Origin of the sequence: Pseudomonas sp. NFXW11, from assembly GCF_049887815.1 — a bacterium.
Taxonomy (GTDB): domain Bacteria; phylum Pseudomonadota; class Gammaproteobacteria; order Pseudomonadales; family Pseudomonadaceae; genus Aquipseudomonas.
In genome coordinates, this window is record NZ_JAGEKI010000026.1 from 1 (window position 1) to 57,490 (window position 57,490).

Annotated in this window: 56 protein-coding genes (1 of these 56 cut by a window edge); 15 read left to right on the forward strand and 41 right to left on the reverse strand. The window is 60.3% G+C overall.

The genetic code is table 11. From position 1 onward, the window contains the following. Positions 1-138 precede the first annotated feature (138 nt). On the reverse strand, positions 139-1,068 hold the full coding sequence (locus J4P02_RS28340; protein WP_426196670.1) for an NAD-dependent epimerase/dehydratase family protein: 930 nt from the start codon (positions 1,066-1,068) through the stop codon (positions 139-141). Then, positions 1,061-1,945 carry a sugar nucleotide-binding protein gene (locus tag J4P02_RS28345; protein WP_426196672.1) on the reverse strand — a complete coding sequence of 295 codons (885 nt, stop codon included), beginning with the start codon at positions 1,943-1,945 and terminating at the stop codon, positions 1,061-1,063. Before J4P02_RS28345 ends, J4P02_RS28340 begins: the two co-directional genes overlap by 8 nt. Before the next feature lie 248 nt (positions 1,946-2,193). Here J4P02_RS28345 and J4P02_RS28350 point away from each other — a divergent pair, with 248 nt between their 5' ends. Next, positions 2,194-6,477 carry a DEAD/DEAH box helicase gene (locus J4P02_RS28350; RefSeq protein ID WP_426196674.1) on the forward strand — a complete coding sequence of 1,428 codons (4,284 nt, stop codon included), beginning with the start codon at positions 2,194-2,196 and terminating at the stop codon, positions 6,475-6,477. Between the two features lie 83 nt (positions 6,478-6,560). Here the strand turns inward: J4P02_RS28350 and J4P02_RS28355 are convergent, their stop codons facing one another. Further along, complete coding sequence (locus tag J4P02_RS28355; protein WP_426196742.1) at positions 6,561-7,505, reverse strand: GlxA family transcriptional regulator; 945 nt, start codon at positions 7,503-7,505, stop codon at positions 6,561-6,563. A gap of 159 nt (positions 7,506-7,664) precedes the next feature. Between J4P02_RS28355 and J4P02_RS28360 the strand changes: the two genes are divergently transcribed. From J4P02_RS28360 to J4P02_RS28420, 13 genes are all read left to right on the forward strand, one after another. Further along, entirely contained in the window at positions 7,665-8,213 is a 549-nt protein-coding gene (locus J4P02_RS28360; protein WP_426196676.1) for a cysteine hydrolase family protein, read from the forward strand. Positions 8,214-8,910: 697 nt separating this feature from the next. After that, on the forward strand, positions 8,911-10,791 hold the full coding sequence (locus J4P02_RS28365) for a 3-dehydroquinate synthase (protein ID WP_426196678.1): 1,881 nt from the start codon (positions 8,911-8,913) through the stop codon (positions 10,789-10,791). Next, positions 10,788-11,672, forward strand: coding sequence for a UbiA family prenyltransferase (locus J4P02_RS28370; RefSeq protein WP_426196680.1), 885 nt, complete (start codon positions 10,788-10,790; stop codon positions 11,670-11,672). The genes J4P02_RS28365 and J4P02_RS28370 overlap by 4 nt, the downstream gene beginning before the upstream one ends. Beyond that, entirely contained in the window at positions 11,669-12,436 is a 768-nt protein-coding gene (locus J4P02_RS28375; RefSeq protein WP_426196682.1) for an EboA domain-containing protein, read from the forward strand. The genes J4P02_RS28370 and J4P02_RS28375 overlap by 4 nt, the downstream gene beginning before the upstream one ends. A 55-nt stretch (positions 12,437-12,491) precedes the next feature. Then, positions 12,492-13,376, forward strand: a complete 885-nt coding sequence (locus tag J4P02_RS28380; RefSeq protein WP_019094227.1) for a TatD family hydrolase — start codon at positions 12,492-12,494, stop codon at positions 13,374-13,376. Beyond that, positions 13,373-14,611, forward strand: coding sequence for a metabolite traffic protein EboE (eboE, locus tag J4P02_RS28385; RefSeq protein ID WP_426196685.1), 1,239 nt, complete (start codon positions 13,373-13,375; stop codon positions 14,609-14,611). Before J4P02_RS28380 ends, eboE begins: the two co-directional genes overlap by 4 nt. Further along, complete coding sequence (locus J4P02_RS28390) at positions 14,601-16,046, forward strand: alkaline phosphatase family protein (protein WP_426196687.1); 1,446 nt, start codon at positions 14,601-14,603, stop codon at positions 16,044-16,046. Before eboE ends, J4P02_RS28390 begins: the two co-directional genes overlap by 11 nt. Next, positions 16,025-17,209: a hypothetical protein gene (locus J4P02_RS28395; protein ID WP_426196689.1), complete on the forward strand. Its 1,185-nt coding sequence runs from the start codon at positions 16,025-16,027 to the stop codon at positions 17,207-17,209. The genes J4P02_RS28390 and J4P02_RS28395 overlap by 22 nt, the downstream gene beginning before the upstream one ends. A 12-nt stretch (positions 17,210-17,221) precedes the next feature. Continuing rightward, on the forward strand, positions 17,222-19,675 hold the full coding sequence (locus J4P02_RS28400; protein WP_426196691.1) for a hypothetical protein: 2,454 nt from the start codon (positions 17,222-17,224) through the stop codon (positions 19,673-19,675). A 70-nt stretch (positions 19,676-19,745) separates the two neighbouring features. Further along, entirely contained in the window at positions 19,746-20,690 is a 945-nt protein-coding gene (locus tag J4P02_RS28405) for a hypothetical protein (protein WP_426196693.1), read from the forward strand. A 13-nt stretch (positions 20,691-20,703) separates the two neighbouring features. Further along, a complete protein-coding gene (locus tag J4P02_RS28410; RefSeq protein ID WP_426196695.1) occupies positions 20,704-21,996 on the forward strand; it encodes a hypothetical protein in 1,293 nt (430 codons plus the stop codon). Positions 21,997-21,999: 3 nt separating this feature from the next. After that, the gene (locus tag J4P02_RS28415) at positions 22,000-23,814 is read left to right on the forward strand and encodes a hypothetical protein (protein WP_426196697.1); all 1,815 of its coding nucleotides are present in this window, start codon (positions 22,000-22,002) and stop codon (positions 23,812-23,814) included. 17 nt (positions 23,815-23,831) lie between these two features. Then, positions 23,832-24,884, forward strand: coding sequence for a hypothetical protein (locus J4P02_RS28420; protein ID WP_426196699.1), 1,053 nt, complete (start codon positions 23,832-23,834; stop codon positions 24,882-24,884). Positions 24,885-24,971: 87 nt separating this feature from the next. On the opposite strand, the gene J4P02_RS28425 is transcribed toward J4P02_RS28420, so the two are convergent. Next, complete coding sequence (locus tag J4P02_RS28425; RefSeq protein WP_426196701.1) at positions 24,972-25,481, reverse strand: single-stranded DNA-binding protein; 510 nt, start codon at positions 25,479-25,481, stop codon at positions 24,972-24,974. Between the two features lie 9 nt (positions 25,482-25,490). Continuing rightward, the gene (locus J4P02_RS28430) at positions 25,491-26,885 is read right to left on the reverse strand and encodes an MFS transporter (protein ID WP_426196703.1); all 1,395 of its coding nucleotides are present in this window, start codon (positions 26,883-26,885) and stop codon (positions 25,491-25,493) included. 177 nt (positions 26,886-27,062) lie between these two features. Between J4P02_RS28430 and uvrA the strand changes: the two genes are divergently transcribed. Then, positions 27,063-29,897, forward strand: coding sequence for an excinuclease ABC subunit UvrA (uvrA, locus tag J4P02_RS28435; RefSeq protein WP_426196705.1), 2,835 nt, complete (start codon positions 27,063-27,065; stop codon positions 29,895-29,897). A gap of 118 nt (positions 29,898-30,015) precedes the next feature. Here the strand turns inward: uvrA and bfr are convergent, their stop codons facing one another. From bfr to rpoB, 36 genes are all read right to left on the reverse strand, one after another. Continuing rightward, positions 30,016-30,480 (reverse strand): bacterioferritin, encoded by a 465-nt coding sequence (gene bfr, locus J4P02_RS28440; protein ID WP_022641324.1) that lies wholly within the window; start codon positions 30,478-30,480, stop codon positions 30,016-30,018. 154 nt (positions 30,481-30,634) lie between these two features. Next, positions 30,635-32,083 carry a catalase gene (locus tag J4P02_RS28445; RefSeq protein ID WP_426196708.1) on the reverse strand — a complete coding sequence of 483 codons (1,449 nt, stop codon included), beginning with the start codon at positions 32,081-32,083 and terminating at the stop codon, positions 30,635-30,637. A gap of 176 nt (positions 32,084-32,259) precedes the next feature. After that, positions 32,260-32,646, reverse strand: coding sequence for a 50S ribosomal protein L17 (rplQ, locus tag J4P02_RS28450; RefSeq protein ID WP_192309350.1), 387 nt, complete (start codon positions 32,644-32,646; stop codon positions 32,260-32,262). 42 nt (positions 32,647-32,688) lie between these two features. Further along, positions 32,689-33,690, reverse strand: a complete 1,002-nt coding sequence (locus J4P02_RS28455) for a DNA-directed RNA polymerase subunit alpha (RefSeq protein ID WP_007970428.1) — start codon at positions 33,688-33,690, stop codon at positions 32,689-32,691. Between the two features lie 22 nt (positions 33,691-33,712). Further along, positions 33,713-34,333 carry a 30S ribosomal protein S4 gene (gene rpsD, locus J4P02_RS28460; RefSeq protein ID WP_426196711.1) on the reverse strand — a complete coding sequence of 207 codons (621 nt, stop codon included), beginning with the start codon at positions 34,331-34,333 and terminating at the stop codon, positions 33,713-33,715. A gap of 18 nt (positions 34,334-34,351) precedes the next feature. After that, on the reverse strand, positions 34,352-34,741 hold the full coding sequence (gene rpsK / locus J4P02_RS28465; RefSeq protein ID WP_007924177.1) for a 30S ribosomal protein S11: 390 nt from the start codon (positions 34,739-34,741) through the stop codon (positions 34,352-34,354). Between the two features lie 30 nt (positions 34,742-34,771). Then, positions 34,772-35,128 carry a 30S ribosomal protein S13 gene (gene rpsM / locus J4P02_RS28470; RefSeq protein WP_003186020.1) on the reverse strand — a complete coding sequence of 119 codons (357 nt, stop codon included), beginning with the start codon at positions 35,126-35,128 and terminating at the stop codon, positions 34,772-34,774. Positions 35,129-35,258: 130 nt separating this feature from the next. Beyond that, positions 35,259-35,375, reverse strand: a complete 117-nt coding sequence (rpmJ, locus tag J4P02_RS28475) for a 50S ribosomal protein L36 (RefSeq protein ID WP_002555468.1) — start codon at positions 35,373-35,375, stop codon at positions 35,259-35,261. Positions 35,376-35,399: 24 nt separating this feature from the next. Further along, on the reverse strand, positions 35,400-36,728 hold the full coding sequence (secY, locus tag J4P02_RS28480) for a preprotein translocase subunit SecY (protein ID WP_022641370.1): 1,329 nt from the start codon (positions 36,726-36,728) through the stop codon (positions 35,400-35,402). Further along, positions 36,729-37,163, reverse strand: coding sequence for a 50S ribosomal protein L15 (rplO, locus tag J4P02_RS28485; protein ID WP_010220318.1), 435 nt, complete (start codon positions 37,161-37,163; stop codon positions 36,729-36,731). A 3-nt stretch (positions 37,164-37,166) separates the two neighbouring features. Continuing rightward, positions 37,167-37,343, reverse strand: a complete 177-nt coding sequence (rpmD, locus tag J4P02_RS28490) for a 50S ribosomal protein L30 (RefSeq protein ID WP_003176408.1) — start codon at positions 37,341-37,343, stop codon at positions 37,167-37,169. 2 nt (positions 37,344-37,345) lie between these two features. Beyond that, positions 37,346-37,846 (reverse strand): 30S ribosomal protein S5, encoded by a 501-nt coding sequence (gene rpsE, locus J4P02_RS28495; RefSeq protein WP_022641371.1) that lies wholly within the window; start codon positions 37,844-37,846, stop codon positions 37,346-37,348. 3 nt (positions 37,847-37,849) lie between these two features. Continuing rightward, a complete protein-coding gene (rplR, locus tag J4P02_RS28500; protein ID WP_053162831.1) occupies positions 37,850-38,200 on the reverse strand; it encodes a 50S ribosomal protein L18 in 351 nt (116 codons plus the stop codon). Positions 38,201-38,210: 10 nt separating this feature from the next. Then, complete coding sequence (gene rplF, locus J4P02_RS28505; protein ID WP_426196715.1) at positions 38,211-38,744, reverse strand: 50S ribosomal protein L6; 534 nt, start codon at positions 38,742-38,744, stop codon at positions 38,211-38,213. Between the two features lie 12 nt (positions 38,745-38,756). Then, positions 38,757-39,149 carry a 30S ribosomal protein S8 gene (rpsH, locus tag J4P02_RS28510; RefSeq protein WP_011063773.1) on the reverse strand — a complete coding sequence of 131 codons (393 nt, stop codon included), beginning with the start codon at positions 39,147-39,149 and terminating at the stop codon, positions 38,757-38,759. 206 nt (positions 39,150-39,355) lie between these two features. Next, positions 39,356-39,661 carry a 30S ribosomal protein S14 gene (gene rpsN / locus J4P02_RS28515; protein ID WP_003228726.1) on the reverse strand — a complete coding sequence of 102 codons (306 nt, stop codon included), beginning with the start codon at positions 39,659-39,661 and terminating at the stop codon, positions 39,356-39,358. A 13-nt stretch (positions 39,662-39,674) separates the two neighbouring features. Further along, positions 39,675-40,214 carry a 50S ribosomal protein L5 gene (gene rplE, locus J4P02_RS28520; protein ID WP_022641376.1) on the reverse strand — a complete coding sequence of 180 codons (540 nt, stop codon included), beginning with the start codon at positions 40,212-40,214 and terminating at the stop codon, positions 39,675-39,677. Between the two features lie 20 nt (positions 40,215-40,234). Continuing rightward, positions 40,235-40,549 carry a 50S ribosomal protein L24 gene (gene rplX, locus J4P02_RS28525; RefSeq protein ID WP_010443924.1) on the reverse strand — a complete coding sequence of 105 codons (315 nt, stop codon included), beginning with the start codon at positions 40,547-40,549 and terminating at the stop codon, positions 40,235-40,237. A gap of 11 nt (positions 40,550-40,560) precedes the next feature. Further along, positions 40,561-40,929, reverse strand: coding sequence for a 50S ribosomal protein L14 (rplN, locus tag J4P02_RS28530; RefSeq protein WP_002555479.1), 369 nt, complete (start codon positions 40,927-40,929; stop codon positions 40,561-40,563). 23 nt (positions 40,930-40,952) lie between these two features. After that, a complete protein-coding gene (gene rpsQ, locus J4P02_RS28535; protein ID WP_003194644.1) occupies positions 40,953-41,219 on the reverse strand; it encodes a 30S ribosomal protein S17 in 267 nt (88 codons plus the stop codon). 2 nt (positions 41,220-41,221) lie between these two features. Next, positions 41,222-41,413, reverse strand: a complete 192-nt coding sequence (gene rpmC / locus J4P02_RS28540) for a 50S ribosomal protein L29 (protein WP_002555481.1) — start codon at positions 41,411-41,413, stop codon at positions 41,222-41,224. After that, a complete protein-coding gene (rplP, locus tag J4P02_RS28545; RefSeq protein WP_003228729.1) occupies positions 41,413-41,826 on the reverse strand; it encodes a 50S ribosomal protein L16 in 414 nt (137 codons plus the stop codon). Before rplP ends, rpmC begins: the two co-directional genes overlap by 1 nt. 12 nt (positions 41,827-41,838) lie before the next feature. Next, a complete protein-coding gene (rpsC, locus tag J4P02_RS28550) occupies positions 41,839-42,525 on the reverse strand; it encodes a 30S ribosomal protein S3 (protein WP_007924192.1) in 687 nt (228 codons plus the stop codon). A 13-nt stretch (positions 42,526-42,538) separates the two neighbouring features. Next, the gene (gene rplV, locus J4P02_RS28555; protein WP_003103908.1) at positions 42,539-42,871 is read right to left on the reverse strand and encodes a 50S ribosomal protein L22; all 333 of its coding nucleotides are present in this window, start codon (positions 42,869-42,871) and stop codon (positions 42,539-42,541) included. A gap of 13 nt (positions 42,872-42,884) precedes the next feature. Beyond that, entirely contained in the window at positions 42,885-43,160 is a 276-nt protein-coding gene (gene rpsS / locus J4P02_RS28560) for a 30S ribosomal protein S19 (protein WP_002555486.1), read from the reverse strand. 16 nt (positions 43,161-43,176) lie between these two features. Next, positions 43,177-44,001, reverse strand: coding sequence for a 50S ribosomal protein L2 (gene rplB / locus J4P02_RS28565; RefSeq protein ID WP_426196720.1), 825 nt, complete (start codon positions 43,999-44,001; stop codon positions 43,177-43,179). Between the two features lie 14 nt (positions 44,002-44,015). Beyond that, positions 44,016-44,315, reverse strand: coding sequence for a 50S ribosomal protein L23 (gene rplW, locus J4P02_RS28570; RefSeq protein ID WP_002555488.1), 300 nt, complete (start codon positions 44,313-44,315; stop codon positions 44,016-44,018). Continuing rightward, a complete protein-coding gene (gene rplD, locus J4P02_RS28575) occupies positions 44,312-44,914 on the reverse strand; it encodes a 50S ribosomal protein L4 (RefSeq protein ID WP_007924200.1) in 603 nt (200 codons plus the stop codon). Before rplD ends, rplW begins: the two co-directional genes overlap by 4 nt. A gap of 12 nt (positions 44,915-44,926) precedes the next feature. Further along, the gene (gene rplC, locus J4P02_RS28580) at positions 44,927-45,562 is read right to left on the reverse strand and encodes a 50S ribosomal protein L3 (protein WP_044465330.1); all 636 of its coding nucleotides are present in this window, start codon (positions 45,560-45,562) and stop codon (positions 44,927-44,929) included. An 81-nt stretch (positions 45,563-45,643) separates the two neighbouring features. Continuing rightward, the gene (gene rpsJ / locus J4P02_RS28585) at positions 45,644-45,955 is read right to left on the reverse strand and encodes a 30S ribosomal protein S10 (RefSeq protein ID WP_003186070.1); all 312 of its coding nucleotides are present in this window, start codon (positions 45,953-45,955) and stop codon (positions 45,644-45,646) included. Between the two features lie 140 nt (positions 45,956-46,095). After that, entirely contained in the window at positions 46,096-47,289 is a 1,194-nt protein-coding gene (gene tuf / locus J4P02_RS28590; RefSeq protein ID WP_075122036.1) for an elongation factor Tu, read from the reverse strand. Positions 47,290-47,323: 34 nt separating this feature from the next. After that, positions 47,324-49,471, reverse strand: coding sequence for an elongation factor G (fusA, locus tag J4P02_RS28595; protein WP_426196724.1), 2,148 nt, complete (start codon positions 49,469-49,471; stop codon positions 47,324-47,326). 30 nt (positions 49,472-49,501) lie between these two features. After that, on the reverse strand, positions 49,502-49,972 hold the full coding sequence (gene rpsG, locus J4P02_RS28600) for a 30S ribosomal protein S7 (protein WP_007925959.1): 471 nt from the start codon (positions 49,970-49,972) through the stop codon (positions 49,502-49,504). Between the two features lie 111 nt (positions 49,973-50,083). After that, positions 50,084-50,455 (reverse strand): 30S ribosomal protein S12, encoded by a 372-nt coding sequence (gene rpsL / locus J4P02_RS28605; protein ID WP_003186084.1) that lies wholly within the window; start codon positions 50,453-50,455, stop codon positions 50,084-50,086. Positions 50,456-50,656: 201 nt separating this feature from the next. Beyond that, positions 50,657-54,856: a DNA-directed RNA polymerase subunit beta' gene (gene rpoC, locus J4P02_RS28610; protein WP_426196726.1), complete on the reverse strand. Its 4,200-nt coding sequence runs from the start codon at positions 54,854-54,856 to the stop codon at positions 50,657-50,659. A gap of 64 nt (positions 54,857-54,920) precedes the next feature. After that, on the reverse strand, positions 54,921-57,490 hold the 3' portion of the coding sequence (gene rpoB, locus J4P02_RS28615) for a DNA-directed RNA polymerase subunit beta (protein WP_426196728.1). 1,504 nt of this gene lie beyond the right edge of the window; the window shows 2,570 of its 4,074 coding nt (coding positions 1,505-4,074); the start codon falls outside the window, past its right edge — the gene reads right to left on this strand; its stop codon occupies positions 54,921-54,923.

Consider the following 57,490-nt stretch of genomic DNA (forward strand, 5'->3'; position numbering starts at 1 on the left):
TGCAAATCTACAACACGGAGCGGCCTCACATGGCCCTGAAAAACAAAACGCCCGATGCGGTGCATCGGGCGTTTTGAGGCCTACTGGCCTACCTGTATAGGTGTAAACCTATTTCAGGACTAGACACCGCAATGTCCCTCAGCGCCCCAGCAAACGGGCCAGGCCGACACTCATCGGCGTGGGCTCAGGGAACGTGAAGCGCTGCAGCAGCCGCTGGTTGCTGGCCCGCGAATGGCGGATATCACCGCCACGGGCCGGGCCATAGCTGATGGGCGGCAATGGCCCGACCACCTCGGCCAGGGCCGCGAGCATCTGCTTGAGGCTAGTGGCCTGGTTCAGGCCGACGTTGACCGCCCCCACTTCCAGCTGCGGCGCCTCGATGGCCTGCACCAGCACCTGCACCAGATCGCCCACGTAGACGAAATCCCGGGTTTGCTCGCCATCGCCGAACACGCTGATGGGCAGCCCCTGCTGGGCCCGCTCGCTGAAAATGCTGATCACCCCGGAGTAGGGCGAGGACGGGTCCTGGCGCGGGCCGAAGATATTGAAGAAGCGGAAGATCGCTGGTTCCAGGCCGTGCTGGCGACGGTAGAAGTCAAAGTAGTGCTCGCCGGCCAGCTTGTCCGCCGCATAAGGGGTCAACGGCGCCTTGGCCGTGTCCTCGTCGATGGATTGGCCTTCGCCATTGTTGCCATAGACTGCCGCGCTGGAGGCGAACAGCACCCGCTTGACCCCATGCAGGCGCATGGCCTCGCAGACATTCAGGGTGCCAATGAAGTTGCTCTGGTGGGTCTGCACCGGGTCATCCACCGAGGCCTGCACCGAAGCCACCGCAGCCAGGTGAGCCACGGCGCAACAGCCCTGCATGGCCCGGTTGACCAGGGCCGCGTCGGCGACATCGCCTTGAATCAGTTCCACCCGCGCATCATCCAGGGGCAGGTTGCTCGGCTTGCCGGTGGACAAGTCATCCAGCACCCGCACCGAGTAACCCTTGGCCAGCAGTGCGTCAGTCAGGTGCGAGCCAATAAAACCGGCGCCGCCGGTGATCAATACAGGGCCATCAGCCATGACGATAAAACCTATCCAGTAAAGCCGGGAGTGCTGCGCGCCAGGCGCGTGGCTTGATCCCGAAGGTGTGAAGAATCTTCTTGCAGGCCAGCACCGCATGCTGCGGCTCTTCCGCGGCATCGGCGCTGGCGGCGTGGGCCTGGGCGGTAGGCGCCTCGATGGCCAGCGGATGCAGTTGCCGCGCCTCGCCCAGCACCGCTTGCCCCAGGGCCAGGGGCGTGGTGGCCTCCTGGCCGGCGTAGTGGTAGGTGCCCCACAGCGGCGCCGCACAGTCGAGCTGCTTGAGCACCGAGATGATCACCCGCGCGGCATCGTCCACCGGGGTCGGGTTGCCCCGGCGATCATCCGCCATCAGCAACTCCTCCGGGGATTCGGCCCGCGCCAGGAAACGCCCGAGAATGCCATCGGCACTGTCGTCCAGCAGCCAGCCAAAACGCAGCAGCACGTGCTGCGGGCACGTGGCGCGCACGCTCTGCTCGATGCGCCACAGCGCCTGGCCGCGCAGGCCCAGGGGCACCGGCTCATCCTTCTCGCTGTAGGCGGTGGCCCGGGAGCCGTCGAACACCCGGTAGCTCGAAGGTTGCAGGAGAATGATGTTGTGGTGCTGGCACAGCTCGGCCAGCCGCTCGACCGCCCGCTCCTGACCGCTCAGGCGCGCTTCGCTCACCGACTCCGCCTGGAACCAGTCGAAGTAGTAGGCCAGGTTGATCAAGGCATCCGGGCGGGTGTCATCGAGCAGTTGCGTGAGGCTCGCGGCGTCCCAACCGTCTTGCGGTGGACGGGGGGCGAGGAAACCTATGTCTTCCTCCGCACCCAGGCGAATCAGCGCCTGCCCAAGGGCATTTCCGCCGCCCAGTAACATAAGGCGCATTCGCATAGAGTCAGCAGGCCCAGTCAGTTCAGAACGATGGTTTGGATCGGCCAATCCCATGGGTTAGGCCATCGAGAATTGCCGGAATCGTTGCATTTTGCGGGTTTGTGGCGCAAGCGTCACTGAGAAAGTGACGCGCGCCCCACCAGGACTCTAGCCGCTGCGGCCCGCTGGGCCCGGGCGCCCGGCCGACGGCGCCTTTGCCCCCAGCCCAAGGCTTGCAAGTTGCCTCGGGCGGCCGCATAAATTCCCTTATGAACCTTGCCCAATCCGTCGACCCGGTGCTGGACGGCTTTCATCCCGCCGTCCGTGCCTGGTTCAAGCGCACCTTCGCCACCGTAACCACGGCCCAGGCCCGCGCCTGGCCGCTGATTGCCCAGGGCCGCTCGACCCTGGTGGCCGCGCCCACCGGCTCCGGCAAGACCCTGACCGCCTTTCTCGTCGTGCTCGACGACCTGGTGCGCCAGGGCCTGGCCGCCGGCGGCGAACTGCCGGACGCCACCCTGGTGGTCTACGTCTCGCCGCTCAAGGCCCTGAGCAACGATATCCAGATCAACCTGCAAGACCCGCTGGCCGGCATCACCGAGCAACTGCGACTGATGGGCCTGCCGCCACTGGCGATCCGCACCGCCGTGCGCACCGGCGACACCCCGCAGAAAGACCGCAATGCCATGCGCAAGAACGCGCCGCAGATTCTCGTCACCACTCCGGAATCGCTCTATGTGCTGCTGGGTTCGGACTCGGGCCGGAAGATGCTGGCCAGCACCCGCACGGTAATTGTCGACGAGATCCACGCCCTGGCCGGGAGCAAGCGCGGCAGCCACCTGGCCTTGAGCCTGGAGCGCCTGCAGGCACTCTGTGGCGAACCGCTGTTGCGCATCGGCCTGTCTGCCACGCAGAAACCCATCGAAGCCGTCTCGCGTTTTCTGGTGGGCCATCAGCGATCCTGCGAAATTGTCGATATCGGCCATGCCCGGCCCCGCGACCTGGCCCTGGAAGTGCCGCCGGTGCCGCTGTCGGCGGTGATGGCCAATGATGTATGGGAGTTGGTCTACGAACGTCTGGCGGAACGGGTTCGAGAGCACCGCACCACGCTGATCTTCGTCAACACCCGGCGCCTGGCCGAGCGCCTGGCACGGCACCTTAGCGAGCGCCTGGGCAAGCCGGCGGTGGCCGCGCACCACGGCAGCCTGGCCAAGGAACAGCGCCTTGAGGCCGAGCAGCGACTCAAGGCCGGCGAACTGCAGGTGCTGATCGCCACCGCCTCGCTGGAACTGGGGATCGATATCGGCGATGTCGACCTGGTGTGCCAGATCGGCTCGCCCGGCTCGATCTCGGCCTTTCTGCAACGGGTCGGTCGCTCCGGCCATCAGGTGGGCGGCATGCCCAAGGGCCGCCTGTTCGCCCTGACCCGGGACGACCTGATCGAATGCGCCGCCCTGCTCGACTGCGTGCGCCGCGGCGAACTGGACAGCCTGCTGATTCCCCGGGCGCCGCTGGATGTACTGGCCCAGCAGATAGTCGCCGAGGTCAGCTGCCAGGAATGGCCGGAACACCAGCTGTTGGACATGTTGCGCCGGGCCTCACCCTATGCCGAGCTGGATCAGGCCCACTACCAGGCCCTGTTGCAGATGCTCGCCGAGGGTTTCAACGGCCGCCAGGGCCTGCGCAGCGCCTACCTGCACCGCGATGCCCTGAGCCGCACCCTGCGCGGACGGCGCGGGGCCAAGCTGACCGCGGTGACCAGCGGCGGGACCATTCCCGACAACGCCGACTACAGCGTGCTGCTGGAACCCCAGGGCCTGAATATCGGCAGCGTTAACGAAGACTTCGCCGTGGAAAGCATCGCCGGCGACGTGTTCCAGCTGGGCAATACGTCCTACCGCATCCTGCGGGTGGAAAGTGGCAAGGTACGAGTCGAAGACGCCCAGGGCCAGCCGCCGAACATTCCCTTCTGGCTCGGCGAGGCTCCAGGGCGCAGCGCCGAGCTGTCCAGCGCGGTGGCCCGGCTGTTGGCCCAGCTGGACGAGCTGCTTGGTGCCACGCCCGGGCAACTGCACCCGGCCATCCATTGGCTGCAACAGCAGCTGGGCCTGGACCGCGCCAGCGCCGAGCAACTGGTGGACTACCTGGCCCCGGCGCGCCTGGCTTTAGGCGCCTTGCCGTCCCAGGACACGCTGATCATGGAGCGCTTCTTCGACGAGTCCGGCGGCACTCAACTGGTCATCCACAGCCCCTTCGGCAGCCGTATCAACCGCGCCTGGGGCCTGGCCCTGCGCAAGCGTTTCTGTCGCACCTTCAATTTCGAACTGCAGGCCGCGGCCAGCGAGGACGCCATCGTCCTGTCGCTGTCCACCAGCCACAGCTTCGCCCTCGACGAGGTGTGGCGTTACCTGCACAGCCACAGCGCCGAGCACATCCTGATCCAGGCCCTGCTGGACGCCCCGCTGTTCGGCGTGCGCTGGCGCTGGAATGCCGGGGTGGCCCTGGCCCTGCCGCGCTACAGCGGCGGGCGCAAGGTGGCGCCGCAGATCCAGCGGATGAAGAGCGAGGACCTGATCGCCAGCGTGTTTCCCGACCAGATCGCCTGCCTGGAGAACCTCGCGGGCGAGCGCGAGATCCCCGACCATCCGCTGGTGGAGCAGACCCTCGACGACTGCCTGCACCAAGCCATGGACTGCGAGGGATGGCTGCAACTGCTGCGGCGCATGGAACAGGGCCAGGTGCGCCTGCTGTGCCGCGACCTGCCGGCGCCCTCGCCCCTGGCGGCGGAGATTCTCAGTGCCAAGCCATACACCTTTCTCGACGATGCGCCCCTGGAAGAACGCCGCACCCAGGCGGTGCTGGCGCGCCGCTGGAGCGACCCGCAAAGCAGCGACGACCTCGGTGCCCTGGACCCCGAGGCAATCGCCGCGGTAGCCCAGGAAGCCTGGCCGAACCCCGCCAGTGCCGATGAAATGCACGAAGCACTGATGAGCCTGGCGCTGATCAGCGAGGCCGAAGCCCAGGCCAATGCCCACTGGAGCCATTGGCTGGCCAGCCTCGCCGCCCACGGCCGGGCCTGCCGCGTGCAAGCCGGGCCCGATGGCGGCCTGTGGCTGGCCCTGGAACGTATCAACGGCCTGCGTGCCCTGTATCCCCAGCCCATGCAACCGGACCTGCACGCGCTGCCGGGTTTCGACCAGGCCTGGGACGCCGAGCCGGCCCTGGTGGAAGTCATCCGCGCCCGCCTCAGTGGTTTCGCCCCGCAGACCCTGGCGCAGATCGCCACGCCCCTGGGGTTGCCGTCCACGGCGATCAACCAGGCCCTGGTCCAGCTGGAACGCGAGGGCTATGTGCTGCGTGGTCGCTTCAGCCCTGGCGGCGAAGAGGAACAGTGGTGCGAACGCCATCTGCTGGCGCGCATTCATCGCTACACGGTCAAGCGCCTGCGGCGTGAGATCGAGCCAGTGGCCTTGCAGGACTTCATGCGCTTTCTGTTCGACTGGCAGCGCCTGTCACCGGCCACCCAGGGCCAGGGCAGCGCCATGCTGGCCGAGGTGGTTGCCCAGTTCGAGGGTTACCCCGCCGCCGCCTCGGCCTGGGACAGCGACCTGCTGCCGGCGCGGATCAAGGACTACGCCCCCCATTGGCTGGATGAACTGTGCCGCAGCGGCAAGCTGGTCTGGAGCCGGATCAATGCCAGCGGCAAGAACGCCGGCAACGCCCTGCGCAGCACCCCGATCGTACTGCTGCCACGCGCCCGGGCGGCGCTGTGGAATGCCCTGGCCAACCCCGGCGAAAGCAGCGAACTGTCGCCCAAGGCGCAGAAAGTCCAGGCCCTGCTGAGCCAGCAAGGCGCGCTGTTTTTCGATGAGCTGCTGCATGAAGCCCACCTGCTGCGCAGCGAACTGGAGGCGGTGTTGCAGGAACTGGTGGGCGCCGGCCTGGTGAATGCCGACAGTTTCGCCGGCTTGCGGGCGTTGATCACCCCGGCCAGCAAACGCCAGAAGCGCAGCAGCCGACGCGGCCGCGGGGCGCTGGTCGGCGGCATGGACGACGCCGGTCGCTGGGCCCTACTGCGGCGCTCGGCGAACCAGGATGCAGCGACCACCCTGGAACAGGTGGCCATGACCCTGCTGCGTCGCTACGGCGTGGTGTTCTGGCGCCTGCTGGAGCGCGAGGCCGACTGGCTGCCCAGCTGGCGCGAGCTGTTGCGCACTTTCCATCGCCTGGAAGCCCGAGGCGAGATTCGCGGCGGACGTTTTGTCAGCGGCCTGGCCGGTGAACAGTTCGCCTTGCCGGAAGCCATCCCGCTGCTGCGGGAAGTGCGGCGTCGACCTCACGACGGCAGCCTGATCGCGGTGTGCGGCGTCGACCCCTTGAACCTCGCCGGCACCCTGCTGCCCGGGCCCAAGGTGCCGGCCCTGAGCGGCAACCGCCTGGTGTATCGCGACGGCCTGCCCGCCGCAGCCGAGATCGCCGGCACCCAGCACCTGTGGCTGGAACTCGAAGCGCAAGACGCCCAGGCCCTGCGCAACAAATTGATCCGGCACTAACCCGCTCGCCGCCCCACCTCTCGTAGAAGCCGGCCTGCCGGCGAAGGGGCCGGCAAGCCCTGCACAAAACTCAATGGCCCTGTCTATTGCGCCCTGGCACCACTCGCCGGCGCCAGGCCGAAGCGATTGCGGTACTCGCTGGGGGCAAGGCCGGTGACCTTGCGGAACAGGCTGCGGAAGGTCGCCGGGTCCTGGTAGCCCACGGTCCAGGCGATATGGTCGATGGTGCCATTGGTGAACTCCAGCAACTCCCGGGCCTTGCCCACCCGCAGGTGCTGGCAGTACTGGGTCGGCTTGAGGCCAGTGGCCGCGCGAAACCGGCGCAGCAGGGTGCGCTGTTCAAGGCCAGCCTGCTGCGCCATCGCCGCCAGGGAGACATCCACCGCGCCATTGGCTTGCAACCAGTGCTGCACCTTGAGAATCGCCCCGTCGCCATGATTGAGAATCGGCGCAAAATTGCTGCCGCGCTGGCTGGCGCTGGCGCTGTGCTCCATCACCAGAAAGCGCGCGGTGGCACTGGCGATGCCCGGCCCCAGCAGACGCTCCACCAGGCGCAGCCCCAGCTCGGCCCAGGCCATCAACCCGGCGCTGGTAATCAGGTCGCCGTCATCGACCATGGGTTTGTCGGCTTCCAACCGCACCTGGGGATAACGCGCGGCAAAGGCCTGGGCCGAGGTCCAGTGGGTGGTGGCGCAGCGACCATCGAGCAGGCCGCTCTCGGCCAGCAGGATCGAGCCCACACAGACCCCGCCCAAGGTTGCGCCGGCGGCGTGCTGCTGGCGCAACCAGGCGGCCAGGGCCGGAGATGACTGGCTGGCGCTGAAACCCGCCAACGACGGCGGAATCACCAGCGCCAGCAAGCCGCCACTGTCTCCAGCCTGGCTGGCATAGACCCGGCTCGGGCCCTGCTCATTGCCGGTCGCCTGCCAATGGCTTACACACAGCTGCGGCAACTGTGCCTGCGGCTGCTCTGCGGCGATCCGGTTGGCCACTTCGAACAGGTCGGTCAGGCCATGCACCGCGGCCATCTGCACCCCGGGATAAAGCAACACGCCCAGTTCGGCGACCCTGCCTTGAATGCCCACTGTCAGTTTTCCCTCGCTTAATGTCGGTGCGGCCAATCCACCCGCGATTACCAGCCGCCGATACTGGCCCCAGGCTCAATCACTCACTTGGAGGCACCACCCATGGCCAAACAGGCGCTCATCGTAATCGATATCCAGAATGACTACTTCGCCAACGGCAAATGGCCCCTGGTCGGCGTCGAAGCCGCAGCGGACAACGCCGCCCGGCTGATCCAGGCCTTCCGCCAGCAGGGTCGACCCGTGGTGCACGTGCGCCACGAATTCACCTCCGACAGCGCGCCCTTCTTCACCCCGGGCTCCGAGGGTGCGCAGCTGCACGCCAAGGTCCTGAACCGTGCCGAGGAGCCTGTGGTGCTCAAGCACTTCGTCAATTCGTTCCGCGACACCAATCTGCAATCGATCCTTGAGGAGCTGCAGGTCGATGAACTGGTGCTGGTGGGCAACATGAGCCATATGTGCGTGGAAGGCACCGCCCGGGCCGCGGCCGACCTGGGCTATGGGGTGCAGGTGATCAACGACGCCTGTGCCACCCTCGACCTGGAATTCAAGGGCCAGCGGGTGCCGGCGGCCCAGGTGCACAACGCGGTGATGGCCGCCCTGGCCTTCGCCTATGCCCAAGTTCTGAGTACTGAGGAATTCCTTGCCGCCTGACGGTTCCGGCATTGCCTGCGCCAAACATCTGCGCAGGCAATGCCAGGCTAATAAGCCGATTCCAACACACAACTTACATATACGAATGATTATTATTTAATTGCTGTTTCATTATCACAAGCCATCGCAGCGCAACTGCAAAACAGCCAAATTAATGACGCCACTAACAAGCCAACTATTCAATAGCTGACTAATAGAAATCAGCAGCCCGCGCATTATTTCAAATCCGCTTTAGATTTATTCGGACATTATACTTTCGCCGCATAACTACAACCCTTATAAACAGCCCGCCTTATTGCCAATGATGGTTTAACCCGCATAGCGCAAATAGCTATAAAACGTAGAGCAAAAAGCAATATAAATTGCTCATCGCCCTCTGAAGACTGCGTATTTACTGGGCAAAAATGCCCTTTAAAAGTTCTGACCATTCCGTCAAGCACCGCCATGTAAGCACTTGAATACATAATCATCCGCACTTTCCCTGCGCGCCAAAAAGCAGCCTTGCGAGCCACTTCATTGAACTTACTTGCAAATCCGACGGGCTTGGCTAAGTTGATAGCTACTCGCCACTGAAACACTCTTCAGCGATCAAAACACCAATAACAACCGTCGAGGAACTGAATAACCAGACGCCCTCCCTGCCCCGCCAAGCTGACACTGACATGGAACTAGTCATACCAATCAAGAGGGACGCTTGATGAAGCGCAGCTCGTTGTCTCATGCCTTCTCGCTCAAGGGCACAGCCGAAAACTACTGGCTGTCGCTGGTGCTGTTCGCAGTCTTGGTGGTGGTCAGCTTTGTGCTGTTCGAGCCACAGATCCAAGAGCTGCTGCAGCAACTGAGCACTTTCCTTCCAACCGATCCCCTGCAGCGCACCGGCCTGGCCCTGTTGCTGATCGCCTTGTTGGCGCTGGACGTCCTGTTGCCGGTGCCTTCGAGCCTGGTGGCGCTGCTGGCAGTGGCGGCCCTGGGCGCCGTTGGCGGCTACCTGGTGATCTTTATCGGCCTGTGCCTGGGCGCCGTGCTGGGCTACTGGCTGGGGGCCGGCTACTTTCGCCTGCTATCCAGGCGCCTGGGCCTGCGTAGCTGGCAACCCGGGCAATTGGCCTATCGCCTCAATACCTTGTCGCTGATCTGCCTGCGCGGAGTGCCAGTGCTGGCGGAAACCTCGGTATTGGCCGCCGGCATGCAACGCTACCCGCTGCGCCAGTTCCTCCTGGTCACCACCCTGGCCAATGCCGGGCTGGCCCTGGCCTACGCCGCCATTGGCAGCCTGCTGGTGGAAGAGCACGCGCTGCTGGCGACCCTGCTTGCCAGCATGGTGCTGCCCGGCCTGTTCCTCGGCGCCCGCAGCCTGCTCAAGCCCCGCACCGGGCACAGCGAACAGGCACTCGACCAGCCCCTGGAGGGGCGCTTCGAGGTCAGCTACCAGTACCCGGTCCTGTTCACCGACCATGTCTTCGCTACGCACAACCCCTGCCTGCATCGGCAACTGGCCCAGCCTCAGGGGCGGACCAAGGTGCTGGTGTTCGTCGATGAACAGCTGCTGCATTGCAACCCGTCATTGCCGGAGCAGATCGCAGCCTACTTCGACGCCTACAGCACTGACCTGCACCTGCAAGCGGCGCCGATCGCGGTGCCGGCGGGCGAGTCGAGCAAGACCGCCGAGGTGCTCCAGCAGTTGTACGCGCACATGCTGGAACAGGGCCTGGACCGCCATTGCTACGTGCTGGCCCTGGGCGGCGGCGCGGTGCTGGACGCGGTGGGCTACGCCTGCGCCACCTTCCACCGGGGCATGCGCCTGATCCGCCTGCCGAGCACGGTGCTGGCCCAGAACGATGCCGGGATCGGGGTCAAGAACGGCATCAACGCCTTCGCCCAGAAGAACCTGCTGGGGGCCTTCTACCCAGCCAACGCGGTGATCAACGACTTCCAGTTGCTGCTGAGCCTGTCCCGGCGCGACCAGCTCGCCGGCTTGGCCGAAGCCGTCAAGGTGGCAGTGATCAAGGACGCAGCGTTCTTCCAGTGGATGGAGCAACAGGCCGAGGCCCTGGCGAACTTCGAACACAGCGCCAGCCGCTACGCCATCCGCCGTTGCGCCGAACTGCACCTGGGGCATATCACCGGTGCCGGCGATCCTTTCGAACGCGGCAATGGCCGGCCCCTGGACTACGGTCACTGGGCCGCGCACAAGCTGGAGAACCTCAGCCAGCACCGCTTGCGCCATGGTGAGGCGGTGGCGGTGGGCATGGCCCTGGATGCCTTCTATGCCAATGCCTGCGGCTTGCTGAAAGATGCCGAGACCCAGCGCCTGGTGCAGTTGCTGGACCGGCTCGGCTTCAACCTGTGCCCGCCGGAGCTGGGCCTGAAAGATGCCCAGGGCCGCTCCCTGGTGCTGCTGGGGCTGGAGGAGTTCCGCCAGCACCTGGGTGGCCAGTTGTCGATCCCGTTGCTTGGGCGCCTGGGCCAGTCGGTGGACGTGCACCACATCGAACGGCCGCTGATGGAGCAGGCCCTGTTGCGCCTGTGCAGCTTCGGCGGGCCGGACTTCGCCTGGAGCGAGGGCTGCGCACAATGACCGCTTCAACCCTGACCACCTGGCTGACCCTGGGCCGGGTCTCCAACCTGCCGACGGTGTGGACCAACGCCCTGGCCGCTGCCTTGCTGGCCAGCAGCGCCAGTGCCCTGGCGCCGCCTTCGCCGCTGGTCTGGACCTTGCTGCTGGTGGCGCTCTCGGCGCTGTACCTGGCGGGCATGCTGCTCAACGACCTGCTGGATGCCGACTGGGACCAGCAGCACCACAACCCGCGACCGATCGTGCTGGGCCTGGTCAGCCGTACCCAGGTCACCCTGGCCACCGCGGCCCTGCTGTTGCTGGCGAGCCTGTCGGTGCTGGGCCTGAGCCAACTGATCGCCCAGCCCCACTGGCTACTGGCCAGTGCCGCCTTGCTGCTGCTGTTCATCCTTGCCTACAACCTGCTGCACAAGAAGTATCCCCACAGCGTATGGCTGATGGGCGGCTGCCGCTCGGCGCTGTACCTGACCGCTGCCGCCAGCCTGGCTCTGCCAGCGCAGCCGCTGTGGCTGTGCGCCGCGCTGCTGGGCACCTATATCGCCGGGCTGACCTACCTGGCGCGCCTGGAACACCAGAACCAACTGCTCAGCCGCCTGCCGCTGCTGCTGATGCTCAGCCCCCTGCTGCTGGCCGCCTATGCCGACAACGCGGTGTTCTGGCTGGTGCTGCTGCTGTGGCTGGGCTGGCTGGGGTGGCATTACCGGCGCCACCTGAGCAACCCGCGGCAACGGCAGATCCGCGCCTTTATCGGTGCCGGCCTGGCCGCCCTGCCGCTGTTCGATGCCCTGGTGCTGGCGGTAGCCAACCAGCCCCTGGGCAGCCTGTTGTGCGTGCTGGTGTTCTTCCTGCTTCCTCACCTTCAGCGCTGGATCAAGCCGACATGAGCATGGATGCGCTTTGCCCCACCCCGACCCCGCTCGCCCTGCGCCGTGAAGCCTTTGTCGAAAAGCGCCGGCACTTCGACGGGCAACTCGACGAGCAGACCCGCCGCTGGTGGCACCAGGCCCTGGAGCAACTGGCCGATCAGCCGTCGGCCAACACCCTGGTGCTGCTCAGCAGCCAGTGCAAGCGTCGCCTCGGCGATGCCCCCCTGGCCGGCCAGCCGGACTGCAAGCAAACCCAGCAGGCCCGGGCCCTGCTGGTGGCGCAACTGCTCGAGCAGCAGGCCGGTGGCGATCAACTGGCGCTGCTGCGCCAGCTGTTCCTGTGGGGCGACGATCAGGAAAAAAGCGCGCTGCTGAGCATTCTCGACGACCTCGACAGCCAGGGTCGCAGCCTCGACCTGGCGCTGCAGGCAGGGCGCACCAACAACCGCGAAGTGTTCGCCGCCATCGCCCTGGACAACCCCTTCCCCGCCCGCCACTACCCGGAGCGGGCCTTCCACCAGTTGGTGCTCAAGAGCCTGGGCATGGGCCTGGACAGCGGGCGAATTCTGGGGCTGGCCCAGCGCCGCAGCGTCGACCTCAACCAACTGGCCCTGGAACACATGGAAGAACAGCTGGCGGCGGGCCGCAGCGTCAGCGATGCGCTGCCCCAGGTCATCGCCTTCGAGCTGCTGAGCCAGGCCCAGCGCCAGCGCCTGCGCGGCCTGTGCCAGCAGCAGCGCTTGCCAGCGCACTGGCTCCGACATTTGCCGCCTGAAGCCTGAAAGCTCCCGGCGGCAGCCACTCGATTTCACTCGATCACTCGATAAGGGACACACCATGGCGAAGTACTTCGACCCGCACATCCATATGGTCAGCCGCACCACCGACGACTACCAGAACATGGCCGCCGCCGGTATCACCGGGGTGATCGAACCGGCCTTCTGGCAGGGCCAGGCGCGCACCAGCGTCGGCAGCTTCATCGACTATTTCGACACCCTGCTGGGCTGGGAACGCTTTCGCGCCAGCATGTTCGGCATCCACCACTTCTGCACCATCGGCCTCAACCCCAAGGAGGCCAACGACCTGTCGGTGGCCAATGAAGTGCTGGAGATTCTCCCGCGCTACCTGGTCAAGGACGGGGTAGTAGCGGTGGGCGAGATCGGCTACGACGACATCACCCCCGAGGAAGACCGCTTTCTCGCCGCCCAGCTGGAGCTGGCCCGGCAGTTCAACCTGCCGGTGCTGGTGCACACCCCGCACCGCGACAAGATCGGCGGCACCAAGCGCACCCTGGCGGTGATCCGCGAGGTGGGCATCGCCGAGAACCTGGTGATCATCGACCACCTCAACGAGCTGACCCTGCCCCTGGTGCTGGACAGCGATTGCTGGCGCGGGCACTCGATCTACCCCAATACCAAGATGTCGGAGCAGCGCATGGTGGCCCTGCTGCAGCAGTACGGCACCGAGAAGATGGTGGTCAACAGCGCCGCCGACTGGGGTATCAGCGACCCGTTGAAAGTGCCCAAGACCGGCCAGGCGATGCTCGCCGCCGGGTTCAGCGAAGCCCAGGTGGAGCAGGTGCTGTTTCATAACCCGGTGGATTTCTTCGCCCAGAGTGGCCAGTTGGACAAGCAACTGGTGAGCACCCCGCTGCCCATCGACCAGCGTCGCCAATGGCAGGACAACTCGGCCCTGCGCGGCCAGGAACCGGTGGTCAAATGAGTGCCCGGGCCGTATGGAACGCGGCGCAGGTCGGTTATTGCAGCAATGTCCACCCGGCCCGGGATGTGGCCGGCCTGCGGGCCTCGGTGCAGGCGCATTTCCAGGGGGTGCGCCGCCAGCGTGGGCTGGCGCTGCAGGACAGCGGGCTGTGGATCAGCGCCCAGGCCGCCGCCGAACTGCAACAGCCCCAGGTGCGCCAGGACTTCCTCGACCTGCTGCACGATTGCGGCCTGCGCCTGACTTCGCTGAACGGCTTTCCCTATGGCCAGTTCCATGAGGGTGCGGTGAAGGCCGAGGTCTACCGACCCACCTGGGCCGAGGCGCAACGCCTGGAATACAGCCTGCAACTGGCCCATCTGCTGGCGGCCGCCCTGCCCCTGGATTGTCACCTGGGGGTGATCTCCAGCGTGCCCCTGGGCTACGCCGCCAACTGGGACGCGGCCCAGCAACAACAGGCCGAAACCCATCTGCGGCAGTTGACCGCCGAGCTGGCCCAACTGCATCGCCAGAGCGGCAAGAAGATCCTGCTGTGCCTGGAGATGGAACCGGACTGCGTGCTGCAGGACACCGAGCAGGCCATCGCGTTCTTCAAGCACTGGCAGGCCAGCGATCCCCACCACAGCTACCTGGCGCTGTGCTTCGACGTCTGCCATCAGGCGGTGATGTTCGAGGACTGCTATCAGTCCCTGCAGCAACTGCTGCAGGCCAGGGTGCCGGTGGGCAAGATCCAGCTGTCCAATGCCCTGATCTGCCAGTTGCCGTTCGCCGACCAGGAGCGCCGCGGACAGGTTCTCAAGGCGTTGGGCAACTTCGCCGAGGCCACCTACCTGCATCAGGTCAAGGCCCGGGATACCGAGGGCCAACTGCTGGCCTGGGCCGACCTGCCCGCAGCGTTGCAGGCACCGGAAGCGGTCCAGGGGCATTGCCCGGAGCTGCGCATTCATTTCCACGTGCCCTTGTTCAGCGAGCAGTTCCTGCTGCCCGAGCTCAGCGGCAGCCAGGCGGCGCTGCTGCGCACCTTCGATTTTCTCGCCGACCATCCGCAGTGCCGGCCGGTGCTGGAGGTCGAGACTTACAGCTGGAATGTGCTGCCGGGGGCCTTGCGCCCCGACGGCGAACAGGCCCTGTTGCAGGGGATCGCCGCGGAGCTGCAATGGGTCGAGGAGCAGTTGCGCCAGCGCGATCTGCTGCGTACCCATTCCTCGTCGCTGGAGGCTTCTGCCCATGCCTACTGAACGCCCGCGCCAGCCCTTGCTGCTGATCAATGTGGTGGGGCTGACACCGAGCCTGCTGGGCCCCAATACCCCGCGGATCAATGCCCTGCTGCAACGGGCGCGAATGGCCCGGCTGCGCCCGGTGTTTCCCGCCGTGACCTCGACGGTGCAAGCCTCGATCCTCACCGGCCTGCCCCCGGCACAACATGGCATCGTCGGTAATGGCTGGTATTTTCGCGATCAGGCCGAAGTGCGTTTCTGGTTGCAGCCCAATGCCCTGATCCAGGGCGAGAAGGTCTGGCAGGCGCTGCAGCGCGAGGTTCCCGGCCTGCGCTGCAGCCAGCTGTTCTGGTGGTTCAACATGTATGCCGAGGTGGATGCAGCGATCACCCCGCGGCCACACTACCCCGCCGACGGGCGCAAGCAATTCGGCCTCTATTCATCACCGGCGGACCTGCATCAGCGCATCGAGCAGGAGATCGGCGAGTTTCCCTTCCCGGGGTTCTGGGGGCCGGCGGCAGGGATTGCCTCCAGCCGCTGGATAGTCGACTGCGCCATGGCCGAGTACCGCATCAGCCGCCCCGACCTGCAACTGATCTACCTGCCGCACCTGGACTACAGCCTGCAACGGGTGGGCCCGGAGCATCCGTCGATCGGCGTCGAGGTGCAGGCCATCGACCATGAAGTGGGTCGCCTGCTGGATTTCGCCCGGCAGCAGGATGCAGCGGTGATGCTGATTTCCGAATACGGCATCGAGCCGGTGCAGCAGTCGATCTCCATCAACCGCCTGTTGCGCGAAGAGGGCCTGGTGCAGGTGCGCCGTTCGCTGAGCTGGGAACTGCTGGACCCCGGCGCCAGCGCCGCCTTCGCCGTGGCAGACCACCAGATCGCCCATGTCTATGTGCGTCGGCCCGCGGATATCCCTCGGGTCAAGGCGCTGCTGCAGCGCCAGCCCGGCATCGAGCGGGTGCTGGACAAGCACGAGCAGCGCGCCTGGCAGCTGGACCACCCGCGCAGCGGCGAACTGGTGGCGGTGGCCGCTAAGGGCTTCTGGTTCGATTACTACTACTGGTTAGACGAACGCCTGGCGCCGGACTTCGCCCGCACCGTGGATATCCACCGCAAGCCGGGCTACGACCCGCTGGAGCTGTTCATCGACCCGGCGATCCGCTTTCCCAAGCTGCGGGTGGCTCGCCGGCTGCTGCAGAAGAAACTTGGTTTTCGCTACTACATGGACCTGATCCCCCTGGATACCGGGCTGGTCCGCGGCAGCCATGGACGCTTGCCGAGCAACCCCGAGGTCGGGCCGTTGCTGATCACCGATTGCGATTTACCCCTGCCGGAGCAACTGCCGGCCACTGCGGTAAAGCACCTGCTCCTAGAGCATTTCCTAGGGCGCCCCTATGACGATACGGCTCAGGCCAAGGAGATTCCATGCGGCGAACCATCCCTATAGTCATGCTAGGTGTACTGAGCGGCCTCGCTCAGGCACAGAGCCTGCCTCCCATCGACTGCAAGACCTTCCTCAGTTTTGCAGGCGATGCGAGCAAAACCCTGACCCAGTTCAAGCAGAGCCCGGAAACCATGGCCTGGAACTGGTTCGTGTGCTTCAACGGCCAGGACCCCAACTATCCCAAGCAGCGCGTCTGGGAGTCCTTCAAACCTTCGGACGAGGTCTACCAGCGCAAGGGCGAGACTCCCTTGCCTTACAACCAGCACGCCAACCTGCCGAGCGATGTGACCAACAAGGCACAGAGCATACCCGGCATGGACCCCAACGGACTGTTCCTGAACCTGGGCAACGACACCGATGGCAGTACCGACAACGGCACGCAGCAGGTCGATGGCCTGGCGCTGCAGATGGGCAACCAGGTGCCGGCGGCGCAACGCGGGCAAGCGGTGCGCTTCCACCTGCTGATGGGCCAGGACACCTTCGACTACGTCGTCAAGAACAAGGTCTACAACCGTAATGGCATTGCCGCCCTGACCAGCGACCTGGTGTTCCCCACCACGGCCTGGGAACTGAAGACTTCCTGGTTGTGGATCGGCAGCGATGCCGAGTTCCAGAAACAGTTGGTGGCGGACGGCTACTTCATCGCCCAGGCCTACTACGTCGACAAGAACGGCCAGTACCAGGTCGGCTTTGCCGGGCTCAGCGGCATGCACGTGATCAACAAGCTGACCCACGACTGGGTCTGGAGCACCTTCGAGAACCTCAACAACAGCAAGTACACGGTGACCAACGAGACACCGGCCAAGCCGATGCACAACATCACCGGCCCGACCGACGCGGCCAAGCCGGTGAACGCGCAGTTCCAGGCGGCGAACAAGAACCTGGCCCAGTACGAGCTGATCGGCGTGCAGTACGACCACGCCCAGCCTGCGCCCAAGCTGCTGGCCAACTCGCAGATGGAGTCGGCGTTCCAGAGCCAATCCTCGTGCCTGGCGTGCCACAACACCGCGGCCTACTCGAGCAGCAAGAACACCTTCTTCAACTTCGCCCTGAAGCAGGACGGCGGGATCGTCTATCCCACCTCGGTGCTGCCGGACAGCGATTTTGCCGGCTATCAAAAACTGGACTACGTCTGGTCGCTGAAACGCGCCCAGTGGAAACGCTAAGGAGAGCAGCTCATGAGCGTCTTGAACTTTCCCCGGATCTATTTCAACGGCCATATGTTCTGGAACCCGCCCACGGCCAACAACAACGACGTACTGCCGCTCTATGACGCGGTGAAGATGCAGATGAACTGGCCGTTCCTGTCTCATTACGACATCAACGACCGCAATGCCCCCAGCCTGCTGATGCCCTGGACCATCGCCCCGCTGCCCTTCGAGAATCTGCCGGATTACGTGAAACAGGTACCCGGTAACGGCAACCCCGACAACTATCCAATGATTCCCGCCGAATGGGACCTGTTCGGTGACAACGCTTGCGGCACCGTCGACTACAAGCAGACCCGCTCGGTGATCATCGGCGGCGAGCTGCAGGCCAACAGCTATGTCGACAGCGATGCCCTGATCAACCAGGGCTACCAGTTGCTGGGCAACCCTTTCGGCAGCACCGCTCCGACACCGGCACGTTTCGTCGATATCAGCCCCTGGCAAAACACCTTCACCGCGCTGTACTTCGACAAGATGGTGATGGGCGACACCCACTGCGGCCTGGAGCTCAAGCGCCAGTACCGCATGCTCGATCGCTTCCTCAACTTCAACTGGGGCGCCTTTGGCGGCCTCAACTACGTGACCACCACCTGGCAGACCTGCTTCCCCAAAGACAACCTGAAGTGGTACCTGGGCGACTCCCAACTGCTGAAGATCCTGCACGATGAGATGACCAAGCAGAATGCCAAGGGCCTGATGTTCAGGTTCAGTACCTACCTGACCTTCTACGACAAGAACGGCGTGTTCAACGACTACCCGCCGGTGAACACCCGCTCCAATACCCCAGAGGCCCTGGCGGCGCTGCAGAAGATGTACCAGCAGGGGCTGGATAACGTCGCAGACATTTTCTACAACCCGGCCTACAGCCGCACCGCCGGCACCCTGGGCCTGTGGTTCGACAATGAGTACCCCACGGCGCCGGCCGGCCAGCGCCTGGCCGCCAAGGAAGCGGTGAGCTTCTTCAAGGCTATTCCGGGAGATTCGCTGATCAATCCTCCTACCGGGGACCAGTTCGTGAAGTTGGGTGTGCTGAGCGCCGAGGTGCATGGCTCGACCCTGTCCCTGGACCTGGGCAACACCTTCCCCTTCTATCCAGTAGGCGACGACCCGCTGGTGCCGCCAGACGTGGTCAAGCTCAACCAGGGCGTGCCGGTAGCGGGCAAGTTCAACGTCGGCAGCTATGACCTGGGGATCAATGTGACGGGCGGTTCATTCCAGAAGCTGGCCAGCTTCGGTTTCGAGCAATACCGCCAGAGTGCCTTCGACAAGCGCGCAGGCCTGCTGGACCTGACCCTGGATGCCAACGCCCTGAAGCAGCTGCAGCAGCCGGGCAGCCTGGAATTACGCCAGCAGGGCACAGGCAAGGTAGCAGCCGCGCAACAGCTGTGGACGGCGGAAGTCATAGAAAGCGGCAGCTTTATCGATGTGGGCGACAGCCTCACGCTGAACATCATGGTGCAGTGCAACGGCCAGCCGGCGCCGGCCGGTACCCAGCTCCTGGTTGCCGAGTACAACAATGCCTTCATGCTGAGCACCAGCGACTACTACCTGGCGTTCAGCAACGCGGCGAACTTCGTCCTGATCGAGGACTACCCGAGCAACCGCAAGAAAAACCAACAGGCAACGCCCAACTTCAAAGGCGGTAAGCCTTCTCTGAGCCTGCTGCGGGAGGGCAGCGGCCGTAACCTCAGTGCCTTGCTCAGCAGCAAGGTCAAGACTCAACAAGACCCAAGCGACCCGGTCATGGTGCCCATCCTGTACCAGGACTACCTCAAGACCCCAGCCGCAGTGAACCTCAGGCCGTGCCTGCTCCTGGCTGACGCTCAGACCAAGAGCGGCACCCTCGAGGACAAACTGGGCGCCAACATCGAATACAGCCAGACCTGCATCCATACCAACGCCCAGGGCATCGCCCAGATCAGCGTCCGCGCCGTGGCGCCAGGCTTCCCCACCTTGCGCTTCTTCCTCCAGGACAACTCGGGGCAGCCGCCGCAGATTCCGTTCAGCTTCAACTTCAACCAGGCCTACACGGACTTCCTGGCGCCGCTGCGGGTGTTGCCGCAGGAACCGCAGATGCTCAAGGACTTCATCGACTGCTGGAACCGGGTGTGCCAGTACGATGACTCCAACCTGCGGATCTGGAGGGAGTTCATCTTTCCGAGGATCCTCCAGCCCTTCTATTACCTGTATCCGATCATGAACAAGTTCATGCCGCTCAACTCCCTGCAGCGCATCGAGGGGGCGATCAGCCAGTTCATTGTGCTGATCAGCAAGGACTACCAGGAGGAGAGCACCCTGGCGATGCCCATCACCCGCGACTTGTCGCAGACCCGGCGTCGGGTGCTGGAAATCTGGGCCACGGATCTGGTGAGCCAGGGCTACCCACCCACCGAGCTGAAACCCAGCGACTACATCAAGGGCTAAGCCGTAAACGCCAGCCACCATGGAACGCCGGGCGACTCACCCTCGCCCGGCTTCTGCAAAGGAGCACCAGATGAAAACCCATCTCTTGCAACGGCTGTTGTTGGCCACCACCTTGCTGTGCGCCAGCCAGGCACTGTGGGCCGATAAGTACCCTGACAACGTCTATTTCAATATGGGCGTGCACAACACCAAGGGCTGCAATGCCCTGAACAACCACTGCGTGGCCAAGCGCAAGGCCGGCGAGCCGGCCGACCCGCAGTTTCCCGCGACCTGGGTCAGCGACTGGACCATGTACCGGGTCACCGCCAACTACCAGAACAACCAGCCGCCCTACAGCAGCCCGCCGAGCACGCTGCAACCGGCTGACTACACGGTGTCCCAGGGCACTAGCTACTACGACAACACCTATGTGCCGGCCGACCGCGACGGCACCGGGGCGATGATGGAGCACTACGAGAAGTACTGCCTGCCGATCTTCCCCATCAAGAACAACAACTACACCTGCTCCTTCGTGTCCCTGGGCAACAAGGCCTACTTCCTCACCTACCCCGAGGACCGGCCCAAGGACATGCCGGCCTGCTGCATGTTTTCGCCGATGAACCATCCGCCGCGCCAGGACTTCATCAAGCACCTGCCCTACAGCGCCACTCGCAGCCAGAACCTGGACGGCAGCGTGCTGGCCTATGCCCTGGAGCTCAAACCCCAGGGCCAGCCACCGATCCTGTTCGGTTATGCCTTCAACAAGCAGGCCACCAGTGACGGGCCGGGGCAGCCGGCCTACCAGCATCCGCAGTCGTTCTATTTCTCCGGCGATGCCAGCGTGGCCAACGCCCCGATCGTCAGCCAGAACTACCGCAACTGGAGCAACGCCAAGCCGGACCCGGCCACCACCTGGGACCAGGTGGCGAAGATGTGCCCGGCCAACCCGCCTGACTGCCAGCTGTTCACCCCACCGCCATCGCTGAAAAACGGTGCGCGGCCACAGTGGAACCAACTCGCGCCCATCTCGCAGTGACAGGAGCCGTCACATGAACCATTGGAGCCGTTTCACCGCCTTGCTGTTGCTCGGCCTGGCCAGCCTGCCGGCCAGCGCCCTGCAACCTGCCGGCGTCACCCCGCAGAGCGTCGGCCAGTGTCCGCCGCTGCCGGTGGTGCCGGCGGCCGGCGCCTCCCAGGGTGCCTTCGATAACTACAGCTGGCAGATGTTCATCAACCTCAACTGGCCGGCCCAGGCCGGGCAGCGGGGGGTGGCCGATTGCAGCAAGCCCCTGGGCAGCCCGGGCAATACCGTGTGGCAGAGTTTCAAGAGCATCGCCGAAACCTTTCTGCCCAACGGGCAGAATCCGGGCCCCTGGAACAGCCTGCTGAAACCCCGGAACCTCAGCCTGATCAATATTGCCGCGGTGAAGAACACCCAGGTGGTGCAGTCCGACCTGCAGGCGGTGGGCGGCTGGCTGATCGACCAGCGGCAGAATCCGACCTACTACGACATCGCCACCAATGAGGTGTCCTACACCTACATCGTCAACAATCAGTTCTATAACGCCGCTATCGTCGAGGCGGCGCAGAACATCGCCTTTCCGGCCAATGCCAGCGAGGTCAAGTCCAGCTGGCGCATCATGACCGCCAACGACGACACCAGCCGCTACCTGACGATGCGGGCCCAGGTCACCCAGTTCAACGACCAGGGCCAGCCGATCGGCACCACCGAGGCCAACCTGGGGCTGGTGGGGCTGCACATCATCACCAAGGTCGATGGCTTCCCGCAGTGGATCTGGTCGACCTTCGAGCAGGTCGACAACGTGCCGCCCAAGGTCCAGCAGCAAGGCAAGTGGGTGGACCAGCCGGCAGCCGGGGTCTTCTATTCCTACTTCGATGCCAAGGCACCGGCCGAGAGCCTCAACCAGTCGCCGTGCAACTGGCAGCCGGCGAGCTCCGGCATGGTCTGCCAGCCCAAGCCCGGCGCCAGCTTCAAGACCCCCGATCCGCTGAACCGGGTCACCCCGATCACCGCCGGTACCCAGCAGGTCAACAGCCAGTTCCAGAGCAGCCCGCCGGTGCAGTCCAGTGTGTTCCAGTACTACCAGCTGGTAACCACCCAGCGGCCGCAGCAACCCAACAACCCGGGCAACCCGCTGGGCCAGCCGACACCGGCGCTGTCGGCCAACGTGACCATGGAAAGCTATATCCAGGCCAGCAGCAGCTGCATGAACTGCCACTCCATGGCGACGCCGCTGAACAGCCTGAGCAAGAGCGACTTCTCCTACGTGTTCCGCTTCGCCCAAGCCCCTGCCTCTCACGCCGCCAAGGCCAAGGAATAGACCATGAGCATATTGAACGGACCCCGGCTGAATTTCTGGGGCGGCATTTCCACCGATGTCAGCGTGCCGAACAACTCGCCCACCTTGCCCACCGGCGCCACCAGCCGGATGGAGCTGTTCGACCTCACCACCTCGACCGTGGCGCCCAGCGCCCAGGGCTACAGCGATGATCAGCTGTATGCGCTGATCAATGCCCCCGACCCGGAAATCGGGCCCAACAGCCGCTATACCGCCGGTGGCTGGAACCATTACGGCGAACATGTGGTGACGCTGTACAACGCGCTGATCAGCTCCCAGGGCACTCCGGGCAATATCGCCCTGGACGGCGACCTGGTGGGCCAGCCGGTGTACCTGCTCGGCTCGGTGACGCCCGGAACCGGGCAAGGGCCCTACTCCGGGCCGATGATGGTCGACCTGGACCCCACGGCGACCACCACCACGCAGATCTTTGTCGGCGGCCTGCAGATCGGCAACGGCACCACGCCCGAGTTGTTGATCCGCTGGGACACGGTGTGCAGCAGTTTCGACGTCAATACCCGGGTACTGCTGCCGCCGAAGATGGATGCTCCCGGCTCCTTTCATGGCAGCGGCACCTTTCAGCTGACCTTTCCCCTGAGCAGCATCGTCAGTTACAACCAGAACAGCCCCGGCCTCAAGGCCTTGATCCAAGCCCCCGGGGCCACCGGGCTGGTGCTGCGCTTCTCGATGTTCGAGATGTGCCCCACCATGACCACCGACCAGTTGAACGACGACTACGCCGCCGGCCAGTTCAGCCCCAACCCGAGCATCGGCCGGATCATCGGCACCCTGGCCACGGCCTACGCCAATGAGCCGCATATCTGCCCGCCGGGCCGGCAACTGGTCAATGCCGACAAGGACATCGCCAGCGTCGCCTATGCCGAGGTGGCCAACGGGCTGCTGAGCATCGATATGGTCAACCTGATTCCCAAGCAGACCTTCCGCGCCCGCCGCGACGACATCACCAGCCCCATAGGCCCCAATGCCGACTACGGAACCGTCAGCATTGCCGCCGGTGGCCCGGCCCTGGCCAGTTATCCGCCCAGCGACCCGCTGCTGCAGAACTATTACCTGTACGGTGGCATCCTCGACATTGCGCTCAATGCCAGCCAGTTGCAGCAGGTGCAGAGCAACCCCCTGAGCATCAGCGCCCCCGGGAGCAGCGTGAATCCGCCGCTGTCGGCTCCCGAACGGCCCTATCGAGTCTACAGCGACCAGCGCAACAACTACTTCGACACCAGCAGTTCGAGTGTGCAGGTGACCTTGCAAGCCCGCTATCTTGGTGGCCGGGTGCCGCAGGACACGCCCATCAGGATCAAATCCTCGGCAACCAACCTGTATAAGAAAACACAGTATTGGGATTTCCTGCAGTTTCCGACGGTGCTCAACATACCCGCCGGCCAGTCCTCGGTGACCTTCAACGTGATGCCCCAGGCAGACTCCAGCGCCCTGGCCGGCTTCACCACACTGACCTATACCATCGGCGACAACAGCCTGAGCTTCAGCAATTTCCGCAAGTACGCCCGGACCGACTTCGGCATCCCCGCGGGCAGCCAGGTCACCTGGGACCAGGTGTACGAGAACGTGCTGCGCTTCCATTACCTGGCCTTTCCCGCCATGTCGCGCTACATCCAGCTCAACCAGCCTGACGCGGTGATGGGGTTCAAGGATGCGATTCTCGCGCGCATCTCGCCGGACTATCAGAACACCACGCTGTACATGTCGGTGGTGCGCTCGATGTCACCGAGCCAACGTGCGCTGTTGACCGCCTACCTCACCAGCAGCCCCTGGCGGCCTTGATCAAGGAGACCACGCCCATGCCCGTTGCCCTGCATATTCCCGCCCAGCCCGAGCAGGCGCTGCGGCCGAGCCGGGTGATTGCCCGGGGACTGCTCAACCCCCGCGGAGTCTGCCGCCAGAATGACGGCAGCCTGCTGCTGGTGGAGGCCGGTTCCGGCCTGCCCGACCAGCCGCTCAGCGGTCGCCTCAGCCGCCTGCGGCCTGACCCGCAAAACCCCGGCGACTACCTGCCGCCCGAAGTGCTGGCCCAGGGTTTTCGTTCGATGAACATGCAATCACGCATGCTGCGCGACGAAATCATGGGCCTGTCGGACATTGCCTGCGGTGGCGGGCGTTGCCTGGCCAGCCAGACCGACTACGTCGCCGGCTCCAAGCTGCTGGACTTGCAATACAGCCCACCGGAGCCGGTGTTCCATAGCCGCGGCAACCTCAACTCGCTGTGCTATCACCCCGGCCGACGGAGCTGGCTGGCGGTCAAGCCCGATACCAACCAACTGGTGGAATTCGCCGAGGACGGCGAGCAGGTGCTGGCACAGTTGCCGGACCTGGATCAGGGCCAGGAAGCAGTGCCGGTAACCCTGGTGTACGAAGCGCGCACCGATGCCGTGCTGATCAGTCTGTTTTCCGGTGAATTGCGCCGCGATCCGGCATTGCAGGGCATCGAGTTCGCCGAACGGGCCGGCCAGGTGATCCGGGTGTGGCCGGCCAATGGGCGGGTCGAAGTGCTGATCCGCGGGCTGCAGTTGCCCACCGGCCTGGCGCTGGACCCGCAGGGACGGATTCTGGTGCTGGAGCTGTGCGACCGGCTGCTGCAACCGCTGCTTCCTGAATGGTCCGGCGAACCCTTGCACGGCGGCTTCGCCCGTTTCAGCGGACGCCTGCTGCGTTGCGACCTGCAACAGCGCAGCGTGCAGGTGCTGGCCGCCGACCTGGATACGCCGTCCAACCTGTGCTGCGTCGAGGATGGGGTACTGGTGAGCGAAGGCATGGGCTTGAGTGGACGCGCCATTCCCACCGCCGATCATCAGGTGGTGGCCTTGAGCGGTTGCCTGCGTCGGGTGCAGCTCTGAGGCCTGGGGCCCGGGCATCCAGGCATAAAAAAACGGGGCCATGTACATGGCCCCGTTTCTATCGATGCGCAATGCCGAAGCAGGCGATCAGAACGGAATATCGTCATCGAAGCTGTCGAAATCCGGAGCCGGCTGCGGCGCGGCCTGCTGTGGTGCTGGACGCTGTGGCGCCTGCTGCGGACGTGGCGCTTGCTGGCGGGGAGCGGACTGCTGGTAGTTGTTGCCGCCACCCTGTTGTTGGTCGCCCTGTTGCGGACGGCCACCCAGCAGCTGCATGGTGCCCTGCATGTCGACGATGATCTCGGTGGTGTAGCGCTTGATACCGTCTTTTTCCCACTCGCGGGTCTGCAGCTTGCCTTCGATGTAGACCTGGGAACCCTTGCGCAGGTACTCGCCGGCAATCTCCGCGACCTTGCCGAACATCGACACACGGTGCCATTCGGTGCGCTCGACCTTCTGGCCGGTCTGCTTGTCGGTCCACTGTTCGCTGGTGGCCAGGCTCAGGTTGGTCACGGCGTTACCGTTAGGCAGGTAGCGAACTTCGGGATCCTGGCCGCAAGTGCCGACCAATATGACTTTGTTAACCCCACGGGCCATAACGTTCTCCTAGGCTTCGCTCGCCGACGGCGCTGGATTGACCAGCTGCTCGAGGGTCGCGCGATCCAATAATTCGGTGTCCAATTTGATGTAAATGGCGGCCTCCTCGGCCACCACCACGGCATCTGTTACCCCAACAACGGCCTTCAGGCGCTCGACCAGGCCGGCTTCGCGGATCGCTTCAGGCGATAACGGCAAGCGCAGGCTCGTCACATACGGGGGCTCGCGCATGGTAACAGCAAAGGCCAGCCAGAGTGCAGCCAGACCTGCGCATCCGAGGAACACAACCGACAAACCGCCATGCTGGAACAGCCAGCCGCCGAGGATGCCGCCCAGTGCCGAACCGAGGAACTGGCTGGTGGAATACACCCCCATCGCCGTGCCCTTGCCGCCTGCCGGCGAGACCTTGCTGATCAGCGACGGCAGTGACGCCTCCAGCAGGTTGAACGCGGTGAAGAACACCACGGTGCCAATCACCAGCGCCTGCAGGCTGTTGCCGAACTCCCAGAAGAATAGCTCGCTGAGCAGCAAGGTACTGACCGCCCCCAGCAGCACTCGTTTCATTTTGCGTTTCTTCTCGCCGTAGATGATGAACGGGATCATGGCGAAGAAGGAAATCAGCAGCGCAGTGAGGTACACCCACCAATGCTGCTCCTTGGGCAGGCCGGCTTTTTCCACCAGGGCCAGGGGCAAGGCGACGAAGCTCGACATCAGCATGGCGTGCAGTACGAAGATGCCCAGGTCCAGGCGCAACAGGTCGGGGTGCTTGAGCGTCGGCAGCAACGCCTGGCGCGCAACCCCGGACTCGCGGTGCTGCATGGGCCCGGTGGAACGCGGCACCATGAAGGCGACGATCAGGATGCCCACCAGAGCCATGCCGCCTGTGGCCAGGAACAACCCGGACAGGCCGAAACTGCGGGTCAGCAGCGGGCCGACTACCATGGCCACGGCAAACGACAGGCCAATGGTCATGCCGATCATGGCCATGGCCTTGGTTCGATGCTGCTCGCGGGTCAGGTCCGAAAGCAGTGCCATCACTGCTGCGGAGATCGCCCCGGCGCCTTGCAGGATGCGCCCGGCGATCACCCCCCAGATCGAGTCGGCATTGGCCGCCAGCACGCTGCCCAGGGCAAACACTATCAGCCCCAGGTAAATCACTGGGCGCCGGCCGATGCGGTCGGAAATGATGCCGAAGGGAATCTGGAAAATGGCCTGGGTCAGGCCATAGGCGCCAATCGCCAGGCCGATCAAGGTCGGGGTCGCTCCTGCGAGATCCATCCCATAGGTTGCCAGGACCGGCAGGACCATGAACATGCCAAGCATACGGAACGCGAACACCAGGGCCAGACCGCTTGCCGCGCGGGTCTCGGCGCCACTCATGCGCTCGCTGTGGGGATCGTGCATGGATAAACCTCGTATGAACCGGCGGCGATTCTACCAGTCCGATCGATTGAGGGGGTATATGGCGACGCTTTGCCGCGCAGCCTTTCATGCGAGCAAAAAAGCACCAAACGATGGTGTGCATCCATCCAGTATTTGGTTTTATACTCCTGCCTTTACGCCCGCCGATCGAGGCCACTTTTGGACAAGATTCTGATTCGTGGGGCCCGCACCCACAACCTGAAGAACATCGACCTGACCCTGCCGCGGGACAAGCTGATCGTGATTACCGGGCTGTCCGGGTCCGGCAAGTCGTCCCTGGCGTTCGACACCCTGTATGCAGAAGGCCAGCGGCGCTATGTCGAGTCGCTGTCGGCCTATGCCCGACAGTTCCTGTCGATGATGGAAAAACCCGATGTCGACACCATCGAAGGGCTGTCGCCAGCGATTTCCATCGAACAGAAATCCACCTCGCACAACCCCCGTTCCACTGTCGGCACCATCACCGAGATCTACGACTACCTGCGCCTGCTCTACGCGCGCGTCGGCACCCCGCGCTGCCCGGACCACGACATTCCGCTGGAAGCCCAGACCGTCAGCCAGATGGTCGACCTGGTGCTGGCCCAGCCCGAAGGCAGCAAGCTGATGCTGCTGGCGCCGGTGATTCGCGAGCGCAAGGGCGAACATCTGTCGGTGTTTGAGGAACTGCGCGCCCAGGGTTTCGTGCGCGCCCGGATCAACGGCAAGCTGTACGAACTGGACGAAGTACCGAAGCTGGATAAGCAGAAGAAGCATTCCATTGATGTGGTGGTCGACCGCTTCAAGGTGCGCAGCGATCTGCAGCAGCGCCTGGCGGAATCCTTCGAGACCGCCCTGAAGCTGGCGGATGGCATTGCCCTGGTGGCGCCAATGGACGACGAACCGGGGGAAGAGATGATCTTTTCCGCGCGCTTCGCCTGCCCGATCTGCGGTCACGCCATCAGCGAGCTGGAACCCAAGCTGTTCTCCTTCAACAACCCGGCGGGTGCCTGCCCGACCTGCGACGGCCTGGGGGTCAAGCAGTTCTTCGACATCAAGCGCTTGGTCAATGGCGAGCTGACCCTGGCCGAAGGGGCCATTCGCGGCTGGGATCGGCGCAACGTCTATTACTTCCAGATGCTCGGCTCGCTGGCCGCGCACTACGGTTTCAGCCTGGAAGTGCCGTTCAACCAGCTGCCGGCAGATCAGCAGAAGGTCATTCTCAACGGCAGCGGCAACCAGAACGTCGACTTCAAGTATCTCAACGACCGCGGCGACATCGTCAAGCGTTCCCACCCGTTCGAAGGCATAGTGCCGAACCTCGAGCGCCGCTACCGAGAAACCGAATCGGCCACTGTGCGTGAAGAGCTGGCCAAGTTCCTTAGCACCCAGCCCTGCCCGGATTGCCGCGGCACCCGCCTGCGTCGCGAAGCACGGCACGTGTGGGTGGGCGAGAAAACCCTGCCGGCGGTCACCAGCCTGCCTATCGGCGATGCCACCGATTATTTCGGCACCCTGAAACTCACCGGGCGCCGAGGTGAGATCGCCGACAAGATTCTCAAGGAAATTCGTGAGCGCCTGCAGTTCCTGGTCAATGTCGGCCTCGATTACCTGACCCTGGATCGCAGCGCCGATACCTTGTCCGGTGGCGAAGCCCAGCGCATTCGCCTGGCCAGCCAGATCGGCGCCGGCCTGGTGGGGGTGATGTACATCCTCGACGAGCCGTCCATTGGCCTGCATCAACGCGACAACGACCGGCTGCTGGGGACCCTCAAGCACCTGCGGGATATCGGCAACACGGTGATAGTGGTCGAGCACGATGAAGACGCCATCCGCCTGGCCGACTACGTGGTGGATATCGGCCCGGGGGCCGGGGTGCATGGCGGGCAGATCGTCGCCGAGGGCACCGCCGCCGAAGTCATGGCGCACCCCGACTCATTGACCGGCAAGTATCTTTCCGGCCGAGTGAAGATCGTCGTGCCGGCCAAGCGCACACCACGCAACAAGAAGCTGTCGCTGACCTTGAAGGGCGCCCGGGGCAACAACCTGCGTAATGTCGACCTGGAAATCCCCATTGGCCTGCTGACCTGCGTGACCGGGGTTTCCGGTTCGGGCAAGTCGACGCTGATCAACAACACCCTGTTCCCCCTGAGCGCCACCGCCCTGAATGGCGCCACGACCCTGGAAGCCGCAGCCCACGACAGCATCAATGGCCTGCAGCACCTGGACAAGGTGGTGGATATCGACCAGAGCCCGATCGGTCGTACGCCACGCTCCAACCCCGCGACCTACACCGGGCTGTTCACGCCCATCCGCGAGTTGTTTTCCGGGGTGCCGGAATCCCGCTCCCGCGGCTACGGGCCTGGCCGCTTCTCGTTCAACGTCAAGGGCGGGCGCTGCGAGGCCTGCCAGGGCGATGGCCTGATCAAGGTGGAGATGCACTTCCTGCCGGATATCTACGTGCCGTGCGATGTGTGCAAGAGCAAGCGCTATAACCGCGAAACCCTGGAGATCAAGTACAAGGGCAAGAACATCCACGAGGTGCTGGAAATGACCATCGAGGAAGCCCGGGAGTTTTTCGACCCGGTGCCGGCCCTGGCGCGCAAGCTGCAGACGCTGATGGATGTGGGGCTGTCCTATATCAAGCTCGGGCAGTCGGCCACCACCTTGTCGGGTGGCGAGGCCCAGCGGGTGAAGTTGTCCCGCGAGTTGTCCAAGCGCGATACCGGCAAGACCCTGTATATCCTCGATGAGCCGACCACCGGCCTGCACTTCGCGGATATCCAGCAGTTGCTGGACGTGCTGCATCGCTTGCGCGATCACGGCAATACCGTGGTGGTGATCGAGCACAACCTGGACGTGATCAAGACCGCCGACTGGCTGGTGGACCTGGGGCCGGAGGGTGGCTCCAAGGGTGGCCAGATCATCGCGGTGGGTACTCCGGAACAGGTGGCGGACATGCCGCAGTCCCATACCGGGCACTATCTCAAGCCATTGCTGACCCGCGACCGCGCCTGAGGACCATGAAAAAGCCCCTGTCACCTTAGGGTGGCAGGGGCTTTTTTTGTAGCTATGGGTTGCTTCGTTTCCCGAAGCAGCCAGCTTGCTCGCGAACGGGCAGCAACACCAAACGCGATCAGAACTGCGATTGCAGGTAGTTTTCCAGGCCGATGGACTTGATCAGGCCCAACTGCTTCTCCAGCCAGTAGGTGTGATCTTCCTCGGTGTCCGCCAGCTGGACCCGCAGGATGTCGCGGCTGATGTAGTCCTTGTGCAGCTCGCACAACTCGATGCCTTTGCACAGAGCGGCGCGCACCTTGTATTCCAGGCGCAGGTCGCTGGCGAGCATATCCGGTACCGTGGTTCCGGTGTCCAGATCGTCAGGGCGCATGCGTGGCGTGCCTTCAAGCATCAGGATGCGTCGGATCAGGGCATCGGCGTGCTGCGCCTCTTCTTCCATCTCATGGTTGATACGCTCGTAGAGCTTGGTGAAGCCCCAGTCTTCGTACATCCGCGAATGGATGAAATATTGGTCGCGCGCTGCCAGTTCGCCCGTCAGCAACGTGTTGAGGTAATCGATTACGTCCGGGTGACCTTGCATCGCCCTACATCTCCCTGCTTGAAAGTGGATAGTTTGAACCAAGCTGACTTGCAGGTCACTTAGAAAAGCTGAAAAAGCGAAGATTATCCGAGAAAAGCAGTATAAATAACGCAAAAACCGCCCAAATGCGGGCGGTTCTGCTTCTTATTTAGACTTACTTGAGCGATACGCCCAAGGCTTTGGCAATTCCCTCTCCGTAAGCCGGATCGGCTTTGAAAAAGTGTTGCAACTGCCGTTGCACTACGTCCTCGGTTACCCCCGCCATGGCCCCGGCGATGTTGTCGATCAACAAGGCCTTCTGCTCAGCATTCATCAAACGGAACAGGGCTCCGGCGTGGCTGTAGTAGTCAGTGTCTTCGCGATGATCGTAACGATCGGCGGAGCCGCTGAGGGCCAGGGCCGGTTCCGCATAACGCGGAGCCTGCTTCGGTGCATCGCTGTAGCTGTTGGGTTCGTAGTTCGGTGCGGCACCGCCGTTGCTGCCAAAGGCCATGGCGCCATCGCGCTGGTAGCTGTTCACCGGGCTCAGAGGCGCATTGACCGGCAACTGCTGGTGGTTGGTGCCAACCCGATAGCGATGGGCATCAGCGTAGGCAAATACGCGCCCCTGGAGCATGCGGTCCGGCGACAAGCCTACACCTGGCACCATGTTGCTCGGCCCGAACGCTGCTTGTTCTACTTCAGCGAAGTAGTTCAGCGGATTTCGGTTCAACTCCAACTCACCTACTTCGATCAGCGGGAACTCTTTCTGCGACCAGGTCTTGGTCACGTCGAAGGGGTTCTCGTGGTGGGCAGCAGCTTGCGCCTCGCTCATGATCTGGATGCACACGCTCCACTTCGGAAAGTCACCGCGCTCGATAGCGTTAAAGAGGTCGCGCTGGGCGTAATCCGGGTCGGTGCCCGCTAGGCGTGCCGCCTCTGCTGGAGCGAGGTTCTTGATCCCCTGCTTGGTCTTGTAATGCCACTTGACCCAATGCCGCTCACCCTTGGCGTTGATCAGGCTGTAGGTGTGGCTGCCAAAGCCGTGCATATGACGGTAGCCGTCTGGAATGCCTCGGTCGGAAAACAGGATGGTGACCTGGTGCAACGCTTCGGGCGAATGCGACCAGAAGTCCCACATCATCTGCGCACTTTTCAGATTGCTCTGGGGCAGGCGCTTCTGGGTGTGGATAAAGTCGGGGAACTTCAATGGGTCGCGAATGAAGAACACCGGGGTGTTGTTGCCAACAATGTCCCAGTTGCCTTCCTCGGTGTAGAACTTGAGAGCGAACCCCCGCGGATCACGCTCGGTATCCGCCGAGCCGCGTTCGCCACCCACAGTGGAGAAACGCAAGAAGGTTGGTGTCTTCTTGCCAACGGATTCGAACAATTTGGCACTGGTGTATTGGCTGATATCGCGAGTAACGGTGAAAGTGCCGTAAGCGCCCGAGCCCTTGGCATGCACGCGACGCTCGGGAATATTCTCACGGTTGAAATGGGCAAGCTTTTCGATCAGGTGAAAGTCGTCGAGAAGCAAAGGGCCTCGAGGGCCGGCAGAGCGGGAATTCTGGTTATCAGCGACAGGAGCGCCACTTGCGGTAGTAAGAATCTTGGTTTGGCTCATGCTCAATCTTCCTCTGTCAGTCGGTGAAACTGCCGGCTAATCGGCTGACAAGGAGTATTGACCACTAACATTACAAGATCCAATGCATTACACATTGAATTGCGATAGAAATTAACAATCGAACTAAAAACAAAAAACCGGGCACAGGGCCCGGTTTCTTGTTTCAGACTGACGTCTTACTCAGCGGATACAGCTTCGCCGCCGACAGCACGATCAACCAGTTCAACGTACGCCATAGGGGCGTTGTCGCCAGCGCGGAAACCGCACTTGAGGATGCGCAGGTAGCCACCCTCACGGGTAGCGTAACGCTTGCCCAGGTCGTTGAAGAGCTTACCAACGATAGCTTTCGAACGAGTACGGTCGAAAGCCAGACGGCGGTTAGCAACGCTGTCAATCTTGGCCAGAGTGATCAGCGGCTCGGCAACGCGGCGCAGTTCTTTGGCTTTTGGCAGAGTAGTTTTGATCAGCTCGTGCTCGAACAGCGACACCGCCATGTTCTGGAACATGGCCTTGCGGTGCGAGCTGGTGCGGCTCAGGTGACGCCCACTTTTACGATGACGCATGGTTCATTCCTTACCAAACACAACGTTCGGTGATTACGACGATCAGGCAGTCGCCTTGTCGTCCTTCTTAAGACTTGCAGGCGGCCAGTTGTCGAGGCGCATGCCGAGGGACAGACCGCGGGAGGCCAGAACGTCCTTGATTTCAGTCAAGGATTTCTTGCCCAGGTTCGGAGTCTTCAACAGTTCTACTTCGGTACGCTGAATCAGGTCGCCGATGTAGTAAATGTTTTCCGCCTTAAGGCAGTTAGCCGAACGTACAGTCAGTTCCAGATCGTCAACCGGGCGAAGCAGGATCGGATCGATCTCGTCTTCCTGCTCGACTACCACTGGCTCACTGTCACCCTTGAGGTCGACGAACGCAGCCAACTGCTGTTGCAGGATGGTTGCAGCACGACGGATAGCCTCTTCAGGATCCAGAGTACCGTTGGTTTCCAGATCAATAACCAGCTTGTCCAGGTTAGTACGCTGCTCGACACGGGCGTTTTCCACCACGTAGGCGATGCGGCGAACCGGGCTGAACGAAGAGTCGAGCTGCAAGCGACCAATGCTGCGGCTTTCGTCTTCATCGCTCTGACGCGAGTCGGCCGGTTCATAACCACGACCACGAGCTACTACGAGCTTCATGTTCAGGGCGCCGTTAGACGCCAGGTTAGCGATTACGTGATCGGGGTTAACGATCTCGACATCATGATCCAGCTGAATATCGGCAGCGGTAACCACCCCCGAACCCTTCTTCGACAAGGTCAGCGTAACTTCGTCACGGCCGTGCAGCTTGATAGCCAGACCTTTAAGGTTCAACAGGATTTCAATTACGTCTTCCTGTACACCTTCGATGGCGCTGTACTCGTGGAGCACACCGTCAATCTCGGCCTCGACTACTGCACAGCCGGGCATTGAGGACAACAGGATGCGGCGCAGCGCGTTGCCCAGGGTGTGGCCAAAACCACGCTCGAGAGGCTCGAGGGTGATCTTGGCGCGGGTTGGACTGACAACCTGCACATCAATATGGCGGGGTGTCAGGAACTCATTTACCGAAATCTGCATGGATGCACCTATTTTCTAGCCCTTACTTGGAGTAGAGCTCGACAATCAGGCTTTCGTTGATGTCGGCGGACAGATCACTGCGAGCTGGAACGTTCTTGAAAACGCCCGACTTCTTCTCAGTGTCTACTTCTACCCATTCTACGCGGCCACGTTGGGCACACAGATCGAGAGCTTGGACAATGCGAAGTTGGTTTTTTGCTTTCTCGCGAACAGCAACCACGTCACCAGCACGAACCTGGTAGGACGGAATGTTAACGGTCTGACCGTTTACGCTGATCGACTTGTGCGATACCAGCTGACGGGATTCGGCACGAGTAGAACCGAAGCCCATGCGGTATACCACGTTGTCCAGACGGCATTCGAGCAGTTGCAGCAGGTTTTCACCAGTTGCGCCCTTCTTGCCAGCTGCTTGCTTGTAGTAGCCGCTGAATTGACGCTCGAGTACGCCGTAGATACGACGAACTTTTTGCTTTTCACGCAGCTGGGTACCGTAGTCGGATTGACGACCACGACGCTGGCCGTGGATGCCAGGAGCTGCTTCGATGTTGCACTTGGATTCGATAGCGCGCACGCCGCTCTTCAGGAAGAGATCGGTGCCTTCGCGACGAGCCAGTTTGCATTTTGGACCAATGTAACGAGCCATTCTTTACAATCTCCTGGATTACACGCGGCGCTTCTTCGGCGGACGGCACCCGTTGTGCGGGATTGGCGTCACGTCGGTGATGCTGGCGATCTTGTAGCCACAGCCGTTCAGAGCGCGGACTGCGGATTCACGACCTGGACCTGGGCCCTTGACGTTAACGTCGAGGTTCTTCAGGCCATATTCCAGCGCAGCTTGACCAGCACGCTCAGCAGCTACTTGAGCAGCGAACGGGGTGGACTTGCGAGAACCGCGGAAACCCGAACCACCGGAGGTTGCCCAGGACAGAGCGTTACCTTGACGGTCGGTGATGGTCACGATGGTGTTGTTGAAAGACGCGTGGATGTGGGCGATGCCATCAACCACTGTCTTTTTAATCTTTTTACGAGGACGAGCAGCAGGTTTTGCCATGACTAAATTCCTGTCGATTCGCTGGTGCGATTACTTGCGGATCGGCTTACGCGGACCTTTGCGAGTACGCGCGTTGGTCTTGGTACGCTGACCGCGTACTGGCAGACCACGACGATGGCGCAGACCGCGGTAGCAGCCCAGATCCATCAAGCGTTTGATTTTCATGTTGATTTCGCGACGCAGGTCACCTTCAGTGGTGAACTTCGCCACTTCGCCACGCAGCTGTTCAATTTGCTCGTCGCTCAGATCCTTGATCTTCGCAGCTGGGTTGACCCCAGTCACCGCACAGATTTTCTGCGCAGTAGTGCGACCAACACCATAGATGTAGGTCAGCGAGATAACAGTATGCTTGTTATCTGGAATGTTAACGCCTGCAATACGGGCCATTCAGTGGGACTCCAATTGACAGCTACCTACGCCCCGGAAGCCAAGAAATAGGGCGCGAGATAATATCGCTGTAATAACAAATAATCAACCCGGCAGCGCACTAGCTGCCGGGTTTGAAGCACAATCACACTCAGCCTTGGCGCTGCTTGTGACGCGGTTCCGCGCTGCAAATTACTCGAACAACACCTTCGCGGCGAATAATCTTGCAGTTACGGCACAGCTTTTTCACCGATGCACGAACTTTCATCACCAACTCCTCGAACCTTATGGATTAGCGCAGCATACCGCTGCCGTAACCCTTCAGGTTGGCTTTCTTCATCAGGGATTCGTACTGGTGGGAAACGAGGTGCGATTGTACTTGCGACATAAAGTCCATAACAACCACGACCACGATCAGCAACGAGGTCCCGCCAAGGTAGAACGGAACGTTTGCAGCAACCACCAGGAACTGGGGCAACAGGCAGACGGCCGTCATATATAGAGCACCGAACATGGTCAAACGGGTCAGAACGCCATCAATGTAGCGTGCCGACTGCTCGCCTGGACGGATGCCCGGAATAAAGGCACCGGACTTCTTCAGGTTTTCCGCTACGTCTTTCGGATTGAACATCAACGCCGTATAGAAGAAGCAGAAGAAAATAATCCCTGCACTAAACAGCAGAATATTCAACGGCTGACCAGGAGCGATCGACTGCGAGATGTCCTGCAACCAGCCCATACCTTCAGACTGGCCAAACCAGGCACCCAACGAAGCCGGAAACAGCAAAATGCTGCTAGCGAAAATAGCAGGAATTACACCGGCCATATTCACTTTCAGCGGCAAGTGGCTGGTCTGCGCAGCAAAAACCTTACGGCCCTGCTGACGCTTGGCGTAGTGAACAGCAATACGACGCTGGCCACGCTCAATGAACACCACAAAACCGATGATCGCTACTGCCAGCAAACCGATCGCAACCAGAGCAAAAATGTTGATATCACCCTGACGTGCAGACTCGAAAGACTGCCCGATCGCTCTCGGAAGACCAGCCACGATACCCGCGAAAATCAACATCGAGATACCGTTGCCAACACCACGCTCAGTAATCTGCTCACCCAGCCACATCATGAACATCGCACCAGCCACAAAAGTGGATACCGCGACGAAATGGAAGCCAAAGTCACCAGTGAACGCAACGCCCTGCCCTGCCAGACCAACGGACATGCCGATGGCCTGAACCAGAGCGAGGACGACAGTGCCGTAGCGGGTGTACTGGCTGATCTTGCGACGGCCAGCTTCACCTTCCTTCTTCAACTGCTCCAACTGCGGACTGACGGCGGTCATCAGCTGCATGATGATCGATGCCGAGATGTACGGCATGATCCCCAATGCAAAGATGCTCATCCGCTCCAGCGCGCCGCCGGAAAACATGTTGAACAAGCTAAGAATGGTCCCCTCATTCTGTCGAAACAGGTCTGCGAGTCGGTCCGGGTTGATACCTGGTACCGGGATGTGTGCGCCTATCCGGTAGACGATGATCGCCATGAATAGAAAACGCAGACGAGCCCAGAGTTCAGACATACCGCCTTTGCCGAGCGCAGAGAGAGCACCTTGCTTAGCCATTTATTCCTCGAACTTGCCGCCAGCTGCTTCGATAGCCGCACGCGCACCTTTGGTGGCGGCGATACCCTTGATGGTCACAGCGCGAGTAACTTCGCCGGACAGCATGATTTTCACACGCTGAACGTTCTGGTTAATCACGTTGGCATCTTTCAGGGACTGCACGGTTACGACGTCGCCTTCCACTTTGGCCAGCTCGGACAGACGCACTTCTGCGCGATCCATGGCTTTCAGGGAAACGAAACCGAACTTCGGCAGGCGACGATGCAGCGGCTGTTGACCGCCTTCAAAGCCTGGAGCAATGGTGCCACCGGAACGGGAGGTCTGACCTTTGTGACCACGGCCACCAGTCTTACCCAAACCGCTACCGATACCACGGCCCGGACGATGCTTTTCGCGACGGGAACCCGGCGCTGGACTCAGATCATTGAGCTTCATCGATTAACCCTCGACACGCAGCATGTAGTAAGCCTTGTTGATCATCCCGCGATTCTCGGGAGTATCCTGGACTTCTACAGTGTGACCGATGCGACGCAGACCCAGACCCTTAACGCACAGTTTGTGGTTAGGGATACGGCCGGTCATGCTTTTGATCAGCGTTACTTTTACGGTAGCCATGATCAGATGATCTCCTGGACGCTTTTGCCACGCTTGGCGGCAATGGATTCAGGGGACTGCATTGCTTTCAAACCCTTGAAAGTGGCGTGAACCACGTTTACTGGGTTAGTCGAGCCGTAGCACTTGGCCAACACGTTCTGAACGCCAGCAACTTCGAGAACGGCACGCATAGCGCCGCCAGCGATGATACCGGTACCTTCAGAAGCAGGCTGCATGTACACCTTGGAAGCGCCGTGGGCGGACTTCATGGCGTACTGCAGAGTGGTGCCATCCAGATCAACCTGGATCATGTTGCGGCGAGCAGCTTCCATTGCCTTCTGGATCGCAGCAGGCACTTCACGCGACTTGCCACGGCCGAAGCCAACACGGCCCTTACCATCACCTACCACGGTCAACGCGGTGAAAGTGAAGATACGGCCACCTTTTACGGTTTTGGCTACGCGGTTAACTTGAACCAGCTTCTCAATGTAGCCTTCGTCGCGCTTTTGGTCGTTATTGGACATAACTTAGAACTCCAGCCCAGCTTCACGAGCAGCATCAGCCAGCGCCTTGACGCGACCGTGGTACTTGAAGCCAGAGCGGTCGAAAGCCACCTGCGAGACGCCAGCGGCCTTAGCACGCGTAGCGACCAGCTGGCCAACCTTAGTGGCCGCGTCGATGTTGCCGGTAGCACCATCACGCAGTTCTTTATCCAAAGTCGAGGCGCTTGCCAGGACTTTGCTGCCGTCGGCCGAAATGACCTGGGCGTAGATGTGCTGCGAAGAGCGGAACACGCAGAGACGCACGACTTCGAGTTCGTGCATTTTCAGGCGTGCTTTGCGAGCGCGACGCAGTCGAGTAACTTTTTTGTCGGTCATTTGCTATGCCCTACTTCTTCTTGGCTTCTTTACGACGGACGACTTCGTCCGCGTAGCGCACACCTTTACCTTTGTAAGGCTCTGGTGGACGGAAGTCGCGGATCTCAGCGGCCACTTGACCTACCAGCTGCTTATCGATGCCCTTGATCAGGATATCGGTCTGGCTAGGAGTCTCAGCGGTGATGCCTTCCGGCAGTTCGTAATCCACTGGATGCGAGAAGCCGAGGGCCAGGTTCAGCACTGTGCCTTTTGCTTGTGCCTTGTAACCAACACCGACCAGCTGGAGCTTGCGCTCGAAGCCTTGGCTTACGCCTTGGACCATGTTGTTTACCAGAGCACGGGTAGTACCGGCCATTGCGCGAGTTTGTTGGTCGCCGTTGCGAGCAGCGAAACGCAGCTCACCAGCTTCCTGAACAATTTCAACAGAGGCGTGTACGTTCAGTTCGAGAGTGCCCTTGGCACCCTTCACCGAAAGCTGTTGGCCGGCGAATTTTACTTCGACACCAGCTGGCAGCTTAACGGGGTTCTTAGCGACGCGAGACATGCTTATCCCCCCTTAGAACACAGTGCAAAGAACTTCGCCGCCGACACCGGCAGCGCGCGCAGCACGATCAGTCATCACACCTTTGTTGGTGGAGACGATAGACACGCCAAGGCCGCCACGTACTTTCGGCAGCTCTTCAACGGACTTGTACTGACGCAGGCCTGGACGGCTAACGCGCTTCACTTCTTCGATGACCGGACGGCCTTCGAAGTACTTCAGCTCGATGGACAGCAGAGGTTTGATTTCGCTGCTGATCTGATAACCCGCGATGTAACCTTCGTCCTTCAGGACTTTTGCTACAGCCACCTTCAGCGTGGAAGACGGCATGCTTACGACGGACTTTTCAGCCATCTGGGCATTACGGATTCGAGTTAGCATGTCCGCTAACGGGTCCTGCATACTCATGGGCTAGATGCTCCTGATACAAAAAGAATGAGCCTTGCGGCTACAACTATCGCCGAGAAATTCCGGGCAAAAAACACGGGCTCAGGCGAGCCGGTCATTCTAGACACACCCCAGAAATGAATCAAGCCCCATAAGGGGCTTGATTCATGTTCAAGATCACCGGTGATCGGGTTCTTGCGAACCGATCACCGTGACTTTGATCGTCATTACCAGCTGGCTTTGACCAGACCTGGAACGTCACCACGCATGGCAGCTTCACGCAGCTTGTTACGGCCCAGGCCGAACTTGCGGTAAACGCCGTGTGGACGACCAGTCAGGCGGCAGCGGTTACGCATGCGCGAAGCGCTAGCGTCACGTGGCTGCTTCTGCAGAGCTACGGTAGCTTCCCAACGAGCTTCTGGACTTGCGTTCAGATCCACGATGATAGCTTTCAGCGCTGCACGCTTGGTGGCGTACTTGGCAACGGTGAGCTGACGCTTCAGCTCACGGTTCTTCATGCTCTTCTTGGCCATTTTCCTACTCCAATCAGTTGCGGAACGGGAATTTGAAAGCACGCAGCAGAGCGCGGCCTTCATCATCGTTCTTGGCAGTGGTGGTCAGGGTAATGTCCAGACCGCGGAGAGCATCGATCTTGTCGTAATCGATTTCCGGGAAAATGATCTGCTCTTTCACGCCCATGCTGTAGTTGCCACGACCGTCGAAGGACTTGGCATTCAGGCCGCGGAAGTCGCGAACCCGAGGCAGGGAGATCGACAGCAGACGATCCAGGAACTCGTACATACGCTCACGGCGCAGGGTCACTTTGACACCGATCGGCCAGCCTTCGCGGACTTTGAAGCCAGCGATGGATTTACGAGCGTGAGTCACAACGACTTTCTGGCCGGTGATCTTTTCCAGGTCAGCAACTGCGTGCTCGATGACTTTCTTGTCGCCGATTGCTTCGCCCAGACCCATGTTCAGGGTGATTTTGGTAACGCGCGGAACTTCCATCACGTTCGAAAGCTTAAGTTCTTCCTTAAGTTTCGGAGCGATTTCCTTCCGGTAAATCTCTTGTAGTCGTGCCATGGTCTTCTACCTAGCAGTGTTCAAGCATCAACCGCTTTTTGGGTCGACTTGAAGACACGAATTTTTTTGCCGTCTTCTACTTTGAAACCAACGCGGTCAGCCTTGTTGGTTTCGCTGTTGAAAATGGCGACGTTGGAAGCGTGCAGTGGCGCTTCTTTCTCGACGATACCGCCTTGTACGCCCGACATCGGGTTAGGCTTGGTATGACGCTTAACCAGGTTCAGACCACCAACGACCAGACGGTCATCAGCCAGAACCTTAAGCACCTTACCGCGCTTACCTTTGTCTTTGCCGGCGATCACGATGATCTCGTCGTCACGACGAATCTTTTGCATGTCGGATCTCCTTACAGCACTTCTGGGGCGAGCGAGACGATCTTCATGAACTTCTCAGTACGAAGTTCACGGGTCACTGGCCCAAAGATACGGGTGCCGATCGGCTCTTGCTTGTTGTTCAACAGAACAGCAGCGTTGCCATCAAAGCGGATGATGGAGCCGTCTGCACGACGAACGCCATGGCGAGTGCGGACTACAACAGCAGTCATCACTTGACCTTTCTTCACCTTGCCGCGAGGAATTGCTTCCTTAACGGTTACCTTGATGATGTCACCGATACCAGCGTAACGACGATGGGAGCCACCCAGCACCTTGATGCACATAACGCGGCGAGCGCCGCTGTTATCGGCCACATCGAGCATGGATTGAGTCTGAATCATATAATTTCTCCGACCCCTAGCCCTTAGACTTCCACAGCGCGTTCGAGAACATCAACCAGCGCCCAAGACTTGGTCTTGGCCATCGGACGAGTTTCACGAATAGTGACTTTGTCGCCGATGTGGCACTGGTTGGTTTCGTCGTGCGCGTGCAGCTTAGTCGAACGCTTAACGTATTTACCGTAGATAGGGTGCTTAACGCGACGCTCGATCAGAACGGTGATGGTCTTGTCCATCTTGTCGCTGACAACACGGCCAGTCAGCGTACGGACAGTTTTTTCGGCTTCAGCCATGATTACTTACCTGCCTGCTGGTTGAGCACAGTCTTCACGCGAGCGATGTCACGCTTAACTTGCGAGAGCAGATGAGACTGCCCCAACTGGCCAGTTGCTTTCTGCATACGCAGATTGAACTGGTCGCGCAGCAGGCCGAGCAGTTGCTCGTTCAGCTGCTGTGCGGATTTTTCACGAAGTTCATTCGCTTTCATCACATCACCGTCCGCTTAACAAAGGAGGTGGCGAGCGGCAGCTTTGCAGCAGCCAGGGCGAAAGCCTCACGCGCCAGCTCTTCAGAAACACCCTCGATTTCATACAGGACTTTGCCTGGCTGAATCTGGGCAACCCAGTATTCGACGTTACCCTTACCTTTACCCATCCGAACTTCGAGTGGCTTCTTGGAAATAGGCTTGTCCGGGAATACACGGATCCAGATCTTGCCACCACGTTTTACGTGACGGGTCAGGGCACGACGCGCTGACTCGATCTGACGAGCGGTGAGACGACCACGAGCAACAGACTTCAGCGCGAACTCGCCGAAGCTGACTTTGCTACCGCGCAATGCCAGACCACGGTTGTGGCCGGTCATTTGCTTGCGGAACTTCGTACGCTTTGGTTGCAACATTTGGCGTACCCCTTACTTAGCAGCTTTTTTACGAGGCGCTGGTGCTTGCGGCTTCAGCTCTTCTTGGCGACCACCAATTACTTCGCCTTTGAAGATCCAAACCTTCACACCGATCACACCGTAGGTGGTGTGAGCTTCGTAGGTGGCATAGTCGATATCGGCACGCAGGGTGTGCAGTGGCACACGACCTTCGCGATACCATTCAGTACGTGCGATTTCAGCACCGCCGAGACGACCGCTCACTTGGATTTTGATGCCTTTGGCACCAATGCGCATGGCGTTCTGTACGGCGCGCTTCATAGCACGACGGAACATTACGCGACGCTCCAGCTGCTGAGCTACGCTCTGCGCAACCAGCATACCGTCGAGCTCCGGCTTGCGGATCTCTTCGATATTGATGTGCACAGGCACACCCATTTGCTTGGTCAGGTCCTGACGCAGTTTTTCAACATCTTCACCTTTCTTGCCGATCACGATGCCGGGACGAGCGGTGTGGATGGTGATGCGTGCAGTTTGAGCCGGACGATGGATATCGATACGGCTTACGGACGCGCTTTTTAGTTTGTCTTGGAGATACTCACGCACATTCAGATCTGCGAGCAAATAGTCCGCATAAGTCCGACCGTCTGCGTACCAGACGGAGGTGTGCTCCTTGACGATTCCCAGGCGAATGCCAATGGGATGTACTTTCTGACCCATCTCTTCGACTCCGTTACTTGTCAGCAACCTTGACAGTGATATGGCAAGACCGCTTGACGATGCGATCAGCACGGCCTTTGGCACGTGGCATGATGCGCTTCAGCGAACGCCCTTCGTTGACGAAAACGGTGGAGACCTTCAGGTCATCAACGTCTGCGCCTTCGTTATGCTCGGCGTTGGCTACGGCCGACTCCAGCACTTTCTTCATGATCTCGGCGGCTTTCTTACTGCTGAAAGCCAACAGGTTGAGCGCTTCGCCCACCTTCTTCCCGCGGATCTGGTCGGCGACCAAGCGGGCTTTCTGGGCGGAGATTCGAGCGCCCGACAACTTAGCGGCTACTTCCATCGTTCCTTACCCCTTAACGCTTGGCTTTCTTGTCAGCCACGTGCCCGCGATATGTACGGGTACCGGCGAACTCGCCCAGTTTGTGGCCGACCATGTCTTCGTTCACGAGAACTGGAACATGCTGACGACCGTTATGCACAGCAATGGTCAGACCGACCATTTGTGGCAGGATCATCGAACGACGCGACCAGGTCTTAACTGGTTTGCGATCGTTCTTTTCCGCCGCCACTTCGATCTTCTTCAGTAGGTGAAGATCAATAAAAGGACCTTTTTTCAGAGAACGTGGCACTGTCGTATCCCTCTATTTACTTGCGACGACGGACAATCATTTTGTCGGTACGCTTATTACCACGAGTCTTCGCGCCCTTAGTCGGGAAGCCCCATGGCGATACCGGATGACGACCACCAGAGGTACGACCTTCACCACCACCATGTGGGTGGTCAACCGGGTTCATGGCAACACCACGAACGGTTGGGCGAACGCCACGCCAGCGTTTGGCACCAGCTTTACCCAGCGAACGCAGGCTGTGCTCGGAGTTCGAGACTTCACCCAGGGTCGCACGGCACTCGGACAGCACTTTGCGCATTTCGCCGGAGCGCAGACGCAGAGTCACGTAGACGCCTTCACGAGCGACCAGCTGAGCCGAAGCACCAGCCGAACGAGCGATTTGTGCGCCCTTGCCTGGCTTCAGTTCGATGCCATGCACGGTGCTACCAACTGGGATGTTGCGCAGCTGCAGAGCGTTGCCCGGCTTGATCGGCGCCAAGGCACCTGCAATCAGCTGGTCGCCAGCGCTCACGCCTTTAGGGGCGATGATGTAGCGACGCTCGCCGTCTGCGTACAGCAGCAGAGCGATGTGAGCAGTACGGTTTGGATCGTATTCGATACGCTCGACAGTGGCGGCGATGCCGTCCTTGTCATTGCGACGGAAGTCGACCAGACGGTAATGCTGCTTATGACCACCACCAACGTGACGAGTAGTGATACGGCCATTGTTGTTACGACCACCAGACTTCGATTTTTTCTCGATCAGCGGTGCGTGAGGAGCGCCTTTATGCAGCTCCTGGTTGACCACCTTGACCACAAAACGGCGGCCAGGGGAAGTCGGTTTGCATTTAACGATTGCCATGATGCGCCCCTTCCTTACTCAGCACTGCTGCTGAAATCGAGATCTTGGCCTGGCTGAAGGGAGATAACTGCCTTCTTCCAGTCATTACGCTTGCCCAGACCGCGAGCGGTACGCTTGCTCTTACCCAGAACATTCAGGGTAGTAACACGTTCCACTTTCACGCTGAACAGGCTTTCGACGGCCTTCTTGATTTCCAGCTTGGTTGCATCGGTAGCAACCTTGAAAACGAACTGGCCTTTTTTGTCTGCCAGAACCGTAGCCTTCTCGGAAACGTGCGGGCCAAGCAGAACTTTAAATACGCGTTCCTGGTTCATCCCAGCAGCTCCTCGAATTTCTTCACGGCCGACACAGTGATCAACACTTTGTCGTATGCGATCAGACTAACTGGATCGGAACCTTGCACATCACGTACATCTACGTGCGGCAGGTTGCGAGCAGCCAGGTACAGGTTCTGATCAACAGCGTCCGACACGATCAGAACGTCGGTCAGGCTCATGTTGTTCAGTTTGCCCAGCAGATCTTTGGTTTTCGGAGTTTCAACAGCGAAATCCTGAACCACGACCAGACGATCAGTACGCACCAGCTCAGCAAGGATGGAACGCATTGCTGCGCGATACATCTTCTTGTTCAGCTTCTGGGAGTGATCCTGAGGACGAGCTGCGAAAGTGGTGCCGCCGCCGCGCCAGATTGGGCTACGGATAGTACCGGCACGAGCACGGCCAGTACCTTTCTGACGCCATGGGCGCTTACCGCCACCGGAAACGTCGGAACGGGTCTTTTGCTGCTTGCTACCTTGACGGCCGCCAGCCATGTAGGCCACGACTGCTTGGTGAACCAGCGTCTCGTTGAATTCGCCGCCAAATGTCAGTTCGGAAACTTCGATCGCTTGAGCGTCATTTACATTTAATTGCATGTCAGCTTCCCCTTAACCGCGAGCCTTGGCCGCTGGACGTACAACCAGGTTGCCGCCAGTAGCGCCAGGAACAGCACCCTTGACCAGCAACAGATTGCGTTCAGCGTCGACGCGCACTACTTCCAGGGACTGCACGGTCACGCGCTCAGCGCCCATATGACCGGACATTTTCTTGCCCTTGAATACACGACCAGGAGTCTGGCACTGGCCAATAGAGCCCGGGACGCGGTGGGAAACGGAGTTACCGTGGGTGTTATCTTGACCGCGGAAATTCCAACGCTTGATGGTACCGGCGAAGCCTTTACCTTTCGACTGACCGGTAACGTCTACCAGCTGGCCAGCTGCGAAGATTTCTGCCTTGATCAGATCGCCAGCTTGGTACTCGCCTTCTTCAAGACGGAATTCCCAAACACCGCGACCAGCGGCAACATTCGCTTTAGCGAAGTGACCTGCCTGAGCAGCAGTCACGCGCGAAGCACGACGCTCACCTACAGTGACTTGCACTGCACGATAGCCATCGGTTTCTTCAGTTTTGAACTGGGTGACGCGATTCGGCTCGATCTCAATGACCGTGACCGGAATGGAGACACCTTCTTCGGTGAAAATACGGGTCATACCGCATTTACGACCGACTACACCAATAGTCATGTTGTAAACCTCATGAGTGTACGGGGCTTTCACCCGCTATGGCCGCCCATTTCAGAGCGTTACACGACAAAGACCGAAGTCTTAGCCGAGGCTGATCTGCACTTCCACACCTGCCGCAAGATCGAGCTTCATAAGTGCATCAACGGTTTTATCCGTTGGCTGGACGATGTCCAGTACGCGCTTATGAGTACGGATCTCGTACTGGTCACGCGCGTCTTTGTTGACGTGCGGGGAGACCAGAACGGTGAACCGCTCTTTACGGGTAGGCAGTGGAATTGGACCACGCACTTGAGCACCAGTACGTTTCGCGGTTTCCACGATTTCCTGGGTGGATTGGTCGATCAGGCGATGGTCGAAAGCCTTCAACCTGATACGGATTTGCTGATTTTGCATTGGATTTCAGACTCCAGGCTGCTATTCCCACCGGGCGCAATACGCCCGTTAAAAGGAGGCGCAATTCTATAGACGGCCTCACAGAGTGTCAACCCAATAAAAAAGCCCCCGCAAGCGGGGGCTTTTTCATGAGTCGTCGATTACTCGATGACTTTGGCTACGACGCCAGCGCCGACGGTACGACCGCCTTCACGAATAGCGAAACGCAGACCATCTTCCATCGCGATGGTTTTGATCAGAGTAACAACCATTTGGATGTTGTCACCTGGCATTACCATTTCAACGCCTTCTGGCAGCTCGCAGTTACCAGTCACGTCAGTAGTACGGAAGTAGAACTGTGGACGGTAGCCTTTGAAGAACGGAGTATGACGGCCGCCTTCTTCTTTGCTCAGAACGTACACTTCAGCGGTGAACTTGGTGTGCGGCTTAACGGTACCTGGCTTAACCAGTACCTGGCCACGCTCAACGTCGTCACGCTTGGTGCCACGCAGCAGAACGCCGCAGTTCTCGCCAGCACGACCTTCGTCGAGCAGTTTGCGGAACATTTCAACGCCGGTGCAGGTGGTTTTCTGAGTGTCGCGCAGACCAACGATCTCAACTTCTTCCTGGATGCGAACGATACCACGCTCAACACGACCAGTTACCACGGTGCCACGACCGGAGATCGAGAATACGTCTTCGATTGGCATCAGGAACGGCTTGTCGATTGCACGCTCTGGCTCTGGGATGTAGGTGTCCAGAGTTTCTACCAGACGCTTAACAGCGGTGGTACCCATTTCGTTGTCGTCTTGGCCGTTCAGAGCCATCAGAGCCGAACCGATGATGATCGGAGTGTCGTCACCTGGGAAGTCGTAAGTGCTCAGCAGGTCGCGCACTTCCATCTCAACCAGTTCCAGCAGCTCAGCGTCGTCAACCATGTCAGCCTTGTTCAGGAAGACAACGATGTACGGAACGCCAACCTGACGGGACAGCAGGATGTGCTCACGGGTTTGTGGCATCGGACCATCAGCGGCCGAGCAAACCAGGATCGCGCCATCCATCTGGGCAGCACCGGTGATCATGTTTTTTACGTAGTCGGCGTGACCTGGGCAGTCAACGTGTGCGTAGTGACGCACGGACGAATCGTATTCAACGTGAGCGGTGTTGATGGTGATACCGCGAGCTTTCTCTTCTGGGGCGCTGTCGATCTTGTCGAAGTCAACCTTGGCCGAACCGAAAACTTCGGAGCAGACACGGGTCAGAGCAGCGGTCAGAGTGGTTTTACCGTGGTCAACGTGACCGATGGTGCCAACGTTGACGTGCGGTTTGTTACGTTCAAATTTTTCTTTAGCCACGACAATTAACTCCTAGCCTAAAGGGGAGACTGAATCAGCCTTGTTTTTTAACGAGAGCTTCGACGATGTTCGACGGAGCTTCGGCGTATTTGGAGAATTCCATGGAGTAGCTCGCGCGACCCTGAGACATGGAACGAACGTCGGTCGCATAACCGAACATTTCACCCAGTGGAACCTCAGCACGGATAACCTTGCCGGACACCGAGTCATCCATACCCTGAATCAGACCACGACGACGGTTCAGGTCACCCATCACGTCACCCATGTAGTCCTCTGGGGTTACAACTTCAACCTTCATGATCGGCTCGAGCACAACGCCGCCACCCTTCTGGGCCAGCTGCTTGGTCGCCATGGAGGCCGCCACCTTGAACGCCATCTCGTTGGAGTCGACGTCGTGGTAGGAACCATCGAACACGGTAGCCTTCAGGCCGATCAGCGGATAACCGGCAACGACGCCGTTCTTCATCTGCTCTTCGATACCCTTCTGGATAGCCGGGATGTATTCCTTAGGAACCACACCACCAACAACTTCGTTGGTGAAGACCAGACCTTCGGTGATGTTGCCGTTCGCATCGACGTCCGGCTCCGAGAAACGGATCCAGCAGTGACCGAACTGACCGCGACCGCCCGACTGACGAACGAACTTGCCTTCGATCTCAACGTTGCTCTTGCTGATCTTCTCGCGGTACGAAACCTGCGGCTTGCCGATGTTGGCTTCGACGTTGAACTCGCGCTTCATGCGGTCAACGAGGATGTCCAGGTGCAGCTCACCCATACCGGAGATGATGGTCTGGCCAGTCTCTTCGTCGGTCTTGACGCGGAACGACGGGTCTTCCTGGGCCAGCTTGCCCAGTGCGATACCCATCTTTTCCTGGTCCTGCTTGGTTTTCGGCTCTACCGCTACCGAAATCACAGGCTCAGGGAAATCCATACGCTCAAGGATGATCTGCTTGTCGAGATCGCACAGAGTGTCACCAGTGGTAACGTCCTTCATGCCGATCAGGGCAGCGATGTCGCCTGCACGTACTTCCTTGATCTCTTCACGCTGGTTGGCGTGCATCTGCACCATACGACCAACGCGCTCTTTCTTGCCCTTGACCGAGTTGATCACGGAGTCGCCCGAGCTCAGGAAGCCCGAGTAGACGCGCACGAAAGTCAGAGTACCAACGAACGGGTCAGTCGCAATCTTGAATGCCAGAGCCGAGAACGGTTCTGCATCGTCTGCATGACGCTCGTCGTAATCCGCCTCTACCAGCTCATCCTTCGGCTTCTCGATGAGATCCGGATGGATACCCTTGATCGCCGGGATCTCGGTAGGAGCAGGCAGGAAGTCGATAACGGCGTCGAGAACCAGGGGAACGCCCTTGTTCTTGAACGAAGAACCGCAGACAGCTGGAACGATCTCGCTAGCCAGGGTGCGCGCGCGCAGGCCGGCCTTGATTTCTTCAGCAGTCAAGTCACCTTCTTCAAGGTACTTGTTCATCAGCTCTTCGTTGGCTTCGGCAGCAGCTTCAACCATGTTGGAGCGCCACTCGTTGGCCAGGTCCAGCATATCGGCAGGAATTTCTTCCTCGCGATAGGTAGTACCCTTGTCGTCGTCGTTCCAGTAGATAGCCTTCATCTTGATCAGATCAACCTGACCTTCGAAGTTATCTTCAGCGCCGATAGCCAGCTGAACCGGAACCGGGGTATGACCCAGACGGTTCTTGATCTGACCAACAACGCGCAGGAAGTTAGCACCGGCACGGTCCATCTTGTTCACGTAAACAACACGTGGAACGCCGTACTTGTTGGCTTGACGCCATACGGTTTCAGACTGAGGCTCAACACCGGAAGTACCGCAGAACACAACGACCGCGCCGTCGAGTACGCGCAGAGAGCGCTCTACTTCAATGGTGAAGTCAACGTGGCCAGGGGTATCGATAACGTTCACACGATAGTTATCGAATTGGCCGCGCGAACCTTTCCAGAAGGTAGTTACAGCAGCAGAGGTAATGGTGATACCCCGCTCCTGCTCCTGCACCATCCAGTCGGTGGTAGCAGCGCCGTCATGCACCTCACCCATCTTGTGGCTGAGACCTGTGTAGAACAGGATCCGCTCGGTAGTGGTAGTCTTGCCCGCGTCAACGTGGGCACAGATACCAATGTTACGGTAGCGGTTGATTGCTGTAGTACGAGCCATAAAGCCCTCGCAAAATGAATGATGCCGATATTAGAAGCGGTAGTGCGAGAAAGCCTTGTTGGCTTCAGCCATACGGTGAACGTCTTCACGCTTCTTAACTGCAGCACCTTTGCCTTCGGCAGCGTCCAGCAGTTCGCCAGCCAAACGCAGAGCCATAGACTTCTCGCCGCGCTTGCGGGCGAAGTCTACCAACCAGCGCATTGCCAGAGCGTTACGACGGGACGGACGAACTTCGACCGGAACCTGGTAAGTAGCACCGCCTACACGGCGCGACTTCACTTCGACCAGCGGAGCGATGGCGTCGAGAGCTTTCTCGAAGATTTCCAGGGGATCGCTGTTCTTGCGCTCTTTAACTTTTTCCAGCGCGCCATAAACAATACGCTCGGCAACGGCTTTCTTGCCGCTTTCCATTACGTGGTTCATGAACTTGGCGAGGATCTGGCTTCCGTATTTCGGATCGTCCAGAATCTCACGTTTGGCTGCTACGCGACGTCTTGGCATTGATAAGCCCTCAAACGGTCTTCAGGTTAGCTCGGGACAGTTGATCCAATGGACGCGTGCCCGACCTTACTCTTATCGACTCAATATAATTAAAAACTGCAAAACGACCGATTACTTCGGACGCTTGGTACCGTACTTCGAACGACCTTGGTTACGACCTTTAACGCCGGAGGTATCCAGGGAGCCGCGAACGGTGTGGTAACGAACACCTGGCAAGTCTTTTACACGGCCGCCGCGAATCAGAACGACGCTGTGCTCTTGCAGGTTGTGGCCTTCACCGCCGATGTACGAGGAAACCTCGAAACCGTTGGTCAGACGCACACGGCATACTTTACGCAGTGCCGAGTTAGGTTTTTTCGGCGTAGTGGTGTACACGCGAGTGCACACGCCACGACGTTGCGGGCAGTTCTGCAGCGCAGGCACGTCGGATTTCTCGACGATACGCTTACGCGGCTGACGTACCAGCTGGTTGATAGTTGCCATCTACTAGCTCCACTGTTGTCTTTCGACATAAACAAAATGGCAGAGCAGGAGCTCTACCAAATTTAGGGGTACAAGAGTCTAAAGAGGATCTTGTCCCCAGTCAAGGCAAGGCCCCGGCCTCCCCGATCAGCGAACCTCGACAACAAGTGTCTTGGTTCTCAATCGAAAAAGCCGGGGCCCCGTCTCAATCTACTGCAGACCTCAGTTACCGCTGGAGTTCAGCGCTTCAGTCAGTGCTGCTTCGACTTCGCTTGCGCTTACACGCAGTGGCTTGTCGGCATCACGACGACGCTTACGCTCGCTATGGTACGCCAGGCCGGTACCGGCCGGGATCAGACGACCCACGACCACGTTTTCCTTCAGGCCGCGCAGGTAATCGCGCTTGCCGGTTACCGCCGCTTCGGTCAGTACGCGAGTGGTCTCCTGGAAGGAGGCCGCCGAGATGAACGACTCGGTGGACAAGGACGCCTTGGTAATACCCAGCAGTACGCGGGTGAACTTGGCGATGAACTTGTCTTCGGTGCTCAGACGCTCGTTTTCCACCAGCACGTGAGTCAGTTCCATCTGGTCGCCCTTGATGAAGCTGGAATCACCGGACTCGGAGATCTCAACCTTACGCAGCATCTGACGCAGAATGGTCTCGATGTGCTTGTCGTTAATCTTCACGCCCTGCAGACGGTAAACGTCCTGGATCTCGTTGACGATGTACTTGGCCAGCGCACTTACACCCAGCAGACGCAGGATGTCGTGTGGATCGCTTGGACCGTCGGAGATAACTTCGCCGCGGTTCACTTGTTCGCCTTCGAAGACGTTCAGGTGACGCCACTTCGGAATCAGCTCTTCATACGGATCGCTACCGTCGTTCGGAGTGATGACCAGACGGCGCTTGCCCTTGGTCTCTTTACCGAACGCGATGGTGCCGCTGACTTCAGCCAGGATCGACGCCTCTTTCGGACGACGAGCTTCGAACAAGTCGGCAACACGCGGCAGACCACCGGTGATGTCACGGGTCTTCGAAGTTTCTTGCGGAATACGAGCGATAACATCACCGATCGCAATCTGCGCACCGTCGGCAACACCGACCAGGGCGTTAGCCGGCAGGAAGTACTGAGCCGGTACGTCGGTACCTGGCAGCAGCAGATCCTTGCCATCCATACCCACCATCTTCACCGCAGGACGAATGTCCTTGCCGGCGGCCGGACGGTCTTTCACGTCCAGTACTTCGATGTTGGTCATACCAGTCAATTCGTCGGTCTGACGCTTGATGGTGATGCCTTCTTCCATGCCCACGTAGGTCACGGTACCTTTCATTTCGGTAACGATTGGGTGGGTGTGCGGGTCCCACTTGGCGACGATGGCGCCAGCGTCGACCTTGTCACCTTCCTTCACCGAGATCACGGCACCGTACGGCAGCTTGTAGCGCTCGCGCTCACGACCGAAGTCGTCAGCAATCGCCAGCTCACCGGAACGGGACACAGCAACCAGGTGACCATCGACACGCTCAACGTGCTTCAGGTTGTGCAGACGGACGGTACCGCCATTCTTCACCTGAACGCTGTCTGCAGCCGAGGTCCGGCTTGCCGCACCACCGATGTGGAACGTACGCATGGTCAGCTGGGTACCCGGCTCACCGATGGACTGGGCGGCAATAACGCCGACCGCTTCACCGATGTTCACCTGGTGACCACGAGCCAGGTCACGACCGTAGCACTTGGCGCAGATGCCATAACGGGTTTCGCAGCTGATCGGCGAACGCACGATCACTTCGTCGATGCTGTTCAGCTCGATGAATTCAACCCACTTCTCGTCTACCAGAGTGCCGGCAGGAACGATGACGTCCTCGGTACCTGGCTTGAATACGTCACGGGCGATAACACGACCCAATACGCGCTCACCCAGCGGCTCTACAACGTCACCGCCTTCAATGTGCGGAGTCATCAGCAAGCCGTGTTCGGTGCCGCAATCGATCTCGGTTACAACCAGATCCTGCGCCACGTCTACCAGACGACGAGTCAGGTAACCGGAGTTCGCAGTTTTCAACGCGGTATCCGCCAGACCTTTACGAGCACCGTGAGTCGAGATGAAGTACTGGAGTACGCTCAGACCTTCACGGAAGTTCGCAGTAATCGGCGTTTCGATGATGGAACCGTCCGGCTTGGCCATCAGACCACGCATACCGGCCAGCTGACGGATCTGGGCTGCGGAACCCCGCGCACCCGAGTCGGCCATCATGTACATCGAGTTGAACGATTCTTGCTCGACTTCGTCGCCATTGCGGTCGATGACTTTCTCTTTCGAGAGGTTGGCCATCATCGCCTTGGATACTTCATCGTTGGCCTTCGACCAAAGGTCGATCACCTTGTTGTACTTCTCGCCCTGGGTTACCAGGCCGGAGGCGTACTGGCTCTCGATCTCTTTCACTTCGTCGGTGGCGGCACCGATGATGCGGGCTTTTTCATCCGGGATAACGAAGTCGTTAACACCGATGGAAACGCCGGAAATGGTCGAGTAGGCAAAACCGGTGTACATCAACTGGTCAGCGAAGATCACGGTCTCTTTCAGACCTACCACGCGATAGCACTGGTTGATCAGCTTGGAGATCGCCTTCTTCTTCATCGGCAGGTTGACGACGTCGAAGGACAGACCTTTTGGCACAACCTGGAACAGCAGCGCACGGCCGACAGTGGTGTCGACGATACGGGTGTTGCTCACGCTGTTGCCGTCACGATCGTTGACGGTTTCGTTGATCCGCACCTTGATCTTCGCGTGCAGCGCGGCTTCGCCAGCGCGGAACACACGGTCAACTTCCTGCAGATCGGCGAACACACGACCTTCGCCCTTGGCGTTGATCGCTTCACGAGTCATGTAGTACAGACCCAGTACAACGTCCTGCGACGGAACGATGATCGGCTCACCGTTGGCTGGCGACAGGATGTTGTTGGTCGACATCATCAACGCGCGCGCTTCCAGCTGAGCTTCCAGTGTCAGCGGTACGTGCACGGCCATTTGGTCGCCGTCGAAGTCGGCGTTGTACGCCGCACAGACCAGAGGGTGCAGCTGGATAGCCTTACCTTCGATCAGTACGGGTTCAAACGCCTGGATACCCAGACGGTGAAGGGTCGGTGCACGGTTGAGCAGTACGGGGTGTTCACGGATCACTTCAGCGAGAACGTCCCAAACCTCTGGCAGCTCGCGCTCGACCATCTTCTTCGCGGCTTTGATGGTGGTGGCCAAGCCACGCATTTCCAACTTGCCGAAAATGAACGGCTTGAACAGCTCGAGAGCCATTTTCTTCGGCAGACCGCACTGGTGCAGACGCAGGGTCGGACCTACGGTAATTACCGAACGACCGGAGTAGTCAACACGCTTACCGAGCAAGTTCTGACGGAAACGACCTTGCTTACCCTTGATCATGTCGGCCAGGGATTTCAGAGGACGCTTGTTGGAACCGGTAATAGCGCGGCCACGACGACCGTTGTCGAGCAGGGCGTCGACGGCTTCCTGCAACATACGCTTTTCGTTGCGCACGATGATGTCCGGAGCGGACAGATCCAGCAGGCGCTTCAAGCGGTTGTTACGGTTGATCACTCGACGATACAGATCGTTGAGGTCGGAAGTCGCGAAGCGACCGCCATCCAGCGGGACCAGTGGACGCAGATCTGGCGGCAGAACCGGCAGAACGGTCAGCACCATCCACTCTGGCAGGTTGCCGGAGCCTTGGAAGGCTTCCATCAACTTCAGACGCTTGGACAGCTTCTTGATCTTGGTTTCCGAGTTGGTTTGCGGAATCTCTTCGCGCAGACGGCCAATCTCGTGCTCCAGGTCGATAGCGTGCAGCAGCTCGCGAACGGCCTCGGCACCCATGCGGGCGTCGAAATCGTCACCGAACTCTTCCAGCGCTTCGAAGTACTGCTCGTCGTTCAGCAGCTGGCCCTTTTCCAGGGTGGTCATGCCTGGATCGATAACGACATAGCTCTCGAAATAGAGAACGCGTTCGATATCACGCAGGGTCATGTCCATCAGCAGGCCGATACGGGACGGCAGCGATTTCAGGAACCAGATGTGGGCAACCGGCGAAGCCAGTTCGATGTGCGCCATGCGCTCACGACGAACCTTGGCCAGCGCGACTTCAACGCCGCACTTCTCGCAGATCACACCGCGATGCTTCAAGCGCTTGTACTTACCGCACAGGCACTCGTAATCCTTTACCGGGCCAAAGATCTTGGCGCAGAACAGGCCGTCACGCTCAGGCTTGAACGTACGGTAGTTGATGGTTTCCGGCTTTTTAACTTCACCGAACGACCACGAACGGATCATCTCAGGCGAGGCCAATCCGATACGGATGGCGTCGAACTCTTCGACTTGACCCTGGTTTTTCAGCAAATTCAGTAGGTCTTTCAAGGCCTTTCCTCCTGGCGGAGCAGAGAGCGGGCAATCCTGCCCCGCTCTCGATTCGCGTCACGTGTTATTCGGTTTCCAGATCGATATCGATGCCGAGGGAACGAATTTCCTTGATCAACACGTTGAAGGACTCGGGCATGCCCGGCTCCATACGGTGATCGCCGTCCACGATGTTTTTGTACATCTTGGTACGACCGTTCACATCGTCCGACTTCACTGTGAGCATTTCTTGCAGAGTGTATGCAGCACCGTATGCTTCCAGTGCCCAGACCTCCATCTCCCCGAAACGCTGACCACCGAACTGCGCCTTACCACCCAGCGGCTGCTGGGTAACCAGGCTGTAGGAACCAGTAGAACGAGCGTGCATCTTGTCGTCTACCAAGTGGTTCAGTTTCAGCATGTACATGTAGCCAACGGTAACTGGACGCTCGAACTTGTTGCCGGTACGGCCGTCGGTCAGCTGCATCTGGCCGCTTTCTGGCAGGTCCGCCAGTTTCAGCATGGCCTTGATCTCGCTTTCCTTGGCGCCGTCGAACACCGGAGTGGCCATCGGCACACCGCCGCGCAGGTTATGCGCCAGGTCCAGGATCTCCTGATCGGAGAAGCTGTCCAGGTCTTCGTTACGACCGCCGATCTGGTTGTAGATCTCGTCCAGGAAGGTACGCAGTTCTGCAACCTTGCGCTGCTCTTCGACCATGCGGTTGATCTTCTCGCCCAGACCTTTGGCTGCAAGGCCCAGGTGAGTTTCGAGGATCTGACCAACGTTCATACGCGAAGGTACGCCCAGCGGGTTGAGGACCACGTCCACCGGGGTGCCATTGGCATCGTGCGGCATGTCTTCAACCGGCATGATCACGGAGACCACACCCTTGTTACCGTGACGACCGGCCATCTTGTCGCCCGGCTGGATGCGACGACGGATTGCCAGGTAGACCTTGACGATCTTCAGCACGCCTGGAGCCAGGTCATCGCCTTGCTGCAGCTTGCGCTTCTTGTCTTCGAACTTGTCGTCCAGCAGACGGCGACGATCGACGATGTAGGCCTGGGCCTTCTCGAGCTGCTCGTTCAGAGCATCTTCAGCCATGCGCAGTTTGAACCACTGGCCATGCTCAAGACCGTCGAGCACTTCGTCGGTGATTTCCTGGCCTTTCTTCAGACCAGCACCACCCTCGGCCTTGTTGCCGACCAGGGCGGAACGCAGACGCTCGAAGGTTGCGCCTTCAACGATGCGGAACTCTTCGTTCAGATCCTTGCGGATCTCGTCCAGCTGGCTCTTCTCGATCGACAGTGCACGAGCATCACGCTCTACGCCGTCACGAGTGAAGACCTGTACGTCGATGACAGTACCCTTGGTACCGGTAGGTACACGCAGGGAAGTGTCTTTAACGTCGCTGGCCTTCTCACCGAAGATTGCGCGCAGCAGTTTTTCTTCCGGAGTCAGCTGGGTCTCGCCTTTCGGAGTGACCTTGCCCACCAGGATGTCGCCGGCGCCGACTTCAGCACCTACATAAACGATACCGGCCTCGTCCAGCTTGTTCAGTGCGGCTTCACCCACGTTCGGGATGTCCGCAGTGATTTCCTCTGGGCCAAGCTTGGTGTCACGAGCCACACAGGTCAGTTCCTGGATGTGGATCGTGGTGAAGCGGTCTTCCTGAACCACACGCTCGGACAGGCAGATGGAGTCTTCGAAGTTGAAGCCGTTCCACGCCATGAACGCGATGCGCATGTTCTGACCCAACGCCAGCTCACCCATGTCGGTGGACGGGCCGTCGGCCATGATGTCGCTGCGCTGTACCCGATCACCCTTGCTCACCAGCGGACGCTGGTTGATGCAGGTGTTCTGGTTGGAGCGGGTGTACTTGGTCAGGTTGTAGATGTCGACACCAGCTTCACCGGTTTCAACTTCGTCATCAGCAACACGAACCACGATACGGCTGGCATCGACCGAGTCGATCACGCCGCCACGGCGAGCCACGACGCAAACACCGGAGTCACGGGCAACGTTGCGCTCCATGCCGGTACCTACCAGCGGCTTGTCGGCACGCAGGGTTGGTACAGCCTGACGCTGCATGTTGGAACCCATCAATGCACGGTTGGCGTCGTCGTGCTCGAGGAACGGAATCAGCGACGCTGCAACCGAAACTACCTGCTTCGGCGAAACGTCCATCAGGGTGACGTCTTCCGGCGCCTTGACGGTGAATTCGTTCAAGTGACGAACAGCTACCAGCTCATCGACCAGCTGACCTTTGTCGTTCATGGTCGCCGAAGCCTGGGCGATCACGTGATCGGCCTCTTCAATGGCGGACAGGAACACGATCTCGTCGGTTACCAGAGCGTCTTTCACCACACGGTACGGGCTCTCGAGGAAACCATACTGGTTGGTGCGAGCATAGGCCGCCAAGGAGTTGATCAGACCGATGTTCGGACCTTCCGGCGTTTCGATCGGGCATACACGACCATAGTGAGTCGGGTGTACGTCACGAACTTCAAAGCCTGCGCGCTCACGAGTCAGACCACCTGGGCCGAGTGCAGAGACACGACGCTTGTGGGTGATCTCGGACAGCGGGTTGTTCTGGTCCATGAACTGGGACAGCTGGCTGGAACCGAAGAACTCTTTCACTGCCGCAGCCACTG

Excerpts from the sequence above, each read along its gene's own strand:
- J4P02_RS28340 (WP_426196670.1), bottom strand. The coding sequence starts at position 1,068 with ATGGCTGATGGCCCTGTATTGATCACCGGCGGCGCCGGTTTTATTGGC.
- J4P02_RS28345 (WP_426196672.1), bottom strand. The coding sequence starts at position 1,945 with ATGCGAATGCGCCTTATGTTACTGGGCGGCGGAAATGCCCTTGGGCAG.
- J4P02_RS28350 (WP_426196674.1), top strand. The coding sequence starts at position 2,194 with ATGAACCTTGCCCAATCCGTCGACCCGGTGCTGGACGGCTTTCATCCC.
- J4P02_RS28355 (WP_426196742.1), bottom strand. The coding sequence starts at position 7,505 with ATGGCCGCGGTGCATGGCCTGACCGACCTGTTCGAAGTGGCCAACCGG.
- J4P02_RS28360 (WP_426196676.1), top strand. The coding sequence starts at position 7,665 with ATGGCCAAACAGGCGCTCATCGTAATCGATATCCAGAATGACTACTTC.
- J4P02_RS28365 (WP_426196678.1), top strand. The coding sequence starts at position 8,911 with ATGAAGCGCAGCTCGTTGTCTCATGCCTTCTCGCTCAAGGGCACAGCC.
- J4P02_RS28370 (WP_426196680.1), top strand. The coding sequence starts at position 10,788 with ATGACCGCTTCAACCCTGACCACCTGGCTGACCCTGGGCCGGGTCTCC.
- J4P02_RS28375 (WP_426196682.1), top strand. The coding sequence starts at position 11,669 with ATGAGCATGGATGCGCTTTGCCCCACCCCGACCCCGCTCGCCCTGCGC.
- J4P02_RS28380 (WP_019094227.1), top strand. The coding sequence starts at position 12,492 with ATGGCGAAGTACTTCGACCCGCACATCCATATGGTCAGCCGCACCACC.
- eboE (WP_426196685.1), top strand. The coding sequence starts at position 13,373 with ATGAGTGCCCGGGCCGTATGGAACGCGGCGCAGGTCGGTTATTGCAGC.
- J4P02_RS28390 (WP_426196687.1), top strand. The coding sequence starts at position 14,601 with ATGCCTACTGAACGCCCGCGCCAGCCCTTGCTGCTGATCAATGTGGTG.
- J4P02_RS28395 (WP_426196689.1), top strand. The coding sequence starts at position 16,025 with ATGCGGCGAACCATCCCTATAGTCATGCTAGGTGTACTGAGCGGCCTC.
- J4P02_RS28400 (WP_426196691.1), top strand. The coding sequence starts at position 17,222 with ATGAGCGTCTTGAACTTTCCCCGGATCTATTTCAACGGCCATATGTTC.
- J4P02_RS28405 (WP_426196693.1), top strand. The coding sequence starts at position 19,746 with ATGAAAACCCATCTCTTGCAACGGCTGTTGTTGGCCACCACCTTGCTG.
- J4P02_RS28410 (WP_426196695.1), top strand. The coding sequence starts at position 20,704 with ATGAACCATTGGAGCCGTTTCACCGCCTTGCTGTTGCTCGGCCTGGCC.
- J4P02_RS28415 (WP_426196697.1), top strand. The coding sequence starts at position 22,000 with ATGAGCATATTGAACGGACCCCGGCTGAATTTCTGGGGCGGCATTTCC.
- J4P02_RS28420 (WP_426196699.1), top strand. The coding sequence starts at position 23,832 with ATGCCCGTTGCCCTGCATATTCCCGCCCAGCCCGAGCAGGCGCTGCGG.
- J4P02_RS28425 (WP_426196701.1), bottom strand. The coding sequence starts at position 25,481 with ATGGCCCGTGGGGTTAACAAAGTCATATTGGTCGGCACTTGCGGCCAG.
- J4P02_RS28430 (WP_426196703.1), bottom strand. The coding sequence starts at position 26,885 with ATGCACGATCCCCACAGCGAGCGCATGAGTGGCGCCGAGACCCGCGCG.
- bfr (WP_022641324.1), bottom strand. The coding sequence starts at position 30,480 with ATGCAAGGTCACCCGGACGTAATCGATTACCTCAACACGTTGCTGACG.
- J4P02_RS28445 (WP_426196708.1), bottom strand. The coding sequence starts at position 32,083 with ATGAGCCAAACCAAGATTCTTACTACCGCAAGTGGCGCTCCTGTCGCT.
- rplQ (WP_192309350.1), bottom strand. The coding sequence starts at position 32,646 with ATGCGTCATCGTAAAAGTGGGCGTCACCTGAGCCGCACCAGCTCGCAC.
- J4P02_RS28455 (WP_007970428.1), bottom strand. The coding sequence starts at position 33,690 with ATGCAGATTTCGGTAAATGAGTTCCTGACACCCCGCCATATTGATGTG.
- rpsD (WP_426196711.1), bottom strand. The coding sequence starts at position 34,333 with ATGGCTCGTTACATTGGTCCAAAATGCAAACTGGCTCGTCGCGAAGGC.
- rpsK (WP_007924177.1), bottom strand. The coding sequence starts at position 34,741 with ATGGCAAAACCTGCTGCTCGTCCTCGTAAAAAGATTAAAAAGACAGTG.
- rpsM (WP_003186020.1), bottom strand. The coding sequence starts at position 35,128 with ATGGCCCGTATTGCAGGCGTTAACATTCCAGATAACAAGCATACTGTT.
- rpmJ (WP_002555468.1), bottom strand. The coding sequence starts at position 35,375 with ATGAAAGTTCGTGCATCGGTGAAAAAGCTGTGCCGTAACTGCAAGATT.
- secY (WP_022641370.1), bottom strand. The coding sequence starts at position 36,728 with ATGGCTAAGCAAGGTGCTCTCTCTGCGCTCGGCAAAGGCGGTATGTCT.
- rplO (WP_010220318.1), bottom strand. The coding sequence starts at position 37,163 with ATGAAGCTCAATGATCTGAGTCCAGCGCCGGGTTCCCGTCGCGAAAAG.
- rpmD (WP_003176408.1), bottom strand. The coding sequence starts at position 37,343 with ATGGCTACCGTAAAAGTAACGCTGATCAAAAGCATGACCGGCCGTATC.
- rpsE (WP_022641371.1), bottom strand. The coding sequence starts at position 37,846 with ATGTCCAATAACGACCAAAAGCGCGACGAAGGCTACATTGAGAAGCTG.
- rplR (WP_053162831.1), bottom strand. The coding sequence starts at position 38,200 with ATGACCGACAAAAAAGTTACTCGACTGCGTCGCGCTCGCAAAGCACGC.
- rplF (WP_426196715.1), bottom strand. The coding sequence starts at position 38,744 with ATGTCTCGCGTCGCTAAGAACCCCGTTAAGCTGCCAGCTGGTGTCGAA.
- rpsH (WP_011063773.1), bottom strand. The coding sequence starts at position 39,149 with ATGAGTATGCAGGACCCGTTAGCGGACATGCTAACTCGAATCCGTAAT.
- rpsN (WP_003228726.1), bottom strand. The coding sequence starts at position 39,661 with ATGGCCAAGAAGAGCATGAAGAACCGTGAGCTGAAGCGTCAGCTCACC.
- rplE (WP_022641376.1), bottom strand. The coding sequence starts at position 40,214 with ATGGCACGACTACAAGAGATTTACCGGAAGGAAATCGCTCCGAAACTT.
- rplX (WP_010443924.1), bottom strand. The coding sequence starts at position 40,549 with ATGCAAAAGATTCGTCGTGACGACGAGATCATCGTGATCGCCGGCAAA.
- rplN (WP_002555479.1), bottom strand. The coding sequence starts at position 40,929 with ATGATTCAGACTCAATCCATGCTCGATGTGGCCGATAACAGCGGCGCT.
- rpsQ (WP_003194644.1), bottom strand. The coding sequence starts at position 41,219 with ATGGCTGAAGCCGAAAAAACTGTCCGTACGCTGACTGGCCGTGTTGTC.
- rpmC (WP_002555481.1), bottom strand. The coding sequence starts at position 41,413 with ATGAAAGCGAATGAACTTCGTGAAAAATCCGCACAGCAGCTGAACGAG.
- rplP (WP_003228729.1), bottom strand. The coding sequence starts at position 41,826 with ATGTTGCAACCAAAGCGTACGAAGTTCCGCAAGCAAATGACCGGCCAC.
- rpsC (WP_007924192.1), bottom strand. The coding sequence starts at position 42,525 with ATGGGTCAGAAAGTACATCCCATTGGCATTCGCCTGGGAATCGTCAAG.
- rplV (WP_003103908.1), bottom strand. The coding sequence starts at position 42,871 with ATGGAAGTAGCCGCTAAGTTGTCGGGCGCTCGAATCTCCGCCCAGAAA.
- rplB (WP_426196720.1), bottom strand. The coding sequence starts at position 44,001 with ATGGCAATCGTTAAATGCAAACCGACTTCCCCTGGCCGCCGTTTTGTG.
- rplW (WP_002555488.1), bottom strand. The coding sequence starts at position 44,315 with ATGAACCAGGAACGCGTATTTAAAGTTCTGCTTGGCCCGCACGTTTCC.
- rplD (WP_007924200.1), bottom strand. The coding sequence starts at position 44,914 with ATGCAATTAAATGTAAATGACGCTCAAGCGATCGAAGTTTCCGAACTG.
- rplC (WP_044465330.1), bottom strand. The coding sequence starts at position 45,562 with ATGACTATTGGTGTAGTCGGTCGTAAATGCGGTATGACCCGTATTTTC.
- rpsJ (WP_003186070.1), bottom strand. The coding sequence starts at position 45,955 with ATGCAAAATCAGCAAATCCGTATCAGGTTGAAGGCTTTCGACCATCGC.
- fusA (WP_426196724.1), bottom strand. The coding sequence starts at position 49,471 with ATGGCTCGTACTACAGCAATCAACCGCTACCGTAACATTGGTATCTGT.
- rpsG (WP_007925959.1), bottom strand. The coding sequence starts at position 49,972 with ATGCCAAGACGTCGCGTAGCAGCCAAACGTGAGATTCTGGACGATCCG.
- rpsL (WP_003186084.1), bottom strand. The coding sequence starts at position 50,455 with ATGGCAACTATCAACCAGCTGGTACGTCAGCCGCGTAAGCGTATCGTC.